The 57,671-nt window shown below is 37.9% G+C and carries 57 protein-coding genes (1 of these 57 running past the window's edge); 20 read left to right on the top strand and 37 right to left on the bottom strand.

The genetic code is table 11. The features are described from left to right. Window positions 1-31 precede the first annotated feature (31 nt). The 8 genes from tuf to GWJ01_RS00835 form a co-directional block, all read right to left on the bottom strand. On the bottom strand, window positions 32-1,216 hold the full coding sequence (gene tuf, locus GWJ01_RS00800; RefSeq protein WP_036933947.1) for an elongation factor Tu: 1,185 nt from the start codon (window positions 1,214-1,216) through the stop codon (window positions 32-34). Between the two features lie 67 nt (window positions 1,217-1,283). Then, window positions 1,284-3,398, bottom strand: a complete 2,115-nt coding sequence (gene fusA, locus GWJ01_RS00805) for an elongation factor G (protein WP_109394995.1) — start codon at window positions 3,396-3,398, stop codon at window positions 1,284-1,286. A gap of 78 nt (window positions 3,399-3,476) precedes the next feature. Beyond that, complete coding sequence (gene rpsG, locus GWJ01_RS00810; RefSeq protein WP_004246897.1) at window positions 3,477-3,947, bottom strand: 30S ribosomal protein S7; 471 nt, start codon at window positions 3,945-3,947, stop codon at window positions 3,477-3,479. Window positions 3,948-4,045: 98 nt separating this feature from the next. Further along, window positions 4,046-4,420, bottom strand: coding sequence for a 30S ribosomal protein S12 (rpsL, locus tag GWJ01_RS00815; protein ID WP_004236497.1), 375 nt, complete (start codon window positions 4,418-4,420; stop codon window positions 4,046-4,048). Window positions 4,421-4,547: 127 nt separating this feature from the next. Beyond that, window positions 4,548-4,841 carry a sulfurtransferase complex subunit TusB gene (gene tusB / locus GWJ01_RS00820; RefSeq protein WP_098941725.1) on the bottom strand — a complete coding sequence of 98 codons (294 nt, stop codon included), beginning with the start codon at window positions 4,839-4,841 and terminating at the stop codon, window positions 4,548-4,550. Between the two features lie 31 nt (window positions 4,842-4,872). Next, a complete protein-coding gene (tusC, locus tag GWJ01_RS00825; RefSeq protein ID WP_109401559.1) occupies window positions 4,873-5,241 on the bottom strand; it encodes a sulfurtransferase complex subunit TusC in 369 nt (122 codons plus the stop codon). After that, complete coding sequence (gene tusD, locus GWJ01_RS00830) at window positions 5,241-5,636, bottom strand: sulfurtransferase complex subunit TusD (protein ID WP_109394996.1); 396 nt, start codon at window positions 5,634-5,636, stop codon at window positions 5,241-5,243. Before tusD ends, tusC begins: the two co-directional genes overlap by 1 nt. Before the next feature lie 9 nt (window positions 5,637-5,645). Further along, a complete protein-coding gene (locus tag GWJ01_RS00835; protein WP_023583301.1) occupies window positions 5,646-6,350 on the bottom strand; it encodes a helix-turn-helix transcriptional regulator in 705 nt (234 codons plus the stop codon). A 346-nt stretch (window positions 6,351-6,696) separates the two neighbouring features. Here GWJ01_RS00835 and GWJ01_RS00840 point away from each other — a divergent pair, with 346 nt between their 5' ends. After that, complete coding sequence (locus GWJ01_RS00840) at window positions 6,697-6,855, top strand: hypothetical protein (RefSeq protein ID WP_157957594.1); 159 nt, start codon at window positions 6,697-6,699, stop codon at window positions 6,853-6,855. A 145-nt stretch (window positions 6,856-7,000) separates the two neighbouring features. Further along, on the top strand, window positions 7,001-7,882 hold the full coding sequence (locus GWJ01_RS00845) for a DMT family transporter (protein WP_109394997.1): 882 nt from the start codon (window positions 7,001-7,003) through the stop codon (window positions 7,880-7,882). A 90-nt stretch (window positions 7,883-7,972) separates the two neighbouring features. Here GWJ01_RS00845 and fkpA read toward each other — a convergent pair whose 3' ends face one another. Then, window positions 7,973-8,725, bottom strand: coding sequence for an FKBP-type peptidyl-prolyl cis-trans isomerase (fkpA, locus tag GWJ01_RS00850; RefSeq protein WP_075674195.1), 753 nt, complete (start codon window positions 8,723-8,725; stop codon window positions 7,973-7,975). Window positions 8,726-9,059: 334 nt separating this feature from the next. Between fkpA and GWJ01_RS00855 the strand changes: the two genes are divergently transcribed. Next, window positions 9,060-9,278: a SlyX family protein gene (locus tag GWJ01_RS00855; RefSeq protein ID WP_023583298.1), complete on the top strand. Its 219-nt coding sequence runs from the start codon at window positions 9,060-9,062 to the stop codon at window positions 9,276-9,278. An 80-nt stretch (window positions 9,279-9,358) separates the two neighbouring features. Here the strand turns inward: GWJ01_RS00855 and slyD are convergent, their stop codons facing one another. From slyD to kefG, 4 genes are all read right to left on the bottom strand, one after another. Then, window positions 9,359-9,997, bottom strand: a complete 639-nt coding sequence (gene slyD / locus GWJ01_RS00860) for a peptidylprolyl isomerase (protein WP_069369613.1) — start codon at window positions 9,995-9,997, stop codon at window positions 9,359-9,361. 88 nt (window positions 9,998-10,085) lie between these two features. Then, the gene (locus tag GWJ01_RS00865; protein ID WP_036914399.1) at window positions 10,086-10,289 is read right to left on the bottom strand and encodes a YheV family putative zinc ribbon protein; all 204 of its coding nucleotides are present in this window, start codon (window positions 10,287-10,289) and stop codon (window positions 10,086-10,088) included. Window positions 10,290-10,302: 13 nt separating this feature from the next. Beyond that, a complete protein-coding gene (kefB, locus tag GWJ01_RS00870) occupies window positions 10,303-12,156 on the bottom strand; it encodes a glutathione-regulated potassium-efflux system protein KefB (protein ID WP_109401562.1) in 1,854 nt (617 codons plus the stop codon). Continuing rightward, window positions 12,156-12,707, bottom strand: a complete 552-nt coding sequence (gene kefG / locus GWJ01_RS00875) for a glutathione-regulated potassium-efflux system ancillary protein KefG (protein ID WP_161710589.1) — start codon at window positions 12,705-12,707, stop codon at window positions 12,156-12,158. Before kefG ends, kefB begins: the two co-directional genes overlap by 1 nt. A gap of 121 nt (window positions 12,708-12,828) precedes the next feature. On the opposite strand from kefG, the gene GWJ01_RS00880 reads away from it, so the two are divergent. The 3 genes from GWJ01_RS00880 to GWJ01_RS00890 all read left to right on the top strand — a co-directional run bounded on the left by GWJ01_RS00880 (window position 12,829) and on the right by GWJ01_RS00890 (window position 19,073). After that, window positions 12,829-14,763: an ABC transporter ATP-binding protein gene (locus GWJ01_RS00880; RefSeq protein WP_161710590.1), complete on the top strand. Its 1,935-nt coding sequence runs from the start codon at window positions 12,829-12,831 to the stop codon at window positions 14,761-14,763. Between the two features lie 331 nt (window positions 14,764-15,094). Next, window positions 15,095-16,783 (top strand): methyl-accepting chemotaxis protein, encoded by a 1,689-nt coding sequence (locus GWJ01_RS00885; protein ID WP_109401565.1) that lies wholly within the window; start codon window positions 15,095-15,097, stop codon window positions 16,781-16,783. A gap of 544 nt (window positions 16,784-17,327) precedes the next feature. Further along, window positions 17,328-19,073, top strand: a complete 1,746-nt coding sequence (locus GWJ01_RS00890) for a methyl-accepting chemotaxis protein (protein WP_109395004.1) — start codon at window positions 17,328-17,330, stop codon at window positions 19,071-19,073. Between the two features lie 99 nt (window positions 19,074-19,172). On the opposite strand, the gene GWJ01_RS00895 is transcribed toward GWJ01_RS00890, so the two are convergent. The 3 genes from GWJ01_RS00895 to GWJ01_RS00905 all read right to left on the bottom strand — a co-directional run bounded on the left by GWJ01_RS00895 (window position 19,173) and on the right by GWJ01_RS00905 (window position 23,043). Continuing rightward, window positions 19,173-20,717: a methyl-accepting chemotaxis protein gene (locus tag GWJ01_RS00895; RefSeq protein WP_109395005.1), complete on the bottom strand. Its 1,545-nt coding sequence runs from the start codon at window positions 20,715-20,717 to the stop codon at window positions 19,173-19,175. Between the two features lie 149 nt (window positions 20,718-20,866). Continuing rightward, complete coding sequence (locus GWJ01_RS00900) at window positions 20,867-21,727, bottom strand: SIS domain-containing protein (protein WP_161710591.1); 861 nt, start codon at window positions 21,725-21,727, stop codon at window positions 20,867-20,869. Window positions 21,728-22,437: 710 nt separating this feature from the next. After that, window positions 22,438-23,043, bottom strand: a complete 606-nt coding sequence (locus GWJ01_RS00905; protein WP_109395007.1) for a LysE family translocator — start codon at window positions 23,041-23,043, stop codon at window positions 22,438-22,440. 99 nt (window positions 23,044-23,142) lie between these two features. On the opposite strand from GWJ01_RS00905, the gene GWJ01_RS00910 reads away from it, so the two are divergent. The 3 genes from GWJ01_RS00910 (at window position 23,143) to GWJ01_RS00920 (ending at window position 25,273) form a co-directional block, all read left to right on the top strand. After that, a complete protein-coding gene (locus GWJ01_RS00910; RefSeq protein ID WP_109395008.1) occupies window positions 23,143-24,123 on the top strand; it encodes a hydrolase in 981 nt (326 codons plus the stop codon). After that, entirely contained in the window at window positions 24,120-24,341 is a 222-nt protein-coding gene (locus tag GWJ01_RS00915) for a YheU family protein (protein WP_036933921.1), read from the top strand. The genes GWJ01_RS00910 and GWJ01_RS00915 overlap by 4 nt, the downstream gene beginning before the upstream one ends. A gap of 62 nt (window positions 24,342-24,403) precedes the next feature. After that, a complete protein-coding gene (locus GWJ01_RS00920; RefSeq protein WP_072068774.1) occupies window positions 24,404-25,273 on the top strand; it encodes a phosphoribulokinase in 870 nt (289 codons plus the stop codon). Between the two features lie 89 nt (window positions 25,274-25,362). On the opposite strand, the gene GWJ01_RS00925 is transcribed toward GWJ01_RS00920, so the two are convergent. Beyond that, window positions 25,363-25,770 carry an OsmC family protein gene (locus GWJ01_RS00925; RefSeq protein WP_109395009.1) on the bottom strand — a complete coding sequence of 136 codons (408 nt, stop codon included), beginning with the start codon at window positions 25,768-25,770 and terminating at the stop codon, window positions 25,363-25,365. Between the two features lie 313 nt (window positions 25,771-26,083). On the opposite strand from GWJ01_RS00925, the gene crp reads away from it, so the two are divergent. Continuing rightward, complete coding sequence (gene crp, locus GWJ01_RS00930) at window positions 26,084-26,716, top strand: cAMP-activated global transcriptional regulator CRP (RefSeq protein WP_004246872.1); 633 nt, start codon at window positions 26,084-26,086, stop codon at window positions 26,714-26,716. A 95-nt stretch (window positions 26,717-26,811) separates the two neighbouring features. Here the strand turns inward: crp and argD are convergent, their stop codons facing one another. The 3 genes from argD to ppiA form a co-directional block, all read right to left on the bottom strand. Next, a complete protein-coding gene (argD, locus tag GWJ01_RS00935; RefSeq protein WP_161710592.1) occupies window positions 26,812-28,026 on the bottom strand; it encodes a bifunctional acetylornithine/succinyldiaminopimelate transaminase in 1,215 nt (404 codons plus the stop codon). 117 nt (window positions 28,027-28,143) lie between these two features. Then, window positions 28,144-28,719 (bottom strand): aminodeoxychorismate synthase component II, encoded by a 576-nt coding sequence (locus GWJ01_RS00940; RefSeq protein WP_036933913.1) that lies wholly within the window; start codon window positions 28,717-28,719, stop codon window positions 28,144-28,146. 374 nt (window positions 28,720-29,093) lie between these two features. Then, a complete protein-coding gene (gene ppiA, locus GWJ01_RS00945) occupies window positions 29,094-29,663 on the bottom strand; it encodes a peptidylprolyl isomerase A (protein ID WP_109395011.1) in 570 nt (189 codons plus the stop codon). Window positions 29,664-29,933: 270 nt separating this feature from the next. Between ppiA and yihA the strand changes: the two genes are divergently transcribed. Continuing rightward, a complete protein-coding gene (gene yihA, locus GWJ01_RS00950) occupies window positions 29,934-30,566 on the top strand; it encodes a ribosome biogenesis GTP-binding protein YihA/YsxC (protein ID WP_109401567.1) in 633 nt (210 codons plus the stop codon). Window positions 30,567-30,718: 152 nt separating this feature from the next. On the opposite strand, the gene GWJ01_RS18990 is transcribed toward yihA, so the two are convergent. After that, window positions 30,719-30,766 carry a hypothetical protein gene (locus GWJ01_RS18990; protein WP_438361642.1) on the bottom strand — a complete coding sequence of 16 codons (48 nt, stop codon included), beginning with the start codon at window positions 30,764-30,766 and terminating at the stop codon, window positions 30,719-30,721. A gap of 286 nt (window positions 30,767-31,052) precedes the next feature. On the opposite strand from GWJ01_RS18990, the gene def reads away from it, so the two are divergent. Both def and GWJ01_RS00960 read left to right on the top strand, forming a co-directional pair. Beyond that, a complete protein-coding gene (gene def / locus GWJ01_RS00955; protein ID WP_075673328.1) occupies window positions 31,053-31,571 on the top strand; it encodes a peptide deformylase in 519 nt (172 codons plus the stop codon). Window positions 31,572-31,741: 170 nt separating this feature from the next. Then, window positions 31,742-32,200 (top strand): hypothetical protein, encoded by a 459-nt coding sequence (locus GWJ01_RS00960; RefSeq protein WP_109395013.1) that lies wholly within the window; start codon window positions 31,742-31,744, stop codon window positions 32,198-32,200. A gap of 53 nt (window positions 32,201-32,253) precedes the next feature. Here GWJ01_RS00960 and polA read toward each other — a convergent pair whose 3' ends face one another. The 4 genes from polA to GWJ01_RS00980 form a co-directional block, all read right to left on the bottom strand. After that, the gene (polA, locus tag GWJ01_RS00965; RefSeq protein WP_161710593.1) at window positions 32,254-35,052 is read right to left on the bottom strand and encodes a DNA polymerase I; all 2,799 of its coding nucleotides are present in this window, start codon (window positions 35,050-35,052) and stop codon (window positions 32,254-32,256) included. A 636-nt stretch (window positions 35,053-35,688) separates the two neighbouring features. Beyond that, window positions 35,689-36,312 carry a thiol:disulfide interchange protein DsbA gene (gene dsbA, locus GWJ01_RS00970; RefSeq protein WP_109395014.1) on the bottom strand — a complete coding sequence of 208 codons (624 nt, stop codon included), beginning with the start codon at window positions 36,310-36,312 and terminating at the stop codon, window positions 35,689-35,691. Window positions 36,313-36,332: 20 nt separating this feature from the next. Beyond that, the gene (locus GWJ01_RS00975; protein ID WP_109395015.1) at window positions 36,333-37,328 is read right to left on the bottom strand and encodes a serine/threonine protein kinase; all 996 of its coding nucleotides are present in this window, start codon (window positions 37,326-37,328) and stop codon (window positions 36,333-36,335) included. A 14-nt stretch (window positions 37,329-37,342) separates the two neighbouring features. Continuing rightward, a complete protein-coding gene (locus GWJ01_RS00980; RefSeq protein WP_075673332.1) occupies window positions 37,343-37,612 on the bottom strand; it encodes a YihD family protein in 270 nt (89 codons plus the stop codon). A 220-nt stretch (window positions 37,613-37,832) separates the two neighbouring features. Between GWJ01_RS00980 and mobA the strand changes: the two genes are divergently transcribed. Further along, window positions 37,833-38,417, top strand: a complete 585-nt coding sequence (mobA, locus tag GWJ01_RS00985; RefSeq protein ID WP_109395016.1) for a molybdenum cofactor guanylyltransferase MobA — start codon at window positions 37,833-37,835, stop codon at window positions 38,415-38,417. Window positions 38,418-38,428: 11 nt separating this feature from the next. Further along, window positions 38,429-38,947: a molybdopterin-guanine dinucleotide biosynthesis protein MobB gene (mobB, locus tag GWJ01_RS00990; protein WP_109395115.1), complete on the top strand. Its 519-nt coding sequence runs from the start codon at window positions 38,429-38,431 to the stop codon at window positions 38,945-38,947. Between the two features lie 59 nt (window positions 38,948-39,006). Here the strand turns inward: mobB and GWJ01_RS00995 are convergent, their stop codons facing one another. After that, window positions 39,007-40,665, bottom strand: coding sequence for a glycoside hydrolase family 13 protein (locus GWJ01_RS00995; RefSeq protein ID WP_161710594.1), 1,659 nt, complete (start codon window positions 40,663-40,665; stop codon window positions 39,007-39,009). Window positions 40,666-40,881: 216 nt separating this feature from the next. On the opposite strand from GWJ01_RS00995, the gene GWJ01_RS01000 reads away from it, so the two are divergent. Then, complete coding sequence (locus tag GWJ01_RS01000; RefSeq protein WP_109401570.1) at window positions 40,882-41,862, top strand: LacI family DNA-binding transcriptional regulator; 981 nt, start codon at window positions 40,882-40,884, stop codon at window positions 41,860-41,862. A gap of 222 nt (window positions 41,863-42,084) precedes the next feature. Here the strand turns inward: GWJ01_RS01000 and GWJ01_RS01005 are convergent, their stop codons facing one another. The 7 genes from GWJ01_RS01005 to GWJ01_RS01035 form a co-directional block, all read right to left on the bottom strand. Then, entirely contained in the window at window positions 42,085-42,579 is a 495-nt protein-coding gene (locus GWJ01_RS01005) for a RidA family protein (protein WP_069369589.1), read from the bottom strand. A gap of 45 nt (window positions 42,580-42,624) precedes the next feature. Beyond that, window positions 42,625-44,046 (bottom strand): NAD(P)/FAD-dependent oxidoreductase, encoded by a 1,422-nt coding sequence (locus GWJ01_RS01010; RefSeq protein ID WP_109395019.1) that lies wholly within the window; start codon window positions 44,044-44,046, stop codon window positions 42,625-42,627. Window positions 44,047-44,689: 643 nt separating this feature from the next. Next, window positions 44,690-45,601, bottom strand: a complete 912-nt coding sequence (locus GWJ01_RS01015) for a hypothetical protein (protein ID WP_161710595.1) — start codon at window positions 45,599-45,601, stop codon at window positions 44,690-44,692. 17 nt (window positions 45,602-45,618) lie between these two features. Further along, entirely contained in the window at window positions 45,619-46,131 is a 513-nt protein-coding gene (locus GWJ01_RS01020; RefSeq protein ID WP_161710596.1) for a hypothetical protein, read from the bottom strand. Window positions 46,132-46,134: 3 nt separating this feature from the next. Continuing rightward, entirely contained in the window at window positions 46,135-46,938 is an 804-nt protein-coding gene (locus GWJ01_RS01025) for a TIGR04255 family protein (protein ID WP_161710597.1), read from the bottom strand. Between the two features lie 317 nt (window positions 46,939-47,255). Then, a complete protein-coding gene (gorA, locus tag GWJ01_RS01030) occupies window positions 47,256-48,611 on the bottom strand; it encodes a glutathione-disulfide reductase (RefSeq protein ID WP_109395020.1) in 1,356 nt (451 codons plus the stop codon). 144 nt (window positions 48,612-48,755) lie between these two features. Further along, window positions 48,756-49,598 (bottom strand): 23S rRNA (adenine(2030)-N(6))-methyltransferase RlmJ, encoded by an 843-nt coding sequence (locus GWJ01_RS01035; RefSeq protein ID WP_098941700.1) that lies wholly within the window; start codon window positions 49,596-49,598, stop codon window positions 48,756-48,758. Window positions 49,599-49,778: 180 nt separating this feature from the next. On the opposite strand from GWJ01_RS01035, the gene GWJ01_RS01040 reads away from it, so the two are divergent. From GWJ01_RS01040 to GWJ01_RS01055, 4 genes are all read left to right on the top strand, one after another. Further along, entirely contained in the window at window positions 49,779-50,168 is a 390-nt protein-coding gene (locus GWJ01_RS01040; protein ID WP_109401580.1) for a DUF1090 domain-containing protein, read from the top strand. Between the two features lie 330 nt (window positions 50,169-50,498). Continuing rightward, window positions 50,499-51,518 carry an inner membrane protein YhjD gene (gene yhjD, locus GWJ01_RS01045; protein ID WP_109395021.1) on the top strand — a complete coding sequence of 340 codons (1,020 nt, stop codon included), beginning with the start codon at window positions 50,499-50,501 and terminating at the stop codon, window positions 51,516-51,518. Between the two features lie 69 nt (window positions 51,519-51,587). After that, window positions 51,588-51,797: a 2-hydroxymuconate tautomerase family protein gene (locus GWJ01_RS01050; RefSeq protein ID WP_109395022.1), complete on the top strand. Its 210-nt coding sequence runs from the start codon at window positions 51,588-51,590 to the stop codon at window positions 51,795-51,797. Between the two features lie 80 nt (window positions 51,798-51,877). Next, window positions 51,878-52,888, top strand: coding sequence for a serine hydrolase domain-containing protein (locus tag GWJ01_RS01055; protein ID WP_109395023.1), 1,011 nt, complete (start codon window positions 51,878-51,880; stop codon window positions 52,886-52,888). Window positions 52,889-53,029: 141 nt separating this feature from the next. On the opposite strand, the gene GWJ01_RS01060 is transcribed toward GWJ01_RS01055, so the two are convergent. The 4 genes from GWJ01_RS01060 to dppD form a co-directional block, all read right to left on the bottom strand. Then, window positions 53,030-54,523 (bottom strand): insulinase family protein, encoded by a 1,494-nt coding sequence (locus GWJ01_RS01060; protein WP_109395024.1) that lies wholly within the window; start codon window positions 54,521-54,523, stop codon window positions 53,030-53,032. 174 nt (window positions 54,524-54,697) lie between these two features. Beyond that, complete coding sequence (locus GWJ01_RS01065; RefSeq protein ID WP_075673350.1) at window positions 54,698-55,408, bottom strand: HAMP domain-containing protein; 711 nt, start codon at window positions 55,406-55,408, stop codon at window positions 54,698-54,700. Between the two features lie 528 nt (window positions 55,409-55,936). Continuing rightward, on the bottom strand, window positions 55,937-56,938 hold the full coding sequence (gene dppF, locus GWJ01_RS01070; RefSeq protein ID WP_161710598.1) for a dipeptide ABC transporter ATP-binding subunit DppF: 1,002 nt from the start codon (window positions 56,936-56,938) through the stop codon (window positions 55,937-55,939). Further along, window positions 56,931-57,671, bottom strand: the 3' portion of a protein-coding gene (gene dppD, locus GWJ01_RS01075) for a dipeptide ABC transporter ATP-binding protein (RefSeq protein WP_109395025.1). 243 nt of this gene lie beyond the right edge of the window; 741 of the gene's 984 nt are visible here — the last part of the coding sequence; its start codon lies off the right edge, out of view; its stop codon occupies window positions 56,931-56,933. The genes dppF and dppD overlap by 8 nt, the downstream gene beginning before the upstream one ends.

Raw genomic sequence — 57,671 nt, forward strand, 5'->3', positions numbered from 1 at the left:
GATGCCCTTCTCTAGGAAATTACGCGAGTAATTAACCTAATACTTTAGCAACAACGCCCGCACCTACTGTACGGCCACCTTCACGGATAGCGAAACGTAAACCGTCGTCCATCGCGATTGGGTGAATCAGTTCAACGATCATGTTGATGTTGTCACCTGGCATTACCATTTCTACGCCTTCTGGTAATTCGATAGTACCAGTTACGTCAGTTGTACGGAAGTAGAACTGTGGACGGTAGCCTTTGAAGAATGGAGTGTGACGACCACCTTCATCTTTGCTCAGAATATAAACTTCTGATTCGAATTTAGTGTGTGGCTTGATTGAACCTGGTTTTGCCAGTACTTGTCCACGTTCGATTTCTTCACGTTTAGTACCACGCAGAAGAACACCAACGTTCTCACCTGCACGACCTTCGTCAAGTAATTTACGGAACATTTCAACGCCAGTACAAGTTGTTTTAACAGTTGGTTTGATACCAACGATTTCAACTTCTTCACCAACTTTGATTACGCCACGCTCAACACGACCAGTTACTACTGTACCACGGCCTGAGATTGAGAATACGTCTTCGATTGGTAACAGGAATGGTTTGTCAATTGCACGCTCTGGTTCTGGGATGTATGAATCCAGTGCTTCTGCTAATTCAACAATTTTTGCTTCCCACTCAGCTTCGCCTTCCAGTGCTTTCAGCGCTGAACCACGGATTACTGGAGTGTCATCACCTGGGAAATCGTACTGAGACAGAAGTTCACGAACTTCCATTTCTACTAATTCCAGTAACTCTTCATCATCTACCATGTCACATTTGTTCAGGAATACGATGATGTAAGGAACACCAACCTGACGACCTAACAGGATGTGCTCACGAGTTTGTGGCATTGGACCATCAGTCGCAGCAACAACCAGGATAGCTCCGTCCATTTGCGCAGCACCAGTGATCATGTTTTTAACATAGTCGGCGTGACCTGGGCAGTCTACGTGTGCGTAGTGACGAGTTGGAGTGTCATATTCTACGTGTGAAGTAGAGATGGTGATACCACGAGCTTTTTCTTCTGGTGCGTTATCGATTTGATCGAATGCACGAGCAGCACCACCGTAAGTTTTAGCTAAAACTGTAGTGATTGCAGCAGTCAGGGTTGTTTTACCGTGGTCAACGTGGCCGATAGTACCAACGTTAACGTGCGGTTTGGAACGTTCAAATTTTTCTTTAGACACGACTATATTCCTTAATATCGCTCCCTCAAATAGAGGGAGCGTAAACTAAATTGAACTCGAAAGGATCTTATTTCGCTTTACGAGCTTCGATAATAGCCTGAGCGACGTTGCTAGGCGCTTCGTTGTACTTCAAGAACTCCATAGAGTAAGAAGCACGACCCTGAGTTTGTGAACGCAGGTCAGTTGCATAACCGAACATTTCAGCCAGTGGTACTTGAGCACGGATGATCTTACCGGTAGGCAGATCGTCCATACCTTCAACCATACCACGACGACGGTTTAAGTCACCGATAACGTCGCCCATGTAATCTTCTGGCGTTTCAATCTCAACTTTCATGACTGGCTCAAGCAGAATTGGCTTAGCTTTCATGAAGCCGTCTTTAAATGCCATTGATGCGGCAATTTTAAACGCGATTTCTGAGGAGTCAACATCATGGTAAGAACCGTAATGTAAACGAGCCTGAATATCCACAACAGGGTAACCTGCTAATGGACCAGATTTCAGCTGTTCTTGAATACCTTTATCAACTGCTGGGATGAATTCTTTAGGAATTACACCACCAACGATGTCGTTGATAAATACGTAGTTCTCTTCACCACCTGCTGGTAATGGAGACAGGTCCATAACAACATGACCGTACTGACCACGACCACCAGATTGTTTCGCGTGCTTACCTTCGATATCAGTTACTGTATCACGAATAGTTTCACGGTAAGCAACCTGTGGTTTACCTACGTTCGCTTCAACTTTAAATTCACGACGCATACGGTCAACTAACACGTCTAAGTGCAGCTCACCCATACCAGCAATGATAGTCTGACCAGTTTCTTCGTCGCTTGATACGCGGAAAGATGGATCTTCTTGAGCCAGACGGTTCAGAGCGATACCCATTTTTTCTTGGTCAGCTTTAGTCTTAGGTTCGATAGCAACAGAGATTACTGGCTCTGGGAATTCCATACGTTCTAAGATGATTGGTGCATCAATTGCACATAAAGTATCACCTGTAGTTACGTCTTTCAGACCGATAGCAGCAGCGATGTCGCCCGCACGAACTTCTTTAATTTCTTCACGCTTGTTAGCATGCATCTGAACAATACGGCCAAAACGTTCTTTTTTGTCTTTAACCGGGTTCAGAACTGTGTCACCTGAGTTTACAACACCAGAGTACACACGGAAGAATGTTAAGTTACCAACAAATGGGTCAGTAGCGATTTTGAATGCCAGAGATGAGAATGGCTCGTCGTCGCTTGAATGACGTTCTGCTGGAGTATCTTTACCGTCTGGTAACATACCATTGATAGCAGGAACATCTGTTGGTGCTGGCAGGTATTCAATTACCGCATCCAGCATTGCCTGAACACCTTTGTTCTTAAATGCAGAACCACAGGTAACCAGGATAATTTCGTTATCTAGAACGCGTTTACGCAGAGCAGCTTTGATTTCTGCTTCTGTCAGTTCTTCACCGCCCAGATATTTGTCCATCAGGTCTTCTGATGCTTCAGCAGCAGATTCAACCAGGTTGTTGTGCCATTCTTCAGCTAAATCTTGCAGATTTGCAGGAATGTCTTCGTATTCGAAGGTAACACCTTGGTCTTCTTCATTCCAACGGATTGATTTCATTTTAATTAAATCAACAACACCGGTGAAATTTTCTTCAGCGCCTACTGGGATTTGCAGTGGAACTGGGTTTGCTGCCAGACGTGTTTTGATTTGTTCAACAACACGCAGGAAGTTTGCACCCATACGGTCCATTTTGTTAACGAACGCAATACGTGGTACATGATATTTGTTAGCCTGGCGCCATACTGTTTCTGACTGAGGCTGAACACCACCAACTGCACAGTAAACCATAACCGCGCCATCAAGAACACGCATAGAACGTTCTACTTCGATTGTGAAGTCAACGTGTCCTGGGGTGTCGATGATGTTTACACGGTGAGGCTCAAACTGTTTAGCCATACCAGACCAGAATGCAGTAGTTGCTGCGGATGTGATAGTAATACCACGTTCCTGCTCCTGCTCCATCCAGTCCATTGTTGCTGAACCTTCGTGAGTTTCACCAATTTTATGGTTTACACCGGTATAAAACAGAATACGTTCACTTGTAGTGGTTTTACCGGCATCGATGTGCGCACTAATACCGATATTACGGTAGCGTGCTATGGGGGTTTGACGAGCCATTTTTTCCTCTCTCGTGGGCGTTCAATTCAGGTAAAGGACAGCAAAGCTGTCCTGAAAAGAGTTGCGATACTCCGTGGATTACCAACGGTAGTGTGCGAACGCCTTGTTTGCATCTGCCATACGGTGAACGTCTTCACGTTTCTTAACAGCAGCGCCTTTGTTTTCAGCCGCATCAGATAATTCATTTGCCAGGCGAAGAGCCATGGATTTATCACCGCGTTTACGAGCAGCTTCTACAATCCAACGCATTGCTAATGCATTACGACGAACTGGGCGTACTTCAACTGGAACTTGGTAAGTTGAACCACCAACACGGCGGGATTTAACTTCCACAGTAGGACGTACGTTATCTAATGCGATTTCGAACGCTTCCAGTTCAGTTTTGCCTGAACGCTGAGCCAGGGTCTCAAGCGCATTATATACGATAGATTCTGCAGTAGATTTTTTACCGTCTACCATCAGAATGTTTACAAATTTGGCCAGCAGTTCTGATCCGAACTTAGGATCTGGCAGAATTTTACGTTGACCAATTACACGACGACGTGGCATGGAAATACTCCGTTTAAATTCAGGGTTGTCCAAAACTCAATGAGTTTATTTTGACATTAATGGTGAAAAAATGTTTGGCCTTACTTAACGGAGAACCATTAAGCCTTTGGCTTCTTCACACCGTACTTAGAACGAGCTTGTTTACGGTCTTTAACACCGGAACAGTCCAGCGCGCCGCGAACAGTGTGGTAACGCACACCTGGTAAGTCTTTAACACGACCACCACGGATTAAGATTACGGAGTGTTCCTGCAAGTTGTGGCCTTCACCACCGATGTAGGAAGAAACTTCGAAACCGTTAGTCAAACGCACACGGCATACTTTACGCAGTGCTGAGTTTGGTTTTTTTGGAGTGGTAGTATATACACGAGTACATACGCCACGTTTTTGCGGGCAAGCTTCCAGAGCTGGAACGTTGCTTTTAACAACTTTCGAGCTACGAGATTTGCGCACCAGCTGGTTAATAGTTGCCATTTAAAAAAAGCTCCTGGTTTTTGCTTCGTAAACACGGATTTGAACTCTGTCTTGTCAACAAGACAAAACATGAGGACGCAGAATTTTATTGCTGACAGGCTCATGTGTCAAGAATTATACAGCAATTCTACGCTCCCCAATGAATTTGTTGGGGGTGTTTTACCGTTAAATCGACAAAATCACCATAATTGATAAGTTTAATGTGATGAGATACTTGATCTTTTAAGCCTCTTGCCAAAACATCATCAATTAATGCGTAAACTGAAATTTGCTGTTGGAGACAATATTTTAATAAGGGATTGTCTTCAAGAACTGCCAGTACACCATCTTGTATTAACAAAACATCATCTTCTTTTGTCAATAAAGATAAAAAAGCCTCTAAATCACTTTGATAAATAGAGACAGAATAAGTATACAACATAACCGTTCAACCTTCCTGACTAACTTCTTTATTAAAAGCGCAATACCACATCATATTCACTCAATTTTTGAGCAATATCTTCTTGGGATATCACCTGCACATCCAACACAAAAGAAGTTTGAGAGGATAATCCACGATGAGCCATGTCTTTCTGTGATATATAGACGTTTGTCACATCATACAAGGGTAGCACTTTAAATGTTGCAGCATGATGACGTGATAGCACTCCTTCAGGCTGTTGATTTTCAACAAGTTGAAACACACCATCAGAGATAAAAAAAACACCAATATCTTCTGTTAATGCAGAGGTTGCGAGTAAAGCATCTAAACCTTCTCGCCCTGCACTATTACCATGAGGCGCTTGAGTAAAAAGGAATGCGATTGAATTCATTTTCTTCATTAAAATTGCACCACACGGGAACAGGTTAACATCGCTTGAGCCAGTGAACCTAATCCACTTAACTCAAATTCAGTTGCCATGTTATGGCTATCCATTTCCTGCTCTTTTGCCTGCTGTTCATCGATAATTCCTCTACGCAATGCGGCAGCAACACAAACATGCAAGGGAATTTGATGTTCTTTCGCCAATGTAACCCACGCTTTAGGGAGATCAAATTCATCATTTGCAGGCGATACCAATTTGTTAGCATTCACAACACCTTCCCGATAGAAGAAGACTTGTGAAATCTTATGCCCTTTTTCAAGAAGGGCATTTGCGAATAAATAGGCACTTGAAGCTTGTTCAGTTCCGTAATGAGGCCCTGTAACCACTAAACAATATGTCAAGGAACTCATAATGTTGCCTTATTCTCCATTTTTAAACTGGCGAATATAGAGATACACAGTATGTTTTGAGATATTTAAGCGATCTGCAACCTGATTAATGGCATCTTTAATATCAAAAATACCTTTCTCATAAAGGCTTAACACCACTTGTTTATTCTTAGCATTATTCGCAACTTCGCGATCATTATTTACTTCTTCAATCGTAAACTCTAATGTTTGAGCCACTAAATCATCGACAGATGAAGCAAAGTTAACATCGGATGCAACTTCATGCGTTTCTTCAGGAATAAAGGTTTTGATTATTTCAGAGAATGGAACATCAAGGTTCATATTAATACACAATAAACCAATGACACGACGTTCACGATTACGGATAGCAATCGTGATTGACTTCATCAATGCACCACTTTTCGCTCTAGTAAAATAAGCCTTTGAAAAACTTGAATCTTCATCTGTGATATCATGTAACATTTGTAATGCTAAATCGGTAATTGGAGAACCAATCTTTCGACCAGTATGTTCTCCATTCGCGATTTTAACCGCTGAACATTTCAAATCTTCCAGAGAGTGCAATACGATTTCGCAATGATTGCCGATAAGCATTGCCAAACCATCCACGGCTGCTTCATAGGACTTTAGTATTTCGTGATCAGTTTGAGTAAAAGGTCGGCTATCTAGTTTTTCAAACTCGCTGCTGTCACCATTAAATAACGGGCTAGACATTTGATTATATAATCCTTAAAGGCTTTAATTATGATAATGACTTGAGGTTCTATTTTTTATAACGATTCGTCATTGCGGATCAATTCAATATTAAAAAAATTTAAATATAAAAACAGAATTAAGAACGATTCTGACGTTAGATCGCCAGAAGATCTACGTCAAGTAACTTAGAATAAGAGCTTTGTGATAGGTCACAGCTTTTTTCATTTTTTTTATCTTTTGTACTCATTCCTACCTTTTATTTTTGAAAATTTTCCTTTTTCAGAGTGGGCTGGATAAAGATTGACACTACTGAATAGATTACCTATATTCCAAATTATTGTTATTTTCACGAGTGATTAATCCCATGAATACACTGATGATATGCCAATCTCAGCAAACTTCATCAATAATAGGATTAATTTCTGTTGCTTCTATGCCTATTGAGATTCTCTCTTCACCACCTCCGCCTGTGAAAGTGGTTGTAGTCAATACAACGGTTGTTGTTGCAACTCGCGTAGCTTGATTTGTTTACTTAGCTTAAGAACGTACTTAATCACCACTATATAGTGATATGTTGCTTACATTTATTCATTGATATTTTATCAATTAGCTAATAATCATTAAAAATAATCAAGCTCTCTTATTGCTTATTTTACAGGTATATCATCATGTACTTACGTCAATATTGGGCAAAGCTCGGCCCAACAACGTTATTCGTTTTATTGTGGAGTAGTGGCGCTATCTTTTCTCGCTGGGGATTAGATAATGGTAGCTCATTTGCAATTTTAACTTGGCGTTTTATTATCGCTTTAGCGTTTCTCTCTTTTTTATGTATTCAGCGCCATCGCTTTTTGCCACCCAAAGGAAGTCGTTTAAAAACAGCATGGGTCGGTTTACTTATTATTGGTGGTTATTCTATCTGTTATCTTTTAGCCCTTGCTAATAGCATTACACCGGGAATGTTAGCCACAATTATGGGCGTTCAGCCAATTATTACATTATGGATAATAGAACGTAATTTTACAGCGACACGACTATTAGGGCTTTTAATCGCCTTGGCTGGATTAGTGTTAGTGGTTGCCCAAAGTTTATTTAATACGGCTCTCTCATTGACGGGAATGATTTATGCGTTAATCGCACTACTCTGTATGAGCTTTGGTGCAATCTCACAGAAAAAACTGCAATTAGCACCGATGGATGCCTTACCGCTACAATATGTTGTTAGCCTTGTGTTGTGTTTGTTATTTGTACCCTTCCAGCCTTTTCATGCTTCATTCGACATTGGCTTTATCATTCCTGTACTTTGGCTTGCTGTGATCATTTCTGTTGTTGCCCAATTGCTACTATACCGTTTACTCACGACGGGTAATTTAGTTAACGTCACTAGCTTATTTTATTTAGTACCTGGCGTAACAGCATTAATGGATTACATCTTCTTAGGCAACAAGATGTCTTGGCTCAGCTTAATTGGGATGGGGGCAATTATTATTGGCTTATTGTTTGTTTTTAAAAAACCCAAAGCGATTATTATTGAAGAGAAAACAAACTAGCATTGTGTTAATAAATGACGTGTATATATTAAAAACAAAAATGCTGACATTAATGTCAGCATTTTTTAGTAAAATTTAGAGATAAGTGAATTACTTATCGCTTTCAACACTCAGTAATTCCACTTCAAATACTAATGTTGAGTTAGCAGGAATACCACTTGTTGCACGTTGTCCGTAGCCTAATTCTGGTGGAATAACTAACTTGATTTTACCGCCTTCTTTGATGTACTTCATACCTTCAGTCCAGCCAGGAATAACGCTTTTCAGGCTGATTGTCAGAGGTTCGTTACGATCGTAAGAGCTATCAAATTGTTTACCATCAATCAGCATGCCTTTGTAGTTTACAGTAACACGATCAGCATCTGTTGGTGTTTTACCTTTACCTGGGTTTTCAACTAAATATAGTAAGCCTGATTTAGTTTTTACTACACCTTTCTCAGCGGCAAACTCTGTACGGAATTTATCACCCGCAGCTTTATTCTCAGTCGCTTCTTTTTCCATTTTTGCTGTTGCAGCAGTACGGACTTGGTCTTCAAAAGCCGCTAATGTTAATTCAATTTCAGCGTCTGATAATTTTGATTTACTATTAAATGCATCCTGAACACCTGCTAACAGTTGTTTGGAATCTAAAGTAATACCAATATTTTTTTGTTCTTGTAATGCAGCTTCCATATAGCGACCCATCGACGCGCCTAACGCATAGGCATTTTGCTCATTTTGAGTTTTAAATGCGCTATTTAATGTTGGCACTTTAGCTGTAGCTTCTTCAGCGAATGCATGAGGTGCACTGAATGCGAAAGCTAAACTGGTTGCCAGCAACGTCGTTTTTAATAAAGATTTCATCCCATTCTCCAGTATATGTTAGTGAGTCGCTACGTTTTGCAAACGATCATCATAGATCTTTGCTTAAACGTTTTGCATCACATCTTGCTGTCGTTGCGGTATAGATTTCATCCGCGGGTAGCAATTTTATATGAATTTAAAAAATTTGCCGACACTCTTAACAGTTAATGTTAGGATTTTTGTCAGCACAGAGTGCTATCACATTAGCAAAATAGTCTTTTATCTCAAACCAGATTTATGTCTTCCTGTGTATATATCAGTAAATAAGATTAAATTTCGCGATTTTGTTAATCATATTCGTCGTAATAGGACATTTTAAAGGAGGAAAAACACAATGGATATTAAGGAAGTAGAGCGACTGCTCATTCAATTAGAAAGCAAAGTTGCTTTCCAAGATGCGACTATTGAAGAATTAAATCAGGTGGTCACACAGCAGCAAATCGAAATTAGCCGCTTTAAAGAAGCCTTAAAAATTGTTTCTGAGCGCCTAAAGAACTCTCAAACATCAATACTTGCTAGACCTGAGGACGAAACACCTCCACCTCACTACTGAGTTCTCGTTTGTTATTGATATCAAAACCGAAAACAAAAAAGGAGCGTTTAGTCGCTCCTTTTAATATTTTCAACGAAAGATTAGTGCTGGCAACCACAACCGCCATTACCGTGGCCGTGACCACCGTGGCCATGACCGCCGCCACCGCAGCATCCACCTTCTTCACCGTGTGAATGACCGTGACCGTGACCACCGCCACAACATCCGCCTTCTTCACCGTGACCGTGGCCACCACAACATTCGTGCTCTTCTTCTTCACCGTGTACGTGACCGTGAGCTAATTCTTCTTCAGTCGCTTCACGAATTGCAACGATTTCAACATGAAACTTCAGGTTTTGACCTGCTAACATGTGGTTACCATCAACGATAACTTCGTCACCTTCAATACCTGTAATTTCTACTGGTACTGGACCTTGATCGGTATCAGCAAGAAAACGCATACCAACTTCTAACTCATCAACACCAACAAAAACATCTTTCGGTACGCGTTGAACTAAGTTTTCGTCGTATTGACCATATGCATCGTCAGAAGCCACTTCTACATCGAATTTTTCACCGACTTCGCGACCTGTTAATGCATTTTCTAAACCACTGATTAAAGAACCACGGCCATGCAGATAGTCTAACGGTGCGCTCACCGTGGACTCATCAACTAAAACACCGTCTTCTGATCTTACTTGATAAGCCAGACTAACTACCAAGTCGTTTGCTACTTTCATGACATCTCCTACATACCCGTGGGCAAAATTTTCCCGATTGTAACGAAAAATAAATCTTCTGTATCGGGTTATATCAAAAAACCTACAATTATTGTGGTGTAAAGATCCCAATGACCTGCTCATTTTCACGAACAAGGGAATTAACTTCACCCTCTGTTTGCCGTTGTTGATGGCCACATTTCGCACATTCCACAATATCCACTTTATCTTCACGCCACATTTTGAGTGTATCTTGAGCTTGACAGTGTGGACACACAGCTCCTGCGATAAAGCGTTTACGGGTTGCAGACATGGGGTCAGTTCTCCTATTTATCAATAGATTTTTTTTCTTTATGTATTTGAGGAATGTCTTCTGTTAAAGATTCATCCCAAATATCAGGCTGATGGTGCTCTTGACGAATTTCTTCACTAAATAACTCCTCAAGTTCCCGTCTCGCTTCTTTTACTCGTGAAACGTTAGAAACTTCTTCAGGTGATTCATCCACCAGCTTTCTCAATAAGTTGATATCGAGACGACGAAAATGCTGTTGTGCCCGATAAGCTTGGTGAGGATGCATTCCTAATTCAATTAATGTTTTACGACCTAACTCTAAGGCACTAGAAAATGTTTCACGGCTAAAATCTGTCACGCCTGCTTTGAGCAATTCATGAGCTTCAACACGCCCTCTTGCCCTTGCAATAATATGCAAGTTAGGGAAATGATGCTGACAGAGATGAACAATTTCCATCGTAGCTTCAGGTTCATTACAGGTGATAACAATAGTTTTAGCATGTTCAGCGCCGGCAGCACGCAATAAATTGAGGTCAGTGGCATCACCATAATAAACTTTATAGCCATATTTACGCATGGTGCTTATGCTTCCAACATCATGCTCTAATACCGTGACGTTAATCTTATTCGCCATTAACAAACGCCCGACAACCTGCCCCATCCGGCCAAATCCGACAAGTATGACTTCTGGGTGGTTATTTTCAACAAAGGGCTGTTCGTCCGTTTTAGCGTCATTATAGCGACGAGCAAACACAGCGTCTGTCATTTGCATCACAAGAGGCGTTGTCATCATAGAAAGTGTGACAACAACCAACAATAACGCCATTTGCTGACTATCTAATACACCCATTGCCATCGATGTCGAGAAAACAACAAACGCAAATTCCCCGCCTTGGCTTAACACAGCTGAGAATTGTAATCGTGTGGAAAAACGTAATCTGGCTAACCACGCAATACTATAAAGTATTAATGCTTTTACAATAACCAGAACTAAGACGCCCAATAATACTTGTGGGAGATAACGCCATAAGATACCGATATCTAAAGACATACCGACAGAGATAAAAAAGAGTCCTAAAAGTAAGCCTTTAAAGGGCTCAATGGAGATCTCTAATTCATGTCGATACTCTGAATCTGCCAATAACACACCCGCAATAAAGGTCCCCATTGCCATTGAAAAGCCAAGAGTTTCCATAAAAATAGCGGCACCTAACACAACAAGTAGCGCAGCAGCAGTAAAAACTTCCCTTACTCCCGATTTCACCACTAAGCGCAAGAGTGGACGTAATAAATAACGACCACAAATCAGCAATCCAGCAAAAGCAGCCACTTTCACGCCAATGCGATACCAATCACTGCTTGCCGTTTCTCCAGCTAACAAAGGAATAACAGCAAGGATAGGAATAACGGCCATATCTTGGAAAAGTAAAACAGCAAAACCTAATTGTCCGCCTTCATTATGGTTCATTCCTTTCTCGTTCATAAGTTGCAATGCCATTGCCGTTGAAGACATCGCAATACCTAAACCTCCAATAACGGCAGCCTGCCATGAAAAAGAAGTAAAAACGAGGATGAGCCCTGAAAAAATAGAAGCAGTTAATACCACCTGCATTGAACCAACACCAAAAATGGCACGTCTCAGTTCCCATAACTTGGCTGGATTTAATTCCAAACCAATAAGAAACATTAAAAAGACCACACCTAATTCAGCAAAATGTAAGATATCATCAACATCTTTAAACAGCCCTAATCCCCAAGGACCAATAGCAATACCCGCAATCAAATAACCGAGTACTGCACCAATTTTAAGGCGTTGTGCAATCGGCACCATAATCACGGCAGCACACAAGAAAAAGAGCACAGCTTTAATCATCCAATTATCTTCCATTAGGCTTGCTCCCCTTCAAGTGGCGCACTTAACCAATGGCGATAAGCCTCACCGATATGAGTCAGTGTTGTTTTAGACTGTTGTCTTGCTGAATACACAATCATTGGTGATAGCCAGCGCATACCACACATTTCTGCCATTAATTCAAAAGGATGTAATAACTCTGTCAGTGTGTAGTGGTTCTTCCCATCATGTTGATAAGCCTGCTCAGGCTCTCCCGTTGTAATAACACAACGAAATGACTTACCCTTTAATTGTGCTCTACCTGCTTTGTTAGCAAATGGACGAGTTAACACTCTGTCTTGCCACTCTTTTAATAACGCTGGGCAACTATATGTTTGCAATGGAAATTGAAAAACGATCACTTGGTGCTTACACAACAAGGATTGTTCATGGTGTATATCAATAAAAAAATCAGGATAAGTAGCATATAAATCATGGATAGTTATATTCTCTAAATCCCTCACCGCTTTTAATAACGCTTTATTGGCGATTGATTGGCGCGGCTCGGGATGAACATACACCAGCAATACATTTGATGCGTTTGACATCATTCCTCCTTACAAAACGTGTCAGAAACTGTTTTTTCCGTTACCATGCACGCATTGTGACCAACTGTTACGAACAACTTACTCTATATATTAATTTACATACTCTTAATAGACGATATTTATGATTGTTTTTTCTTCTTTGCAAATTCGCCGTGGTGTCAGAGTGTTACTGGACAATGCCAGTGCAACCATTAATCCAGGGCAAAAGATTGGTCTAGTCGGTAAAAATGGCTGTGGCAAAACCACATTACTTGCTTTATTGAAGGGTGAACTTCAAGCTGAAGCAGGCAATGTTACCTATCCTAGTACATGGTCAATGGCATGGGTTAACCAAGAAACACCTGCACTTGATGTACCTGCTATTGATTATGTTATTGATGGCGATAGAGAATATCGCCAGTTAGAACAACGATTACAAAAAGCGAACGAAATAAATGACGGTCATGCTATCGCACTGATCCACGGGCAATTAGATGCAATTAATGCATGGACAATACAATCCCGTGCAGCAACCTTACTGAATGGTTTAGGTTTTAGTCAACAGCAGCTTAATGAACCTGTAAAATCATTTTCAGGTGGCTGGAGAATGCGTTTAAACTTAGCACAAGCGCTGATTTGTCGATCTGATTTACTGCTACTCGATGAACCAACCAACCACTTAGATTTAGATGCCGTTATTTGGCTAGAAAAATGGCTAAAAAGCTACACAGGCACACTTATTTTAATTTCCCATGACCGTGATTTTCTTGATCCTATCGTGGATAAAATCTTGCATATCGAGCAAGAAAAAATCTTTGAATATTCAGGCAACTACTCTTCGTTTGAAATGCAACGTGCCACCAAACTCGCACAACAACAAGCTTTGTTTGAAAATCAACAAGCCAAAATTGCACACTTACAGAGTTTTATAGATAGATTTAAAGCAAAAGCGACAAAAGCCAAACAAGCTCAAAGTCGTGTCAAAATGCTTGAGCGAATGGAAAAGGTTGCTCCTGCGCATTCAGATAACCCATTCCATTTTAGTTTCCGTCAACCCGAAAGCTTGCCTAATCCACTTTTATCAATGGAAAAAGTCAGCGCGGGTTATGGTGAAAAAATTATTCTTAATGATATCAAACTCAATTTAGTTCCCGGCTCGCGTATTGGATTATTAGGACGCAATGGTGCAGGTAAATCGACACTGATTAAATTACTTGCAGGTGAGATTGAACCGTTACAGGGAAAATTGGCACTTTCTAAAGGTATTAAGCTTGGTTATTTTGCCCAGCATCAATTAGAGTTTTTACGCTCAGATGAATCGGCACTACAACATTTAACTCGTTTAGCACCTAAAGAGACTGAACAAAAATTACGTGATTACTTGGGTGGTTTCGGCTTTCATGGCGATAAAGTCACAGATGCTTGTGGTCAATTCTCTGGGGGGGAAAAGGCGCGTTTGGTCTTATCACTTTTAGTTTGGCAACGTCCTAACTTGCTACTAATGGATGAACCGACAAACCACCTTGATCTAGATATGCGCCAAGCACTGACTCAAGCTTTAATTAGCTTTGAAGGCGCAATTGTTGTCGTATCGCATGATAGGCATTTATTACGCTCGACCACTGACGATCTCTATCTGGTGCACGATGGTCAAGTTGAGCCATTTGATGGTGATCTTGATGATTATCAACAGTGGTTAGTTGATCAAAACCGTCAAGAGACACAGGCAAATAAGAGCCAACAAGATAACGACAATACCACAACAACCGCCAATTTAAGTGCTCAAGATAAAAAAGAGCAAAAACGCAAAGAAGCGGAGTTTAGACAACAAACCCAGCCTCTACGCAAGAAACTCACAACATTAGAAAGTAAGATGGATAAATTAAGCCAAGAGCTTAGTGATATCGAAACAGCTCTTTCTGATAGTAGTATTTATGATACTAGCCGTAAAAATGAGCTTTCTGATTGCTTAAACCGACAAGGTGTTGCGAAATCCGCACTAGAAGAAGTGGAAATGGAGTGGATGGAGTTACAAGAAACACTGGAAGAAATGACAAACACATTTGAAGCCCAGTAATACAAGGCAATTCATTAAAAAAGGAACTATTTAAAGTGAAATAGTTCCTTTATTTTTGCCCTTCAATTCATTCTGAAAATTTATACAATTCATTTCACTTACGGTATTTATATCATTTTACAATAGCACGATTTACACAAAACATAATCTCACTCTATCTAGCAATAACCCAATAAAAATAACTATCTAACGTTTATTTTCTACCTATTTATATTAAGTAAGGGAAATAAATTCTTTCACGCTAAAGTTTTTAACATTCCAGCCGAATTAATCATTCTGCTAAGTGGACCTCCCACTTACCAACGAAAAGGCAAAGCTAATAGGTAGGGTTATGTTAAAACGAATTAAAATCTCTCAAGGTTTAATGTGTGTCCTGACTCTGTTTTGTATTATTCAGATCATTTCTGGAGTACAAAGCATTCACGATGCCTACCAGACTCAAAACACTCTTAAAAAAATTTCATACAGTTTCGATCAACTACGCACAATGGATAATACCTATGCGGAGTTGAATACATTACGTACTGATATTATTGCACAAGCATTTAGTTATATTTCAAATCCTCAAGCTGAGGATGCGAACATCACCACATTTATGCAAACCATGCCTGCACGTAAAGCACAAGTTGATGCATTGATGAATGAGTATGTTGAGCTATCAGCACAAACAGGTTTCGATCAGCAACGTATGGCTCAGATCAAACAACTCTATCAAAAGAGCCGAGCTGATCTTGATTTACTGGCGCAGTATTTAAGTGAACGTAACACTAACGCAGTTCGTTTAATTTTAAAAAGCCCAGCAAACACTAACTTCACCAATTCATTATATGAAGCCACCGACTTTATTACCGATGAAGTTGTGAATCCTTCAGTGATTGAAGCAGAAGGTAACTACCACAGCATGTTGTGGATAGCATCACTCTTTATGGGTATCTTCCTCATCTTTACCACCTTAGTACTTATTTGGATCCGCAAATACATCATTGTGCGCATTAACCAAATGATCATCTATCAAGAGGCAATTGCTAAAGGTGATCTAGTCAGTCGTATTGATAGCGACGTTTCAGGTAAGACTGAAATCGATCAACTCATGCTCGGCTTGCAGCAAATGCGTGCTCAATTAAAAGAGATGGTAAGCTCAATTCGAAATACTAGTGCAACTATTTACACTGGCGTACAAGAGATTGCTGCAGGTAATAATGATTTATCTAGTAGAACTGAAGAGCAAGCCAGTGCATTAGAAGAAACGGCATCCAGCATGGAGCAGATGACCGCAACTATTCGTAATAACACAGAAAGCGCTCGTGAAGTCACAGAGCTCGTTATGAGTACTGCTGATATTGCCGTTCAGGGTGGTGAGCATAGTAATAAGATGGTAATGACAATGACAGACATTGCCGATCGCTCACAAAAAATTGGTGAAATCACTGCGGTCATTGATGATATTGCTTTCCAAACCAATATATTAGCCCTTAACGCTGCTGTTGAAGCGGCTAGAGCGGGCGAACAAGGCCGTGGTTTCTCTGTGGTTGCAAGTGAAGTTCGTAACTTAGCACAACGTAGTGCGGAAGCGGCGAAAGAGATCAAAGAGCTAATTGAATCGACAATATTACGTGTTAGACAAGGTAATGATCTTGTTGAACAAGTGAGTTTATCAATGGGTGAGATTGTCACTTCTGTTAATCATGTTTCGGGTTCGATGAAAGAAATTTTATCTGCATCAGAAGAACAAACCCGCGGTATTGCACAGATCAGCCTTGCTGTTAATGAAATGGATAAAGCAACACAGCAAAATGCGGCGATGGTTGAACAATCAACGGCGGCCTCTGCCACATTAAGTGAACAAGCAAGTATGCTGGATACGATTGTGAATACATTCAAAGTTGAGCACGAAAAAGTTGCACCAACTAAAACTGAATTGCCTACATTCTCAGCTAAATCACAAGACACAGAAACACTTAAAACCCCAACAATAAAAACCAATAATCACGAAACAGACGATAATTGGGAAAGCTTTTAATGATACAACGCTCTCATACAATATCGTGTGAGAGAGTTGTGTAGAAAATAGCCCAAAACATATAACAAAACCTCTACCTACCATACTCCCAGTAATTTTTCTGGGAGTATTTTTGATCCCACCGCACATAAACACAAAAAAACAGATCGTTTTTTATACGAAACAAAAGCATTTTTTGAGAAAAATTAAGAGTGTTTATGAAAGCGACAATTTTATTTGTCTTATCATAAGATAAAAAGATAAATAAAAATAAAATATTGCTTATTATTATTTTAATATCCAACAAAACATTATTAATATTTATATTTTAACAATTAACACAAAAAATAAGTAAGATAATATACTTATAGGTTTTTCTATAAATCATTAGAAAATTTTAGCCATTAGCTGACAATCAAAGCTAAAAAAAGAAATATAAGTCGTCTTTACTATCAAACAGAGTAGCAAAGTTAAAGTTTTTAAATATTTAGCCGAATAAGTTTAATTGATAAATAGTTATCGCTCCTTGCTGTGTGTCCTACAAACCAATTAAATAGGTAAGGCTATGCTGAAACGAATAAAAATATCTAATGGCTTAATGTTTATCTTAATACTGTTTTGCGCCATTCAACTTTTTTCTGGTGCAATGAGTATCCGTGATGCGAGTTTAACAAATAAGCGGATCTCACAATTAGCGAATGGCTTTGAACAGATAAAAACGATGGATTATGGTTATGCTGAGTTAAATAAATTACGTGAAGATATGCTAAATGTTATGTTTGAAGCCCATCTCACACCCGATATTGCAGAAAGTAAAATTTCTGATTTCATTTCCTCTTATCCAAAAAGAAAACAAGAAATTACACGTATTATTACTGCATATTTCACAGCTACCGAAGAAGCAGATTTTGAGCCCGAAAAAATAGAGAGCATGAAAAAGCTCTTTAAACGTGTACTTTATGATCTTGACCAACTTGTATCATGTTTAGAAATTCGTGATTACTACGGCTTTCAATCTCTTTATGCACATAATACCAATGAACGCTTTACTCAATCCCTTTATGAAGCAACAGATTATCTCAGTGATAACGTTGTTACTCATGCAATAAAAGCAGCTCAAGGTAATTATGAACGTACCTTGATTTTAACTTTTGTCTTTATGTTTATTTTTATTCTTTTTACTGTCCTTGTTGTGCTTTGGATACGTCGAAATATTGTTTTACGTATCAATCAAATCGTGGATTATATGTCAGATATTTCTCAAGGAAATTTATTAGAAAATAAAAACATCACAGCAAAAGGGAATAATGAAATTGACCAATTAATTACAGGTATTCAATATATGCGTACTGAACTGTCATTAATTGTGAATGCAATTCGAGGAACAAGTCATCATATTTACACGGGAGTTCAAGAGTTATCAGCAGGCAATACCGATCTTTCTTGCCGTACTGAAGAACAAGCTAGCGCATTAGAAGAAACCGCATCTAGTATGGAACAACTCACAGCAACAGTAAGAAATAATACAGAAAGCGCTCGTGAAGTTTCACACCTGATTAGTCAGACCTCCAATATTGCCAGCAAAGGGGGCGATGTCACCAATAGAATGGTGAAAACGATGACTGATATTGCCGATAGCTCACAAAAAATTGGTGAAATCACCGCGGTTATCAATAGCATCGCTTTCCAAACCAATATTCTCTCGTTAAATGCTGCGGTTGAAGCCGCAAGAGCGGGTGAACAAGGTCGAGGTTTCTCAGTCGTTGCCACCGAAGTAAGAGAATTGGCACAACGCAGTGCCGAAGCTGCAAAGGAAATTAAAGAGTTAATTGATGCCTCTATTAGCCGTGTTCGTCATGGCAATGATCTGGTTGAGCAAGTTAGCATTTCTATGGGCGAAATACTAACATCCGTAAAACATGTTGAAGATTCAATGACTGAAATTTTATCTGCGTCAGAAGAGCAAACCCGAGGTATCACCCAAGTCTCTCTTGCGGTCACTGAAATGGATAAAGCAACACAGCAAAATGCGACGATGGTTGAACAATCTTCTGCTGTTGCCAGCTTATTGACTGAAGAAGCGGGTAATCTTGAACAAATTGTTGAGCAATTTAAAACGGCTGAAAGTGAACAGTTCAATAAAAAGACACAACATAAAGTAATAGAAAAACAATTCTCATCTGAAAAATCACTGCATACAAAAGATGAGAAGATGAAAAACACAGTCAAAGATGACGTGAAAGAGAGAAAATCAGCAAAAGGAACAGCGACTGTAAATGACGGTGAAGATGATGATTGGACAAGCTTTTAACTCATTGAGTTGCTCAGGATAAAAGCGTGATTTAGATAAACATAAAGACACCTATTTTTAGTAGGTGTCTTTTTCTTTTACTTCTTCAATAATGATAAATTAATGAAATACATTGATTGCACTAACTAAGTAATTAGTTTGTACTTTCATTTCACCTGAAATCATTGAGGCTTTAGAAACATAATTCGCATTTTCATGCGTAATCGATTCCAATTTTTCAACAGCGCGACCAAGTTCTTTTAAACCTGCACTCTGCTCTGATGATGCAAGACTGATTTCACCAATTAAATCAGTCACATTTTTAACATGTACTACAATATCTTCCATAGTTCCGACAGTTTCATTGACTTGCTTTGAGCCGACTTTGATATTGCTACTTGAATCACTGATCAGTGTTTTGATCTCTTTCGCAGCCTCTGCACTGCGCTGCGCCAATTCTCTGACTTCGGTGGCAACGACTGAGAAACCTCGACCTTGTTCCCCTGCTCTGGCAGCTTCTACGGATGCATTAAGTGCAAGGATATTAGTTTGAAAGGCAATGCTATCAATAACACCAATGATATTACTAATACGATCAGAACTCTTCGCAATATCATTCATTGTATTAACGATATTATCCATTGCACTACCTCCTTTTATCGCTGCCTCACAAGTGATATTAGAAAGGTTGTTTGCTTGCCCTGCCGTTTCACTATTACTACTTACCGCTGTCGTTAATTCATTCATCGTTGAGGCAGTTGCTTCAACATTGCTGGCAGTTTGCTCTGTTCTTACATACAGATCGCGATTACCTGCTGCTAATTGATCACAAGAGATGTCTACTTGATGTATTTGATGACTCACATCACTGACTAACCAACGAAACATACGCCCTAATTGATTAACTGAACGCTGTGTCATACCCACTTCGTCGATGCGATTTATATATGTAACGTTATGCTCATCGCCAGTTGCAACTCGATTCGCTTGCTCATTCAGTAGTCTAATTGGCTTAACAATCTGAAAATAGAGAATACGTTCATTTGCCATCAGTAATACCAACAAAATCGCAATATGCATAAAAAGAGCATAACCCGATAAACCAGCAAACCATGCACTCAACAACATAAAAGGTAGAGGTAAGAGTATTAAAAGACGGAGCCGTTTTTTTAATGAAATTGTCTGATTCCATGAGCGCCAACGTTGCCATCCTTTATAAACAAAAGCGCCTTTTAAAAACATGTGTGAAGGATACTTACCTTGATTAAACGCAGCGTAAAGCGCTGAGGCTTGTGCTATTTCCTCTTTTCTTGCAGAAGTCCTTACCGACATAAAACTTTGAATTTTACCCTGACGTATAATAGGGGTGATATTCGCTCTTACCCAATAGTAATCCCCATTTTTACGCCGATTCTTCACGATCCCAGTCCAAACCTCTCCTTGTTTTAACGTTTTCCACATATCCTTAAAAACTGCTGAAGGGATATCTGGATGTCGGACAATATTGTGGGGTTGTCCCACTAGTTCTTCCACTGAAAACCCACTGGCTTCGACAAAGTCCTCGTTGGCATAAATAATATTGCCATCAAGATCTGTCGTCGACATCAGTGTTGCGTTTTCAGATACCGGGTATTCTCGCTGTGTCACCGGTTGATTGTTACGCATTAGTTACTCTCCTCGACATTGAAATTAAAACATCTCAACAAAAAAAGACTGCCTAAATAACTATCGTTTCGGCCGTTAGGAGAATAACTTTAGTAATAAGTGTAAATACCTATGTTTAAATATTAATTTTTTGAATCAGTTCAAATTTTTTAATTATCTAGGCTATTAATTAATGCCTGTGAGCTTAGCACTAATGTCTTCGCACACTCATCACATTTCTTTAATAACGCCATAAAAATAAGGTCAGTAATCGTGTTTTGTGCTGTGCGTGAAGAGATTGAAGCGCTTCGCCACTCACCTTCATCCGCAATTGTTTCTAATATATAATCAGAAATTCTTCCTAATGGAGAGTGTTTTTCTCCTGTAATAGCAATGATTTTTGCTCCCTGTTTTTTAGCTACAGAAGCCGCAACTAACATATCTTTTCTTTTGCCACTATAAGAAATAACTATCTGTAAATCTTTTGGACTTAACATTTGGGCAACAGATATCTGAACATGGTGATCTGTTTCAATCAGCGTGGTTATTCCTATTTTTTGTAATTTATAGCTTAAATCTCTTGCGACTAATCCTGAACCACCAATACCAATAATCTGAACTCGCTGAGCTTCATCAATAAGCTGGATCACCTTTTCAAAATGGAGGTAATTAATTTGGCGAGTTGTATCGCAAATTGAATTATTTTTCTCTTGAGCAAGTTTTTGTGCGATAACCACTAAGCTATCTTCAGAGCCTATTTGATTATGTAATAGGCTAGGATTTGCCCCTGAATTCGCGTTCTTTCGACCTAGCTCTTCACTAATGGCGAGTTTCAAAGAAGGAAAGCCTTTGAATCCTATTTTTTGACTAAATTTAACAATAGCAGATTGACTCACCCCCATTGTTTCAGCAAGTTGCTGTGACGATAAAGTGATTGTTTTTTCTGGATTATCTAAAATGTAGTCTGCTATTTTTCGCTGATTTGTAGCCATGCCCGGCTTTATCCAGGCAATTTTCGTTAATGTCGGCATAATGACAATATCCACTTCGAGTACTATATAGTTATATGGAGTAATTCTTGGTACAGTATTTAATACCTAAAAAAATTAATTTCTTAGAATAAAATCAATTAAAAAGAGATAATGAACAACAATAAAGTATAGAAAAAATCACCTTATTATTGGAATACTTGTTTTTATAATAGTTTTATAATTATTTTTTCAATCGGAACAATGCTCATCAGTCCTTATATTTATAATACTTAATTTATTCCTCTCTTTATTTTAAATAATAATTTATTCTTTTAGGTCAATAGAACGATATAGACTTAATCTATTTATTCTTAATAAATTTTTATTTTCAAACACCTACATTCATTTAATAACAATTCAAAAACATAAACGTAATAAAAATCACTTTAATAGAAACAGTAAAAAGAATAAATAATTTCTATATAAAATAGTTATTTTTCCATTTTAATAGTGTTAATAATGAGAAATAAAAAATCAAATAGTTGAATAAAGAGATCTATATAATGACTAAAAAAATCAGTCATCACTTTATACAAGAGAGTACTTTAACATGAATGATTGTATCAGTGGACGGTCGTAGATCTCTCTTTTTATAGAGGAATACTCTTTTTTTGACACACATCAAGAGAGATCATTTCAACAAATCTTAAAAAACATCATTTAAATCAAAAAAGTTTGGTTAACCATTGATTTATACCTATTTTCTGAAATTACTCTATCCAAATCAAAGGGACGCAGAGCGCCGTTAATAATCCCATTGAAATATTAAAAATAAACCAAGACCTTCTGCTTTGTAAAAATAAGCTGATTAAGGTTCCCCCTAAAATCCAAACAATGCCTGCAACAAAATTCACTATCACCATCACAATACTCATCGCAATAATTGAACTAAAATAGGCATCACCAGATAAACTAAAACTCCCAACAGCCCCTAATCCCATCATCCACGCTTTAGGATTGAGAAATTGCAATAATCCGCCTTGAAACCAACTTACTGCTTGTGACGTTTTTGCTGGGATATCTAAACGCTGATAAGATGATGTCGCTGTTTTCCAAGCAAGCCAAAGTAAGTATGCACTCCCGATTATCTTTAATCCTATATGCAATGCAGGATAAATAATCAGTAATGCAGCCACACCAAATGCCGAGCTAAGTAAAACACATTGCATTCCCAGCATAATACCCACCATAAGCTTTAGTGAGCCTTTAAAACCGACATTAGCACCTGATGAAGTCAGTAATAAGTTGTTGGGTCCAGGTGTGATAGCGGCAATAAACAAGAAAATAGTTAAAGAAAAAATAAGGCTAATTGTCATGGCGAGAGCTCAAAGATGTGACAGATGTTTTATTTTCACCGAAAATAGCAGTATGTTATTTAGCAAACAAGTGTTAATTCATTTTGATAGACGGGAAATATGTCTCAATACTTTAATCCAATGCGTTGGGCTAAAAATCCACATTTACAAACGCTTTTACCAAGAATAGTGCGTAGAACACCACTATTAACGCCTTATTGGCAACGACTAAACCTTCCTGATAATGATTTTGTCGATTTGGCATGGAGTGAAGATCCTAAAATGGCTCTCGATAAACCAAGGTTAGTGATCTTTCATGGTTTAGAAGGAAGCTTTAGCAGTCCTTATGTTCATGGCATGTTATCAGCAGCAAAAGAGAGAGGCTGGCTAAGTGTTGTAATGCATTTTAGAGGATGTAGTGGCGAGCCCAATAGACAAAAACGCATCTATCACTCAGGTGAAACCGAAGATGCTCGCTACTTTTTAAATTGGCTAAAAAAGGAGTTTGGTGAACAACCAACAGCTGCTGTCGGCTACTCTCTTGGAGGTAACATGCTCGCTTATTACCTTGCTGAAAGTGGTGAAAATGCCGTAGTAGATGCAGCAGTTATTGTATCAGCACCATTAATGTTAGAGCCTTGTTCAACTAAAATTGAGCATGGTTTTTCCCGTTTTTATCAATGGTATCTATTAAAAGGACTAAAAAATAACGCGACACGTAAACTGATCCGCTATCCTGAATCATTGCCAATTAGTTTGTTGACAATAAAATCCATCAAAAAACTACGCCAATTTGACGATCTAATTACCTCTAAAATTCATGGATTTAAAGATGCCCTAGATTACTATCGCCAATGCAGTGCCTTGCCTTTATTAAATAAAATAAAGAAAACGACACTGATCATTCACGCTAAAGATGATCCTTTTATGTCTGCAGATGTTATTCCTGATATCACAACACTACCCAATAATATTGAGTATCAACTTACTGAATTTGGCGGGCATGTGGGTTTTGTCAGTGGCAAGCTTTCTAAGCCCGTGATGTGGCTTGAAAATCGGATACCTGACTGGTTATCCGCTTATTTGGAGAAAACCAAATGATAATACCTTGGAACGAACTTTCCACAGAAACCCTAGACAATCTTATTGAAAGTTTCGTTTTACGAGAAGGCACTGATTATGGTATCCAAGAAAAGACGCTTGAACAAAAAGTCGCCGATGTAAAAAAACAACTTAAATCTGGTGAAGCCGTGTTAGTTTGGTCAGAACTTCATGAAAGCGTCAATATTATGCCTGCATCGCAATTTCGCTCTGATTAATCACTCCAGAGCGCAATATTGCCACCAATAAGGGCTAACCTTATTTTGCAAAAGGATAACCTATGTCAGTCAAACATCCTATCATCGCGGTTACTGGCTCAAGTGGAGCAGGAACGACTACCACGAGCCAAGCTTTTCGTAAGATATTCCAACAACTTAATGCACATTCTGCTTTAATTGATGGAGATAGTTTTCATCGCTATACTCGCCCTGAAATGGATATGGCGATAAGAAAAGCCAAAGAACAAGGGCGACATATTAGCTATTTTGGCCCTGAAGCAAATGATTTTAGCCTACTGAGTTCCACATTCAGCCACTATAGCGAAACAGGACAAGGCCAATCACGTAAATATTTACACTCTTATGATGAAGCAACTCCCTACAATCAATTGCCAGGGACTTTTACACCATGGGAATCATTACCTAATAATACCGATGTACTCTTTTATGAAGGATTACACGGAGGTGTTGTCACTGATGAACATGATGTCGCACAGCATGTTGATTTATTAGTGGGCGTTGTTCCTATCGTTAACCTTGAGTGGATACAAAAACTTATCCGAGATACAACCGAACGGGGCCACTCACAAGAAGCCGTAAGAGATTCAGTGGTGCGTTCAATGGATGATTATATTAACTATATTATTCCTCAATTCTCACGCACTCACATTAACTTCCAACGCGTTCCGACCGTTGATACTTCGAACCCTTTTTCTGCCAAAGCAATTCCCACTCTTGATGAAAGCTTTATTGTTATTCGTTTTCGTGGCTTAACTGATATTGATTTTCCCTATTTACTTGCGATGTTACATGGCTCGTTTATGTCAACAATAAACACTATTGTTGTACCGGGTGGTAAATTAGGATTAGCGATGGAATTAATTATGGCACCATTAGTCAAAAAATTATTAAATGGCGAAAAGATAAGTTAACCAAAATAAAATTTATCTCTATAAAAATAATATCCCTTAATTAATGGGATATTATTTTTCAAATTAAACTTTATTTTAAAATATCAAATTTAGTCAGCATCTTTTATTTCAAATGAATGCGTAATATTGGCTGCTTTTCCTAACATTAGAGAAACAGAACAATATTTTTCTGCGGATAATTGAACTGCTCGTTCTACGATTTTATCCGTTAATTCTTTACCTGAAACAATAAAATGTAAATTAATATCAGTAAATAAACGAGGTGCTTCTTCGCGTCGCTCTGATGTTAATTTCACTTCACAATCAGTCACTTGGTGACGACCTTTACGTAAAATACTCACGACATCAATAGCGCTACATCCACCCGCAGCAATTAATACCATTTCCATTGGGCTTGGGGCTTTATCACCCGAATTCCCATCCATCATCATTTGATGGCCTGATGAAGATTCGCCGACAAAAGATAAATCTTCAACCCACTTAACTCGCGCTTCCATTTATTTTCCCCCTAAAGATAACAGAAACTAAAAGAGTACATTCTCATAATTCAACTAGCAATTAGCAAATAGGTTTATTATGCTGACTGCGTAAAACGAGACTTAATGCACTAATTGTGTTAAAAACAATATCTGCTTGATGATAGTGGTTAAGATCAATGCATTATTTTCTCATTTATTATAATCTACTCCATATTAACTTACCGTGTTCTCAGGAAGTTAATAGGTAAAGATAGGATTTTTAAGCACGCTGTCTCAAAAGGGAACCTATCCGTTTTGAAAGGCTGCATTTAACGTACAGAGGATAACGCGAATGGTTCTCGGCAAGCCGCAAACAGACCCGACTCTTGAATGGTTTTTGTCACACTGCCATATTCACAAATATCCATCCAAGAGCACGCTGATCCACCAAGGTGAGAAAGCGGAAACACTTTATTATATTGTTAAAGGTTCCGTGGCTGTTCTTATTAAAGATGAAGAAGGAAAAGAAATGATCCTCTCCTACCTAAATCAGGGGGATTTCATCGGTGAACTTGGATTATTTGAAGAAGATCAAGAACGTAGTGCATGGGTTCGAGCAAAAACAGCCTGTGAAGTAGCAGAAATTTCCTATAAAAAATTCCGCCAATTAATTCAGGTTAACCCTGATATTCTGATGCGCCTTTCTGCTCAAATGGCGAACAGATTACAAACAACATCAGAAAAAGTAGGCAACCTTGCTTTCCTTGATGTAACAGGTCGTATTGCACAAACCTTATTAAACTTAGCAAAACAACCCGATGCAATGACGCATCCTGATGGCATGCAAATTAAAATTACACGTCAGGAAATTGGTCAAATCGTTGGTTGTTCACGCGAAACTGTAGGTCGTATTCTGAAAATGCTAGAAGATCAAAATTTGATCTCCGCACACGGTAAAACTATCGTCGTTTACGGGACTCGCTAAGTTTCCCCACTCGAAACAAACAATAGCCCATAACAGGGCTATTGATATACTTTTTGTGTAAACCCCATCCTTATTGATGGGGTTTTTAATTGATACTATCCTTTTACAAATTCTGCAATAGCCGCTTTCAATGCCACCATGCCTTCTTGCAGTTCTTCTTGAGTAATAATTAACGACGGTGTAAAACGCATCACGTCAGCCCCTGCGTTTAACATCATTAAGCCATGTTTAGCAGCAAGACCGAGTAACTCTTTGGCTTTACCTTCATATTGTGGCGCTAATTGCGCTCCTATCAATAAACCTTGTCCACGGATTTGCGAAAAGACCTGGTACGTTTGATTGATTGCCGCCAGTTCATCCACAATCCATTGATAGCGCTTTTCTACACCCCCAAGTACCTCAGGTGTATTAATTAAATCAAATGCGACATTGCCCACTGCACAAGCTAATGGATTGCCACCATAGGTTGTACCATGCGTTCCAACACCCATTGCGGAAGCTATCTCATATGTTGTTAACATCGCACTGAGTGGAAAACCACTTCCCAGCGCTTTGGCGGTTGTAATAATGTCCGGTGTCACATCATAGTTCATATAGGCAAACAGTTTACCTGTACGCCCTATACCTGTTTGTACTTCATCAAGAACAAGCAGAGCTTGATGCTTATCGCACAGCTCACGTAGCCCCCGCATAAACTCAGGTGTTGCTGCTGTTACCCCACCTTCACCTTGAACTGGCTCTAAAACAACGGCACAAGTGTGGTCATCCATAACCGCTTTAACGGCATCTAAATCATTAAACGGTACATGCACGATATCGGCAGGCTTAGGACCAAAACCATCCGCATATTTAGGTTGTCCACCAACCGATACTGTAAACAGCGTTCTGCCATGAAATGCATTGTGAAAGGCAATAATTTTAGTTTTATAAGGGCTATGACGAGTAACGGCATAATGGCGAGCCAATTTAAATGCGGCTTCATTTGCTTCTGCACCCGAATTGGCAAAAAAGACACGTTCTGCAAATGTGTTATCTATTAATTTTTGAGCTAAACGTAATGCAGGTTCATTCGTAAAAATATTACTGACGTGCCAAAGTTGCTCACTTTGTTCTTTCAAGGCTTGATTTAGAGCTGGATGAGCATGTCCTAGTGCTAAAACCGCAATACCACCAGCAAAATCGATATACGATTTCCCTTGCTGATCCCAAACACGGCTACCCATCCCTTTGACAGGAATAAATTCTGCGGGTGAATAAATTGGCAACATTACTTGATCGTATGTTGCCCTGTTCATGCTTTGATTTGTCATTACCCCACCTGATCGTTATCCATATTCAATATGAAAATATAATCACTAAATATGAATAAAAAATCAAATGTGGTTTTGTATAAAAAGACGTTATTTCACTATTTAAATGCTATCCATTTAATATTTAAGGAAATTATTTAATAGCTCATGCCCTTGTTCACTTAAAATACTTTCCGGGTGAAATTGAACCCCTTCAATTGGCAGTGTACGATGGCGAATTCCCATAATTTCATCAACATTTCCATCATGTTGGCTCCATGCCGTCACTTCAAAAGGTACTGGTAATGTTGTCGCATCAATCACTAAAGAGTGGTAACGCGTCACACTTAAAGGTCGATTAAGTCCCTTAAAAACACCTTGTTGATTATGATGTATTAATGAATTTTTACCATGCATCACTTCTCGTGCTCTGATAACCGATGCACCAAAAGCTTGCCCTATCGCTTGATGTCCAAGACAAACCCCAAGAATAGGAATTTCACCGGCAAACCGCTGTATAGCCTCAAGAGAGATCCCAGCTTCATCAGGGGTACAAGGTCCTGGCGAGATAACAAGATGTGCTGGCATCATCTTTTCTATCTCTTTAAGTCCGATCTCATCATTACGCTTAACAACAACCTCAGCACCCAATTCACAGAAATACTGATAGAGGTTGTAGGTAAACGAGTCGTAATTATCAATAAGTAACAGCATATTAGCCTATCCGACTGATTTTCTTATCATTATCTATTTTATTACTATTTTAAAGCGAGTGTAGATTTGCCAAAATAGTTCGTTGTTTAACCGACTTGGGTACAACAAAGCCGATTATCATAGCACAGGTATAAAATATGAATAGTAAGCAAGAAGACCTGCTGATTTATTGCGCAATAACAAGAATGACGGTAATTGATGATGAATAGAGTGATTAATAGCGCAGTGAATACTTATTACAGGAGATCACACAAAAAAAGGAAGGATAAAAAATATTTTTTTCGTACTAAAAATCCCGGAATGAAAACATTCATTCCGGTTTATATGCATTTTATCTTATCAGAATAAGTGGATATCCTATCCCAATAATGCGTTTATTGTTTTACGACTTCCGCAGATAAAATTGTGACTGTTTTTACTGGCACATTTTGATAAGGCCCAATATTACGAGTTGGAGTTTGTGAAATTTTATCGACTACATCCATTCCTTTCACAACTTGGCCAAATACGGCATAGCCAAAATCACGTTGGCCGTGATCTAAAAATGCATTGTCAGCCACATTAATAAAGAATTGGCTGGTGGCGCTGTCTTTATCTGACGTGCGCGCCATGGCAATAGAACCTTTTATATTGCGTAATCCATTGTCGGCTTCATTCTTAATTGGCGCTCTGGTTTGTTTTTGCTGTAAATCAGCAGTAAAGCCACCGCCTTGAACCATAAAACCAGGAATAACACGATGAAAAGTGGTGCCGTTATAGTACCCATCTTCGACATACTGAATAAAATTTTTCGTTGTAATTGGGGCTTTTTTATTATCCAGTGATATTTCAATATTGCCTTCAGAGGTGACTAATTTAACGAAGGTTTCTCCCGTTGCCATTGCAAAAGTCGCTGTTGTTAAAGTGCAAGCGGTAACGAAGGTGACAAGAAAACGTTTTAACATGCAGGGATCCTTTACTTTAATAGTCTACAACTTACTTAATATGCAGCGATTCTAATTCGCTGAGGTAAATAGTGCCAATCATTTACCTTTATTTACGCTCAATAAGCCTAATTACGTTATAACAGGGTAAATTTTAATTTTTAAGCACTGTTATAAGTCATTAAATTGCGCCAAAATAGAGCAAATAAATATTTTAAATATTCATTTTCATGCGAAATCGAAATGAGTATGCATGAAAAGCCGCATTATTTCAGAGAGGTTTATACCATAATGACCCAATTTAACTACCAAAAAGCACATTTCATTATCAGTGCGCCTGATATCCGTCATTTACCACTAGATACAGGAATTGAAATTGCCTTTGCGGGTCGCTCTAATGCCGGTAAATCCAGTGCTTTAAATGCATTAACCCAACAAAATGGATTAGCCAGAACCAGTAAAACACCAGGCCGTACTCAATTAATCAACCTTTTCCAAATTGAAGAAGGTTTACGCTTAGTCGATTTACCCGGCTACGGCTATGCTCAAGTTCCTGAAGAAATGAAACGTAAATGGCAACGCTCTTTAGGTGAATACCTACAAAAAAGAGAATGCCTAAAAGGTGTCGTTATTTTAATGGATATTCGTCATCCATTAAAAGATCTCGATATGCAAATGATTGACTGGGCTGTAGGCTCAGAGCTTCCTACTCTCGTTTTACTGACTAAAGCAGATAAACTCGCATCAGGTGCGCGTAAAAAGCAGTTAATGAGCGTGCGTGAAGAGCTAGCAAATAAAGTAGGCGATATCCGCGTAGAATATTTTTCATCATTGAAAAAAATTGGCATTGATAAGCTACGTAACACACTTAATGAATGGTTTTCAGGTTCAGAAGAACAACCTACAAATGATCATAACGCTTAATTATCTTCTTTTTTCTCAACGATAGCGTTCTGCTCTTCTATTGATAAAAGGGGAAATCACTTTTCCCTTTCACTTCTCGCACAGACCACTCCTGTGAATTTTAGGCAAAAAAATGCCCCAGTCGAAATAAAGTCGACTGGGGCAGCTAATATTCAGCTAAATCCGATTACGTGAAGTAAAAGGTCTGAAAGATAGAACATCTTACCTCTGTACCCTACAAGAGATAATGTACTCTATTTTATTGGTTAATAAAAGCCCTTTTGTAATTTTTTTTCACATGCAGACACGATTCAGCAATGTATTTATGTATTCAAACCATAAATAAATGTAGTTTAATTACATAATTATGAGACTTTAATCACTCACGTGAATATGATTAAAAATAGAACAAATCACACAAAAGGTGCGGTTTATCCTTAATGATTTTGTGATACGCTTATCGCGAGACCGTAGTAAATATGTAATTAGCGATAAAATGAGGTATCCATGGCTGTATTAACGCTCCTGCGTTTTCCAGATGAGCGTCTGCGCAGAGTCGCAGTACCAGTGGAAAAAGTAGATGACGAAATACGCACATTAATCGATGACATGATTGAAACCATGTATGCAGAACGAGGTATTGGCTTAGCGGCACCTCAGGTTAATGTATCTAAACGCATTGTTGTAATTGATGTTTCTGAAAACCGAGATCAACCGATTGCACTTATCAATCCTGAAATTATCAGCACTGAAGATGAAGTGATGGATATGATGGATGGGTGTCTATCTATTCCAGATTCTTTTGCCCCAACAGAGCGTTATCGCTTCTTAAAGGTTAAGGCATTGGATAGAAATGGTGATGAAATTGAACTTGAAGCCTCTGATTTGTTTGCAGGCTGCATTCAGCATGAGTTAGACCATCTTGATGGCAAACTCTTTATTGACCATTTATCTCCGTTAAAACGTCAACGTATTGAGAAAAAACAGAAGAAATTGAGCAAACTGATCGACTCACAAGTTGCTTAATTATTCACTTATCTCTTTTTCACATTTTGATAAGTTTTGACATAAAAAAGCTCGGCAATTAACCGAGCTTTTCTTTTTTCTATCCTAATACAGATAAATTCTCACTGTCTTTCTCTCCATCCCTTATACAATAGATTTAAAATTTCATCAGTAAATCACTTGAGGAAAAAATGGAAAATAGTCGATTTAAGGATTTATGTGAACAACTCAAAGCCGCCGGCGCAACGAACCCAAAATCATGGGCAAATAGTGAATTACAAGAAAACATTCCACAATTTGCACGCTTCCTTGTGTTAAAAGGGCTCACCGATATCTATCGTGATGTTGAAGGAAATCTCAGTGAAATGGATATTTACTCTGATGAAGCACCCGAAGTACATCAAAAGCTAGCTTCCCAATTTGATGAGCAAGAACTTAAGAAATTACTGCATTTCTATGGTAAATCAATTATTGGAAAAGTAATTGATATGCTTGATCAAGGCTATCTTTATGACGTGAATGGTAATGTGGGTTGGTCTTTGATGGAACTCGATAACGAAGGCACCACAACAGATAGGTTAATCCAAGGTTTGCATGAAGACTTTCTTGAATTTGAAGAGTCTGAACTTGCTCTAAACAGCAAAGCATAAATAAAAAGGGCACAATCCTGTGCCCTTTTCTAGTTAAAAATAGTATTTAAAAACTAGTGTGCTTCATCCCAATTATTGCCGACACCCACTTCAACTTTTAACGGAATAGCTAATTCCATACTACTTTCCATTAATTTGTGGATCATGATATTTGCATTCTCCAAATAAGACTCTCGTACTTCAAATACCAATTCATCGTGTACTTGCATAATCATATGCACATCATCAGAGCATTCATTGCAAATCCAATTATCTACAGCAATCATCGCTTTTTTGATGATATCAGCAGCAGTACCTTGCATTGGGGCATTGATTGCCTCACGCTCTGAAGCTTTACGACGAATAGCATTCTTTGAATTAATTTCTGGTAAATAGAGACGACGACCATCTAACGTTTCAACATAGCCTTGTTCAGAAGCTTGCTTACGTGTGCGCTCCATATAGTCCAAAACACCCGGATAACGTTCAAAATAGAGATCCATATAACGCTGAGCTTCTCTTCTCTCAACACCAATTTGTTGAGATAAGCCAAAGGCACTCATGCCATAAATAAGACCAAAGTTTATCGCTTTCGCACTACGACGTTGTTCAGAGGTCACTTCCTCTAAAGGTATGCCAAATACTTCAGATGCAGTTGCACGGTGAATATCTTTACCTTGAGCAAAGGCATCTAACAAACCTTTATCTTGCGATAAATGCGCCATGATCCGTAATTCAATTTGTGAATAGTCGGCAGCTACAATTTTAAAACCTTCACGCGCAATAAATGCTTGGCGAATTCGACGTCCTTCTTCATTTCTCACTGGAATATTTTGAAGATTCGGATCGCGAGAAGATAAACGGCCCGTTGCCGTTACCGCTTGATGATATGAAGTATGTACACGCTTCGTCTTACTATTCACCATCAATGGCAACTTATCAGTATAGGTTGATTTTAGTTTCGCAAGGCCACGATGCTCTAAAATTAAGCGAGGTAATTCATGGCTGTGTGCTAATTCTTCCAATACTTCTTCATTGGTGGACGGTGCCCCTTTCGGGGTTTTCTTGATAACGGGTAATTGCAACTTATCAAATAAGATTTCTTGTAACTGTTTAGGTGAAGAGAGATTAAACTCTTGCCCCGCTAACGCAAATGTCTCTTTTTCGATTTCAGCTAAACGTTGTGTAATCTCTTGAGATTGAACCGCTAACACTTGAGCATCAATTAATACCCCTTTGCGTTCCATTCTAGAAAGCACAGGAACTAGCGGCATTTCGATATCGCGGTAAACATGTTTAAGAGGCTCAATGGCTTCTATTTGAGGATACAACGCTTGATGAAGTAATAAAGTGATATCCGCATCTTCAGCAGCATATAACGTTGCTTGCTCAACCTCAATTTGGTTAAAAGTCAGTTGACCTTTACCTTTACCCGCTATTTCTTCAAATGTTGTGGTTTTATGGTTTAAATGTTTTTCAGCCAACGTATCCATATCATGTCGATTACCTACGCTATTTAATACGTAAGATTCCAACATCGTATCAAAATGAATACCGTTTAATGCGATACCTTCATTTTCCATAATGCCACGGTCAAACTTCAAGTTTTGCCCAATTTTTAAAATATTTTTATCTTCTAAAATGGGTTTTAATGCAGCGAGCACATCATTAACCGGAAGCTGATCTGGTGCATCTAAATACTCATGACGCAGTGGAATATAAGCGGCTTTACCCGGCTCAATAGCAAATGATAATCCTACTAAGCGAGCATCAATATTATTTAAGCTGTCAGTTTCTGTATCGAATGCAAATGCTGGTGCCTTTTTGAGAAGTTCAACCCATCGCGCTAAGCTTTCGTGCGTTAAGACAGCTTCATAATTCTCCTGTGTAATAACAGGGAAATTAGCTGACGTTGGTACTTCCTTGGATTTTACAGCATCGGAGGTGTAAGGCACTGCGATTTTGTGTGTACTACGTTGTGCTAACCATCCACCATTCTGAAGATCACTTATCCAGCGTTTAAATTCATAACGCGTGAACATTTCTAATAATTGATCTAAATTTGGCTCATTAACCACTAAATCATCAAATGTTTTATCGAGTTCAACATCCGTTTTAATCGTTGCCAGCTTATAAGAAAGTTTTGCCACTTTCTCATGCTCCACCATTTTTGCGCCAAGTGTTTTAGCACCACGGAAACTCAAGGTTGCGATATTATCAAGCTGTTGATAGATATCATCTAAACTACCAAGCCCTTGTAAAAGGCCTAATGCGGTTTTCTCACCCACCCCCGGAACACCAGGAATGTTATCTGATGAATCACCCATTAATGCGAGGAAATCAATAATCAGTTCAGGAGGAACGCCATATTTTTCTTTAACTTCATCAGGGCCTAAAATAACGTTGGTCATGGTGTTAATGAGCGTGATCTTTGGTGTCACTAATTGCGCCATATCTTTATCTCCAGTGCTAATTAGGACATCACGCCCATCAGCCGCCGCTTTTAGTGCCAATGTTCCAATAACGTCATCCGCTTCTACACCTGAAATAGATAGCAAGGGTAAACCCATTGCTTGCACCATCTCATGTAAAGGCGCTATCTGCTCACGTAAATCATCCGGCATTGGAGGACGATTAGATTTATACTCCTCATACAATTCATCACGGAATGTTTTACCTTTAGCGTCAAACACAACCGCAACATGGCTTGGTTTATACTGTATTATCAGGCTACGTAACATGTTCAACACACCATACATCGCACCAGTTGGCTCACCTTGGCTATTGGTTAGCGGTGGAAATGCATGATAGGCGCGGTAAAGATATGAGGAGCCATCTACAAGGATAAAGGGGTTTTCTGCTATCTGGACCATAATCTGTTCATCATTGTTCTGAGGTTCGTTGATATGACTAGAATGCCACATCACAGCCCAATAGACGAATATTACCTGTTCTTAAATTCAGAAATTCGGCTTAAATACTCAATTATTTATTATTAGCCGAACTTAACAGAAAAATAAGTATGAATGATAAATTCATATTAATTAAAGTACTTTTTTATCAGAAACCACTCCCATTAATCTGATTCTAATTAGAAATAAAAACTAAAAAGTAAACTGACTAATTTATTTAGAAAGCATTTAAGATAGAACCATTGACTCATCATTAATATTAACGGTCATATTAGTGTCACCTTTTTCTACTAAGACTTTATTTTTTAACCTGCATCAAAACAACCTGTGGATAACTCTGTGAGTAGTTTTGTAACCCTCTCTATATTAATAAGTTAGGCTTCTTTTCAATTTATTAACATAATTAAAAAATCAATCACTTAGAGAATTTATTAAGATATTATAAATTAATCGTAGTATTTTTTATTAATGTGGATAGTTATATTATGACAAAAATATGAAAGTAAAAAAATAGCACTCCTATTTCTTGAGTGCTATTTTTCATATAAAAATCTATATACTTTTACTTAGTCCATATAGGAAAAGATTAAGCCTATATTATTTTTTCAGCAATAACTGATTCACAATATCAGAATATGTTTTTGCATACTCTTCTGGTGATTTTGCGCTGATACCATCATTTTTCATTTTATATTTACCGCCAATTATCATAGCTGGAACACCATTGATTTGAAAATCAGCGACAGCATTTTGTTGTTGGCTAACTAAAGAATTCACCACAAAGCTATTCATTGCAGCATCATAATCTTCGCCTTTAACACCAGAGTTAATAAAGGCATTACGGATATCGTCAACAGAACGGATAGATTGAGTTTCTTGAATTCCTTTAAATAAAACTGGAGAAACTTGATCTTCAACACCTAATGCCATTGCAACAGCCCAAGAACGTGTTAAATCTTTACCTAAAGGTCCTAAGAAATCAACGTGATAGCGGACAATGTTGGTATTTTCTGGCGCATTCTTTTCAACAGTGCTATTAACTTTATACACTTCAGAGAATTGATAGCAGTGTGGGCAATAAAAAGAGAAAAACTCAACAACATCAGGCGCCGAAGCAACAGGTTTAGAAAGGTTAGTGTACTGTTTTCCTTCAGAAATATCAGCAGCAGAAACACTGAATGCCAATACCATACTTGCTAACGCCAGCCAAATCTTTTTCATTTCTCATCGTCTCCTAAGAATTAATACATTGGACTAAGCTGTAAAGGAGGCTCATTTAATTGCTCCACTTGTCCCTTGAATAAGGCTAATTGTTTAAACCAAAAATCTTGCTCTTTAAACCAAACAAAAGCGCGTGGGAAAGCAGGATCATTCCAGCGTTTTAATACCCATGCGAGGTAATGCACCATTCTCATCGCTCTTAGTGGTTCAATTAATGACAATTCACGTAAATCAAAATCTTGGTATTCATAATAAGACTCAAGGATCGTATCTAATTGTATAACCTGCTCTTGCCGTGAGCCATTTAATAGCATCCAAAAGTCTTGTACCGCAGGTCCCATTCGGGAATCATCAAAATCAACCATTACAACTTCATCACGCCACAATATATTACCGGGATGGCAATCACCATGTAGCCGTAATATTTGCCATGCAGAGTCCTCAATTCTAGGATGCACATCATAAATAAGTTTATCTATAACCTCTATAAATTTAGGTTTGAGGTTATTAGGAATTAACGCACTACTTTCAAATTCCAATTTTGGTGCTATCAGATATTCTGCAATAGAAACTGTTGGTCGATACTCATAACTCTTTTTTCTGCCTATTTGATGAATGCGCCCTAATGTGCGTCCTACTTCTTCTAGCTGAAATAAATTATCAGTTTCATATGCTCTTCCCCCTATGCTGGGGAATATTGCAAAATAAAAGCCATCATCAGAAAGATGAACTGTCTCATTATTAATGATTAAAGGGGCAGCTACGGATACCTCTGCCTCCTTTAATGCTAAAACAAATTCATGTTCTTCTTTTATTTGTTCATACGACCAACGTTGTGGGCGATAAAATTTCACCACATAACGTTGTCGATGTTCATCCATAAATTGAAAAACACGATTTTCATAGCTATTTAATTCCGTTAACCCTGATTCAGGATAAAAACCGATTTTAACTAACGCATCCCAAATGTTATCAGGTGAAAGTCCCTGAAAATTAAATGAGGCAGACATTTCCATTTTCTATCCTGAACTTAATCTTTAATCACGCCACGAGCACGTAAAATGGCGGTTTTAAAATCTTCTTCGTAATCTTTTTTCAGTCCTGGTATCACATCTGTCGGTGCTGAACCGCGCATTTTCAGATGGTAAATCAAAATATCATCAGTCAGATCAGATAATTGACCTTTAAAACCCGCTTCATCAGCCAGTTTCTGCAATAATTGAACTAAGTTTAAATCAGAATTTTCTTCCCAAACTGGGTGCAGTAATTCCATAACTTCATTAAGACGGTGACATTTCATACAAAAAATCCTTATTATTAATTACAACAACAAAGTACCAATTATTATCTGATAGAAAAAGGAAACCTCTGTCAATATGCGTAAAGATTACGCTTTTTTGATAAAAATTGCTGTCGCTTTACATGAAATCTCATTAAGTCGATATTCTTTATTAGTATATCGTCTTTACTTGATAAAAATCGTTCGGAAATTTTAGCCAATTTATTCACAAATATTGAATATGAAAATGAAGAATATTACAGGTGGTATACTTGCGGGTGGCCAAGCAACACGAATGGGAGGTGCTGATAAAGGGCTTCAAATTCTACATGGACAGCCTTTATACCACCATATAGCCCAAAAACTAGCACCTCAAGTTGATAGCATACTGATTAGTGCTAACCGAAATTTAGAACAATATCGCCAAAGCCAATATCCCGTTATTACCGATGAAATAGAGGGGTTTTCAGGGCCTTTAGCTGGCATGCTTACGTTATTAAAACAAGCCTCAACACCTTGGGTTGCCTTTGTACCCTGTGATGTCCCCTACTTTCCTCTTAATTTAGTTGAAAAACTCTATAAACAAAGAGGAGATGCATTAGCCGTTTATGTTGATGATGGTGAAAGAGAGCATCCTACCTTAGCACTGTTAAATCGACGTATTATTCCTATGCTAGAAGCTTATTTAGCACAAGGTGATCGAAAATTAATGTTGTTTATGAAGCAGATAAATGCGCACCCGGTTTTGTTTGCAAATCAAGCAAATGCTTTTATTAATTTAAATACCCCTGACGATATTGAAAAAGCCAACAAATTAGAAAAATAGGAATGAAAAATATGGCACAAGTAGATTTACCCCTTTTAGGGATAACCGCGTGGAGTGGAACAGGTAAAACGACACTCCTAAAACAACTTATTCCACAATTACGCAAAAGAGAAATTCGTGTAGGTATGATCAAACACACTCATCATGATATGGATGTGGATAAACCTGGAAAAGACAGCTACGAGCTTAGAAAAGCAGGAGCAGATCAAACATTAGTCGCAAGCCAACAACGTTGGGCATTAATGACAGAAACTCCAGAACTCCCAGAATTAAATTTGTATTACCTCGCTTCTCGCTTTGATGCGAGTAAGCTGGATTTAATCTTAGTGGAAGGATTTAAAGGCGAAACTATTCCTAAAATTGCCCTTTATCGCCATATCAACGACCGTGATTTTAATGATTTACTTGATGAGCACGTTATTGCCGTCGCCAGTGATTGTGATTTAAGCGTCGATTTTCCATTACTCGATATCAACGCACCTGAGGCTATTGCAGAATTTATTGCAGATTGGCTGAAGCGGATGAAATAAAAATCTCAAATAATAAAGCGCCCTATAAAGGCGCTTTATTTTCAATGAAACAGAGGAAATTAAACAAAAATAATTGCTTGATAAGGCTGAAGAATTAGGTTGCCTTGTCCATCTTCCACTATTGGACTGTTATGCAAATAAATATTCTTAGCGTTAATAGTTAGTGTTTTTTCTTCACCACTAAAATTACAGTAAATATTGACTGAGTTGCCTTCATAAGTACGCTTAAAAGCAATCACATTTTCTGGTGAATCTAATGGCAAAAACTCACCGTAAATCAGAATATCACTGATCTCTGAATGTCGTCTTAATGCAATTAATTGTTGGTAATAAGCGAAAAGAGAGTGCTTATCTTGCGTTTCTTGTTGCGCATTAATATCGACATAGTTAGGGTTAACTTTTAACCAAGGTTTACCTGTACTAAAACCACCATTTATTTCGCTATTCCATTGGAAAGGTGTTCGTGAATTATCACGACTACGGTCATTAAAGTACTCAATAATTTGCTCGTCGCTATAACCTAATTTATTGCCCCATTCATACAATTTAAAAACATGTAAATCATCATGTTCCTCTAATGTCATCGGACAATTTGTCATGCCAATTTCTTGCCCTTGGTAAATAAAAGGCGTTCCTCGTTGAGTTAATAAAAATGTCGCTAGCATTTTGGCACTAATAGGGTTAATGCCTCCTTTAGGGAGAAATTTATTTAATGAACGAGGTTGATCGTGATTTTCTAAATAAGGCGCTCCCCAGCCTACTCGTTGAGTATCTAATTGACTTTTAATAAATACCGGTTTTAATCTTTCACCTGTAATAGGGTTAATGGTAAATGGCTTTTCATTGCGGATATCTAAATCAGCAATACTAAAATCAAATACCATCGAGAAATAACCATTATCACCAACATAAGCACATAAATCTTTTTCAGGTACGTCAATTTCTGCAACTGTCATACTATTTGCTGGCTTAAAAGTGTTCTCAGCTAATTCAGTTAAGAACTTATCAATGCCAGGTTGATTTAAAACCCAAGGTACTAAAGATGCAGAACCATCATCTTTGTCGGGTTCAAATTGATGTTCAGATAAGGCTTCAGGAGATTTTTTTAAATTACCAATCGCATCAATACGAAATCCAGCAACACCTTTTTTGATCCAGACATTAATCATATTGATAATGTCTTTACGTAATTGTGGATTTTCCCAATTTAAGTCCGGCTGTTCAGGGCCAAATGAATTGAAATACCAACGATTTGTTTTTCCAACACGACTCCAAACAGAGCAGTCAAAATAAGTGCGTAAATTATTAGGAGGAGTCGGCTTATCCCATTGTTTAAATATATAATAATCGGCATATGGGCTATTAGGATCTTCAATTGCGGCTTTAAACCATGGATGCTCATCAGAAGAGTGATTTAATACTAAATCTAATAGAATTTTAATATCACGTTTTTTAGCTTCGCTAATTAGCTTATCTAACGCGTTATTATCCCCAAAGATAGGATCGACAACAGAATAATCAGCAATATCATAACCATTGTCTTTCATTGGCGATTTAAAAATGGGGCATAACCAAATAACATTTGTACCGAGTGACTGAATATAATCTAATTTCTCTGTGATCCCTGCTAAATCCCCAACACCATCCCCGTTACTATCAAAATAACTCTTAGGATAAATTTGATAGACCACCGCTTCTTTCCACCAAGTATTAGACATATTCGCCTCACTAAGGTAATTAGTATATATGGAACAGTTCCATAATTAATATAAGATACTATAAGCATTAAAAGAGAGGGTAAGGTAATTAACATACTAAAATGTGAAATAGCTCATACTAAAAAAACACAATTACCTCAATAAAGATGGGTTTGTCATAATCATATTAAGATATATTAGGTCATCAACTAATTCAAAGGAGCAACAGCATATTCAATGGCCGGGATCCGTGATGTCGCAAAAAAAGCCAATGTCGCAGCAAGTACTGTTTCTAGAGCATTAAATAACAGTGGTTATGTATCTCAAGCTGCACGAGAAAAAATAAAGAAAGCGGTAGAGGAATTAGATTATATTCCTGATACTTGGCTAAGAAATTTATATCAACAGAAAAGTGCAGTTGTTGGTGTCATTATTAATAGCCTTGAATACCCTTATTTTGCGACAGTGACACGTTTTATTGAAAATAAGCTCGCTAAAAATGGCTATAGCATGATGTTATGTGCAACACAAAATAGCAAAGTACGCGAACGTATATTTTTTGATATGCTTAAACGTGGTCAGATCGACGGTATTATTGCAGAATATCTATTATTGGATGATAGTGAGTATCAACATATTCAAAAGCCTGTGGTAACACTAGATCGTCATCTTCGTGATATTCCATTAGTTTGCTCGGATCACCATACTGGCGGTCGATTAGCTGCGGAACACCTTATTCAAAAGGGTTGCAAAAAAATCCTCTACATTGAAGATAATTCAAGTTATTTATCATCAACACCTTCATATCAAAGCTGTTTAGCTTTTAAAAAAACGCTTATTCAGGCAGGTATTAAACCTATTCTATGCAAAGTAAATTGGAAAGAAGAGGAGAAAGATTATTTTCACTCTTTTGCCACAAAAATACTTTCTTTGCATTCAGATATTGATGCCATTTTTGCCGCTGATATTCCCGCAATGGCATTATTTAATGAAGCAACAAGACGAAATATTGCCATTCCAGAACAATTAAAAATCGTTGCTTACGATGGAAGCCCTTGGTTAAATCAGACACTGCGCCAATTAACTTGTATTGAACAGCCCTTTGAACAACTGGCTGAAAAAAGTGTAGAAGTGATTAGTGCATTAATTGAGAATAAAGAAATAGCAGATAACGTCTCTGTTATTCCAGTGAAGTTTATTCAAGGTGAAAGTAGTTAAGACATAATTTATAAATATTTACGTATTTCAATGAATTATAGATCAGGTGCTAATAAAGGTAGATTGTTATAAGGTATTCTAGAAGACCAACTCATATGTTTATAAAAACACATTTTATCGACATAACATATCGATACCATAAAAAACGCCAAAGAAAGTTGCCCGTCTTTGGCGTTTTATTTGATTATATTTTACTTCGAAATTGAGTAAAAGCTATCGTTCTTATTTTGCAGGACGAACAGCAATAACTTCAATTTCTACACGCCATGCTGGATTTGCCAGTTTAGCGATTTGGAACGTTGAACGAGCTGGCAGTTGTTCAGTTTTCGAAGCATCAAAGTACTTAGAATAACCGTCCATAAAGCCTTTAAAGTCCATCTCACCTTTAGTTTCTTCTCCACCGACTAAGAAGACTTGCATTTTAACAACGTCTTTCATGTCTAAGCCAAGTTCATTCAGGTGAGTTTTGATTTGCTCTAATACACTGATAGTTTGTTCTTCAGTGTTACCATAAGAAGCCAATACACCTTCTGGCGCATCTGCTGATTTCTTAGCGGGTACTTTGCCACTTAAGAAAACAAGGTTGTTACCTGCACTAACTTCAACAGACTCCGAAATAGGCATACCGTTTAATTTATGGTGCACAACACCCTCCGCATTCGCACTTGCTACACCAAAAATAAAAGGTAGGGCAACAAGTAAGCTTTTATAGCGCATGAAAACTCCTTAATATGTTTAATTTACAGTAAAACAAGGGGTTACTTATTTCTTAAAACGATCCATACTAAATGGCGTTGGATCAATAACTGGTTTTTTGCCCGTTACGATATCAGCAGTAACTTCACCTGCTGCTGGGCCCTCGGTCATACCCCATACTGTCGCGGTATTAATAACCAGACCAGGGTATTCTTTGACCTCAGAAATAATTGGTAATTCATCAAATGTTGGACTAACAACAGCACCCCAACGTTCAACGACTTGTGATTTTTCAAATACTGGGAATTCCGCTTTCATTCTTTGGAATACAGCATCTAAATGCTCAGTATTTTGTGTTGCTGTTGCAGTACGATATTGTTCAAACGGTGTTTTTTCATCTAATTTCCAAGATGTTGCCATCTTGAATGAATTAAATAAGTCTTCACCAATAGAGAATTCTAATGGCAGCTCACCACCACCTAACAGATGCATAAACTTAGGCCCTAACAAGAAGCTATCTTTCACGATAGAACTTGTGAAAATACGTGGTGCGACAGCATAAGTACCATCGGCTTGTTCACGGAAGTGAATACCATTTGGTAAATGCACATTGCCACGAGGTGCGCCCGGAACACCTGATACACGTTGCTGTGATAAGTAAACATTCAGCGTTGGAATATCAATGCCCATGTTACCCATAAATAAACGTGACCAAATACCACCCGCAAGAACAACGTGAGATGTTCTAATTGCGCCTTTTTCTGTTACAACATCAGAAATTTTACCACCCGCAGTTTCGATGCCTCTTACAGCGCAGTTGGTGTAGATTTTTACGCCAATTTGTTTAGCGTAACGAGCTAATGCAGGTGTTCCTGTTTCTGGATCAACAGAACCTGAGTCTTCTTCAAAAGCGGCAACAGTCCACGGTGTTTGGGCACCAACAAGACGGTTTGATAACTCTTCACCTTTAATAATGCGAGTATTTAATGGTGTATCAAATCCAGCCGTTTCTTTAGCTGTTTTGATCCATGCTTGAGCTTTATCAAACGCTTTTTCATCAGCAAGGGCTTCTACACGACCTTGTGTGCGATAACTAGTATCGGCACCAATTTTCTCGTTCATTCCACGCCATAAGATTTTCCCGTAATGGTGTAATGGGAAAATTTCTGGTGATGTCTGATAACTAATAATTTGGCTGTATGCTCGGCCTGATTGTTCACCGCCAATCTCGCCTTTTTCTAAAATAGTGACACTCATGCCACGTTCTGCAAGGTTGATAGCGGTCATGATACCTTGGATACCAGCACCGATAATCACTGCATCAGACTCTTTAGGCAGAGCACCCTCTGTACCTTCGACAAATGATACTCTAGATTTAGTTTCAACGAATTTGCCATCACGGCGAATCATTGGAACTAATGTAGCGCCACCAGCTAAAACACCCGCAGCACCAACACCTAAAAGCAGCTTTCTCCTTGAAATTTTCATCTTCTACCTCAGTAATGGATTTACCATTTATATTTATAATGTTATTCGTTTATTGCTTTAAAATTGAATAATAGCATAGTTCATTATATTGTTAATAATTATAATTATTTGTTAATCATTTCTCTAAACAACAATATCCACAGATACAACATGGTCAATTTAATCGATTTTTCTCATAAAAAAATAGCATTTAAAGACATTCTTTCTTTGAGGAACTATTTATTAATTAATAATAAACAAAGAGATAGCAACAAGATTTAAAATTGTTAATAAAAAATATAATTATTTATTTAATTAACATTTAGATACAAATCAACATGTAACTCTGTCAACATTTGTTTACAAAGTAAGCAAAACTCATCGCACGATTGTATAAAATAAAAAGATGCCCCTGATTCGTGATAACTTTTTACAAGGCGAGTAGTTTCACCTAATAACTGGTTTATTGGTCAGTTAGTAGACGAATATGCTTTTTGGAAAATACATAGAAAAGAGGATATTTGAGTTCGAAATAAAACGGGGAACAGTACAAATTTACACTGATAGGTAGATAAAACTTTTTATAACACATGAATATTGATAAAAATATCAATGATTCAGTTGTTATCAAAGTGAATGCTACTGAAATAACTAGAACCATTAATTAGAAAATATTCTCCATTTCCGCAGGCATTGGGGCATTTGGAGCTTGGTCTGATAATGTATAGGGGTTAAGCCGCCTAAATTCTCTTTGATGGCTTAAGGTGATTTGACCTTCTGTTTTTAAAGCTAATGCGATCCCAAGAAGTGAAGTTGGATCCTCTACCCAATCAATCAAATTACCAAGTATCACTTTAAACTGATTAGATATAAATTTATCTAAACAATCATTGTTTTTATCTTTTAATCCACTTTCAGTCTCTTTAATTTTCTTTCTAAGCTGACGAAGTTTATTATCCTCAATAACAATAATTCCACAAATTGTATATTTAACACCTTCTGGTTTTTCTTCCCATGTATCTAGCTTTAGGTAAATACCTGATAAATAATCATTCCAACGTTCATAAAATTTTTTCAAGCGTTTTTCTGCACTTTTAATCGAGCTATTAAAAGCATCTGGCCAGACATCTCGACGAAAACGTTCAGCCAACCAATGCTTTAAACTGAATGAAGAGTCATTTTCGATTTGATAATGAATACTTTTACTGAGTTCAAGCAATTTATTGCGTTCAAACTGTATGATACTGGAGGCATTAACCTCAAAGGCTTCGCTATTTCCATCATTCATAACGAAGAAATGTAGCTTTCTCTCATTACGATTATTTTGAAACTGCTTATTTGGTGTATCAATTTTCTTAGCTATTAGTACATTAACCCATGGTTCAGTAAGAAAACATGGATTGATTACTGCGCAATCATATAATGAAATGATAAGAAGATTACCATTAACACAAAGTTCTTGAACACTCTCTGGCAAGGTAGGAGTGAGCCATTGCGTAATTTGTTCATCTATTAAAATACAGCTATGTCGCCCCCAACCTTTTTCTAAGAGTTTTTCTCGAACGTTTTTAGTCACTTGTATTCCTTACTGAATTAAACCAATTGTTCAAATTTCTCATACAACTTGTCATACCAAACACAGAGTTCATCTTTACTTGCTCCATTGAGCAATGCTTCTCCCAAGGCAGGATCACCATCAATAGGGCTGAAAGCAATCTTATATAATAAATGCCTATGCTCTTGATCCATCTCATTCATTAAAAAATTTAAATTAGAGAGTCGAATCTCAATACTTTCTCTATTGCGAGAACTGTCTGGTTCATTCAGCCAATTATATAAAGAACGCCTTTTTAGTCCCAACCATGAAGAAAACTGTGTGTGTGAAAGCCCAAACTTATCTTTCAACTTATGATACAAAGCAATCGATGCTGTATTCTCTTTATTTACTCTAACCTCATTTCCTTCTGACACATATTGAGGTAAGTCGTTGTGATAAATCAAAACAATAGGTGTAAGAATTTGAGTATTTTCAACATGTGGAGTAGTAAATAGCAAAAGACCAGATACTATGGGAACAATAGCCTGTTTTGTTAAATAATCATCCATACATTAATCTCCTATTATTATTAAGGAGCTATAAGTTTGATTTAAATGCTGATGGAGCTGTTCAAGTTGTGATTCAACCTTATTTAAATCTAATTCAACTAAATTACCCCCTGGTGAGCGTTGAGCCTTTCTACCTTGGTGATGTACAACAGATATTGTGACCAATAAACTTATGTTTTGTATAACAGGTATCCCACCAACAAATTGCCATAATTCCCATTCTGTTTGAGGAACAAAACTTTGACCTACCTGTGCAATAGTACTAAGCACAACTAAACCAATAGAACCATCATCCATCTCATAGTCATGCCGAGTTGCAACACCGGCTTGCTTCCATGATTTATCTATTCCTATATCAGTGGTAGCAAGTGGAGAGTTTTTACGAATATGAGGTGTAGCGCCATCAGTGTCACATGTAAATAAATTGATATTTTGTACTGATAAATATCCTATATACTTTACTTCCATGACATCTATCACGTTTTTCACGACATGTAAAAAAAACTCTTTTTGTACATCAAATGACGCATACCTATGTACAGTATAGTCAAAACCTTGATTACCTATTTTCAGTGAATGAAGGCCATCAGCACTTGCCATATAAAGTTCATAGACACCATCTTGGTCAATTTGCACTGTGTTAGGGTTGGTAATATCAATATTAAAGGCTTGAACACGAGGCATAAATGACTTAGGAAATCTGTCACGAAGCACTTCCTGTAAAGTTTCGAGCTTTGATTTAAAGCCCGAAATACCTAATTTTTCAAACCTTATAGATATTTTTTTTGCAACTATTTTATTTACCATTTTATCCCCATTTATATTTTTTATATGCCCCTGTTTTATTCCTGTACAAAACAAGTGAAGTTACATTATATTTTGCACACGTTTTTGCACAAGTAATTTTAGCTAAATATTTTGTGACATTGTCTTACGAATATTTAATTAAGTAATTTATATGGTATACATGTGAGCTGCATATTGAATGTATAAAGAGGAAAAATAAATTTTTCTAAACATATCTTAATAAATAAGATCCATTTTTTATCATTACCAAAATAAAAAAGGCAGATACCAATAATTTGATATCCACCTTTTAATAATTAATTTATTTTTATTAACAACTAACGCATCGTAACAAATTCTTCTGCCGCAGTTGGGTGAATTGCCACAGTATCATCAAAGTCTTTTTTCGTTGCCCCCATTTTCAGTGCAACCGCAAAGCCTTGTAGCATTTCATCCATGCCAAAACCAATACCATGAATACCAACAATTTTTTCGTCTGCACCAACACAAACCAACTTCATGCGACATGGTTGACGATGACGAGTCACAGCACTATACATTGCCGTGAAAGACGATTTGTATACTTTGACCTGATCAGCACCGTATTGCTCAACCGCTTGAGGCTCTGTTAAGCCAACAGTACCAATAGCAGGATGACTAAATACAACAGTCGGAATATTTGAATAGTCTAGGTGTTCGTTAGGTTTGTTGTTAAATAAACGCTCTGACAAACGACGCCCGGCGGCAACAGCAACAGGTGTTAATTCAACCGCTCCTGTGTTATCGCCAACCGCATAAATACCTTTTACATTGGTATTTTGGAATTTGTCGACTTTGATATAGCCTTTTTCATTTAACTCAACGCCCGTTACTGCCAGATTCAGGTTATCAGTTGCAGGCTCACGACCAATTGCCCAGATTAAGGTATCAACTGTCTGCTCTGTACCGTTTTCTAGTTGTAGCGTTAAACTTCCATCTTCATTTTTAATCACAGCTTTAGGAATAGCTTGTGTATGTAATTTAGGCCCTTCGGTTTCCATCACTTCTAACAGTGTTTCAACGATTAATGGGTCGAAATTACGTAGTGGTGCATGTTTACGCACAAATAGATGTGTTTCGCTACCTAAAGCATTTAATACACCTGCAAGTTCAACAGCGATATAACCAGCACCAACAACAGCAACGCGTTTTGGTAAGGCTTTTAATTCAAAGAAGCCATCAGAATTAATACCATACTCAGCGCCCGGAATATTAGGTTGAACAGGACGACCTCCTGTTGCAATCAGAATATTATCAGCCGTGATCTTCTCACCATTGACTTCAATAGTATTGGCATCAACAAAACGAGCAAACCCTTGAATAACATCAACTTTGTTATTACCTAAGACACGGTCATAAGATTGATGAATACGGTCAATATAAGCAGAACGGCTACTAATGAGTGTATCCCAATCAAAACGATTCACTGTGGTATCAAAACCATAATCAGGACCGTATTGATGAATAGCTTCGGCAATTTGCGCTGCATGCCACATCACTTTTTTAGGTACACAACCCACGTTTACACAAGTGCCACCTAATGCTTTCGCTTCAATTAATGCACATTTTTGGCCATACATTGCCGCTCTATTAATTGATGCGATACCGCCACTACCGCCACCGATGGCGATATAATCGTAATGTTTGCTCGTCATTTCTCTGATCCATTTATCTGTAGAAAAATAGGTAACTCACAGGCTAAGTCTTTAATATCATGATGTCTATTATGACAAAATTTAAAACATAGCACGTCAGATTTTAGCTTTTACAGTAATAGGCAAAAACAATAATAAAGATGCTTATTCTGGTACAACCCACTCAACTAATGTATGTCCAATACCCTCAGGAACTAAGGTTTTATGTAACCAAGGGAGTATTGATTTCATTTGTGATTCTAATTTCCAAGGTGGATTAATCACAATCATCCCTGATGCCGTCATTCCCAATTGATCACTATCAGGTTTTACTGCTAATTCGATTTGTAAAATCTTACGGATCCCTGTTGCTTCAAGCTCTTTTAACATGCGTTTGATTTGCTGACGATGAACAACAGGATACCAAATCGCATAAGTTCCCGTCGCGAAGCGCTTATGACCTTCAACAACACCTTTAACAACGGCAGAATAGTCTTGTTTAAGTTCATAAGGTGGATCAATTAATGCGAATCCACGACGACTTGGAGGAGGTAACTTAGATTTTAATTGCCCAAAACCATCTTCACGAGAAACTCTAGCTCGCTCATCACGAGAGAATTCGGTACGTAATAAAGGAAAATCCGTTGGATGTAATTCTGTTAGTACTAAAGAATCATGTTCTCTTAGTAATTTACCCGCTAATAGAGGAGATCCTGGATAATAACGCAGTTCTCCACTGGCGTTTAATTCTCCCACCGCTTCAAGGTAAGGTAAAATAAGCTCCGGCACCTCTTCTTGCTGCCATAAGCGTGCGATCCCTTCTAAATATTCGCCAGTGCGAGTCGCATGAGCATTGGTTAATTGATAACGTCCAGCGCCAGCATGAGTATCAAGATAAAGAAAAGGTTTCTCTTTCTCTTTTAAAGACTCAATGATGAGTGTTTGAACAATATGTTTTAAAACATCGGCGTGGTTGCCAGCATGAAAACTATGGCGATAGCTCAGCATTCTTTATCTTCCGTTAGAAATAAGTATAGCTTAGTAATTAATTTACTCTGAAATCGTGATTAAACTCAGTGTATCAGAAAAAGCCGAACTTCTTCATTGAAAGCGAAAGAAACGTTGTGTCTTAGTATCCAGCCGTTATGATAAGTCCATATTTCACTTAAGTTTAAACAGGATAGAATGATGAAAAAATTACTTTTTACAGCCATTGCTTTAAGTTTACTCACAAGCAATGCTTACGCCGATAGACCAGCCAATGGCTGTGAGATAAAAAAACAGAATATCCAAAAACAGATGGAATATGCTAAAGCACATGGTAATCAATATCGTATCCAAGGTTTAGAGCGAGCATTGCAAAATGTTGAACGCTATTGCACACCTGAAAAAGTGGTTGAAAACACACACCTTGAATTACGTGAAAAACAACTTGATGTTAAAGAGCGCGAGCTCGAATTAAAGGAAGCACAACTTAAAGGTGATGCAGATAAAATTGCTAAACAAGAAAGAAAACTAGCTGAAGAAAAGGCAGATTTGAAGGCAATAGAAGAAGAATTAAATCTACTGACAAAGTAGTTATTATAAGTAATTAATGCCTACTCCTTATTTGACTGTGAAATACAGAATAAAACAATAAGTGAGTAGCCATTCTCTTATTAAACTAAACTTAATTTCAGAATTGCTGTATTGGTTTTTTATCCTTTATTAAGTACAAGATTATCTACGCCTTTTGATAGAGCATCATCTACACTTAAGCCAGAACAAACAAATACATCTCCTAAATCAGTGGCTAATTACAATAAGCATAAGGTGTGTAATAGAAATTAAGCTATGATATTTTTGAGTGAAAACTATAGTAGTGACACTCAATTATTAAAAATGGACAGATCTAATTAAAGAGGATATATGTCAGAAGAGCAGCAACCCCAAACAGAAAATGAAAAAACTCAACTGACTCAGCCGCTCAAAAAAGGGCTGGAAAAAGGGCTCCATGGCGGAAAAAAAGCTATTGGTGTTGGGATTAAAATCAGTAATTTTATTACTAACATACCTTTTATTGCACATCTAATTCGCACGGCCGAACGTTTTACTGACAGAATGGGAAATCAGTTTGGTGCCGCCATTACCTACTTTTCATTTTTATCATTAATCCCTGTATTAATGCTTTCCTTTGCTTGTGCGGGTTTCGTTTTAGCCTCAAACCCAGATTTACTCGCCAAATTAATTACAGGTGTTGCAAATAGCATTGATGATCCAACGCTTGCATCCACTGTTCAACAGAGTATTGATACCGCAGTTCGCCAGCGTACAACTGTTGGTTTAACCGGTTTAGCGATTGCACTTTATTCTGGTGTCAATTGGGTGGGTAATTTACGCCAAGCCATTTTGGCGCAATCACGCCCCGTTTGGGAAAGAAATAAAGAAGAGCAAGAAAAAATCTATTTCCGCTATTTTCGTGACTTTTTAGCGCTAATTGGCTTACTTTTCGCATTAATCGTCACTATTACGCTAACTTCTGTGGCAGGTTCAGCCCAAAGAATGATTGTTCATACACTAGGATTAGATGGCATTGAATGGCTAACACCAGCATGGACAACTATCGGCTTAACTATTTCCATTACCGCAAACTATTTACTTTTTTTATGGATATTATGGATCCTACCTCGCCATCAACCAAAACGAATTTCGCTTATTAAAGGTACACTTATCGCTGCCATTGGTTTTGAAATATTGAAATCAGTAATGACATGGATGCTACCCAAAATCGCAAGCTCACCGTCAGGTGCCGCATTTGGTTCAGTGATAGGTTTAATGGCTTTCTTCTACTTTTTTGCCCGATTAACGCTTTTTTGTGCTGCGTGGATCGCGACTGATGGTCCAAATATGCGTAAAGAACAGCTGGATGAAACGCAATCAACATCTTAACTTTATGATAAAACTATATGGTTAATTCCCTGCATTAACCGCCTATAAATAACATAATAAGGAAAAACAATGCCATACGTTAATATTAAAATTACACGCGAAGGTGCAACCGCAGAACAAAAAGAGCAACTTATTGCGGGAGCGACACAACTTTTGGTTGATGTATTAGGTAAAAACCCAGCAACTACTGTTGTAGTGATTGATGAAGTTGAAACAGACAACTGGGGAATAGGCGGTAAAACAGTAACAGAATTACGAGCAGCAGCAAAAAGTAAATAATGAATTTCTGCAATATAAATAAAGGGTGCCAAGTACACCCTTTTTGCTGATTTATTTTCCTGACAGATAAGGAAGTAACTATGGTTCAATCGATGACTGATGCTTTTCATGCCTTACCTTCAGCAAGTGCTATCTATATTACAGGTGCAGGCATCCAATACCCTTTTGGTATGGCGCACGGATTTGCCGACGAAAGTACCCAGAAAAAATTAACTGTAGATACGCCTTTTCGAATCGCTAGTAATACAAAAACCTTTCTCGCTGCTGCTTTTTTACGTTTATGGGAACAAAATGCTCTGTCTCTTGATGATGACATAACTAAGTATTTAAGTGCTAATTATCAACAGACATTATTAGAGCTAGGCTATGACCTTAAGACCATTACACTACGCCATTTATTAAGCCACAGCAGTGGGTTATTCGATCATGCCAATGAAGCTTATCTCGAAGATGTAATTAAAGATCCCTCTCACAAATGGACACGAGAAGAGCAAATTGCACGCTATGCTCAACAAGGTTTTCCCATTATCCCGGCAGGAAAACGCTTTATTTATTCAGATACAGGCTACATTTTGTTAGGTGATATTCTTTCTCAGTTTATGAAAAAAAATATGGCCATCGCCGTTCGTGAATTATTGCATTTTCAAGACTTAGATTTACCTCAAACATGGTGGGAAGGTTTAGAGCTACAACCTAAGCATCCCAAAGCGCGTGCCAGACAATTTACAGGCGAACATGAAGGAACTCATATTGATGCTTCAATGGATGCTTTTGGTGGTGGCGGACTTGTGATGACAACCCTTGAGTTAGCTAAATTTACAGCTGATCTCTTCGAAGATAGAGTTTACTTGCATCCATCAACCTTAAAAGAGATGAAATGGCAAGGCACACATACTGGGGCTGCAAATTATCGTTTAGGTTTAATGACTGAAGAAACTAGCCTAGGCACACTTTACTATCACCTTGGTTACTGGGGCTCTGCAGCTTATTATTTACCTGAAAAACAGATTGCTATTGCAGGTTTTACAACCCAGCGAAATAGCCGTGACGATTTGATAGCTATTATTAAAGAAGCCTTTAAACGCCTTTAAGATTAAACAAATAAAAAGCCAAAAATGTATCAATAACACTTTTGGCTTTTTATTTGTTTTATGGCTGATATATTTTCAATATCAGCCTATCTTTGCTCTATTACGATTCCTTCGTTGGTGTTATTTCCATCGCTGTAGTTGTTACCGCAGAGGGGTTTCAACTGCTTTACTGGGTGTAGTCGTTACGACAGGAGCGGGTGTATTTGCCGTTTCTGGATGAACTTGCTTTTCAAATTGAATACGCAATTCACCTAGATTTACGGTTGGCGTTTCACCACTTTGTGTTAGTACAAAAGCAATATCTTCAGATAAAACTCTTGAAAGTTCCTGATTTAACGTCTCTTTTGTTAAGCCCGCTAAAAATGCTTGGCGTAAGCGCTGATATTGTTCAGGTGGAATATCAATAATATTGCTTTGTTGCGATAACAGACGCTGATTAATTAAAATAGCAGTACTGGTTTTTGCATAACGCGCAAATAATTGAGTTAATTGAAGTTGTTTCTCTTGTTGTAACTCTTGGTACAACTCATCGCTGATACCTTGGTTACGCAAGCGACCCAATTCTTCTCCTACCCATGATGCTAATGCAGGAATGTGTGCTGTAGCAGTATCAAGATTTAAAGAACAACTTGCACGCTGATATTGTACTCGGCAATCAATGTTAATTTGAGTGCTATCATTTTCTTTACGTTGTTCAAGACTACGACCTAAATGTACAAAAATCACTTCACGAGCTAAATCACTTAACCAATATTTATTTAACGTATCAGAGTCTTTTACTGGCGACCAATCTAAATCCCAAATTAAAGCAATTTGGTCTTTTGCTCGCATAGGCTCTTGCACATATAAGGTTTCAGGTTTCATATCAGCAAGAACAGGGACTGGAACTGGTGTTACACGCTTTCCTGATAGAGATGAAAAAGCCTGATTAATACTTTCAGTCAATACTCGATTATCAACATTACCTGCAACATAAAGCGTCATCATATCTGGGGTGTACCAACGCTGTTGGTAATCCGACAACTCTTTAGTATTTACTGATTGATTAACGGGTTTGCCCGGATTGTGGCCTTTTAAATTAGAACCTTCAAGACGTGAGCGCCAGATAGGATCTTCAATATTAAGAGGAAATGTTGCAATCGGAAGTGGTGATTGAACTGCATTACGAACCGCATTTTCTGTGTATTGTGCAGGTTTAGCAATACCTGCTAATAATGCAAAAGCATCCTTTAACAACTCAGGCTGATTGTTCGGTAAACTGAGATTATAAACAGTAAAATCATATGAAACGATCATTGGAGGCAACGGATAGTCAGGATCTAGTGCATTTTTCCATAGATTATCGCGTTTCTCTGGCGTTAAACCTGTATTTTCCAAAACGTTGAGTTTGGACACTAAGGATGAAAAACCCGTTTCACTGCTTTTTTCTGATAAAGACCCCGTATTGACTAATAAACGGATCTGTATTCTATCATTTGGGCGTTGCGGTGTTTGTAATATTTGCCACTGAAAGCCATTTGCTAGTCGCCCTTCTTGCCAAGCCGGATCAGGCTGTAAAGCCTCTGCTTGAACTTGGCAAACAACAGCGCCGAATATAACGCTTCCCAATAAAATTCGTGTCATTACACCCTGCATGTGAACCTCTGTTGTATTAATCCTTGGTATTAAACCACTTATGAGGTTTAACAATAAGTGCCAAAAGACATGTTAGATGTTGGATGTCTATTTTTTGTATTATCATTCTTTATCACCACAAAAACATGAAATGAAATCACTATAGTGATTAGACTCATTATGGCGTAAGAAGGTTCAGACCTTCGGCAATTTTTGATCAGATTTTTGATGATTATATCCTTTAACCAGCAAACCAATCTCATCATCACAATGTGATTTTGGACAAGATAACGCTGAAACTTGGCTATCTTTATTGAGGGTAACGGCGATTTGGCGTAAAGGTTTTACAACAATACGATTAATACACCAACTAATAGCAACCGTCAGAATAAGTCCCATCAACAGATATGTTGTTAGCATCAATGCGACAGTATTACTGGCAAAACGATAAAAACGGTTTGTGTCAGCCTGTAAAATGAGATGACCACTATAGGACTTATCATCTGTTGAAGTAATACCTAATGGCTGTAAAGGAACAACAGCTTCAACGGGAATACCAAAAAGCCAACTTGAAAATTCAGAGACTTCTTTTTTGGGTGCAAAATCTAAATTCATTACTTGCACATTCTCGGGTTGCATGACAATCGCTTTACCCAAAATCCCCGTCGCTTTTAGTGCAACTATCTGTTGTTTAGCATCGTTCAAATCTGACCGTAATAATGCATCAGCGAGTGGTTGCTGGATACTTACACCGGCATTAAAAAGCTGATTTTGATAATCTTCACGGCGTTGATCTATCAAATAAACAAGTTGAATACTGATAAAAATAGCAATAGTCACCAACGTAACGCCCGCAACAGCGGCCATCTGTTTTATTGTTAATGAATGTTTAAGATGAGGTTTCATCATTGCTATTTCCAATATACATGTCTGATCAGAGTGATTATACTGTATTTTTGTAGTTATGTATCACTATCAATAAAGAAAATAACGTTATAAAAAGCGACTATCCATTAAAATGAAAGTAGATAAATATATAATTATTGTTATTTGAGTATAGTTATAAGATAAAAATAGTAAAATAAAAATAAAATCTTACTCTCTCTTTATTATTTACAACAAATCTACTTTATATTAATAAAAAGATACAATTCACTAAAAAACACTAGAATACATAAAATTAAACACTATTAAACCCTTAACTCCAAGTTAAAACACAATGCTAAGCATAGTATATTTATTAATGGAAAATATTATTTCCCATTAATATCATTGAAGTTTATATTTTAAAAAACCCACAAAAATATAATATTTTATATCTATAAAATCATTATTAGATTATTTAGTTAAGATTAATTAAATATTATTAATGAAAAAATAAGGACAATATAAATCAATATATTGTCCTTATTTAATGAGATGAGTTTATTTTATTTAAACTATTGCGTTATCTTGCTCCACTGCAAAACAAGCAATAAGCTGACCGTTATACTCTTTTAATGTTGGCTGTAATTGACTACACGGTCCAAATGCACGGCGACAACGAGCTGCGAAAGCACAACCCGGTGGCGGATTTAATGGGCTTGGTAATTCTCCTGTTAATTTAATACGCTCTCGTCTTAATTCAGGTGTCAATCTTGGTGTTGCTGATAATAATGCCTGCGTATAAGGATGTTGTGGATTTTCAAAAATTTGCGCTTTTGTTCCTTTTTCCACACAACGCCCTAAGTACATTACAATAACTTCATCTGCAATATGCTCAACAACCGAAAGATCATGAGAAATAAACACATAAGAGAGCCCCATATCTTGTTGCAGATCCATCATTAAATTCAGTACTTGGGCACGAACTGATACATCCAGTGCAGAAACAGGTTCATCTGCTACCACAATATCTGGATCAAGCATCAAACCACGCGCAATAGCAATACGCTGACGTTGACCACCAGAAAACATATGTGGGTATCGGCTATAGTGTTCTGTTTTTAATCCAACTTTAGCCATCATTGATAATACTTTTTCTTTACGCTCAGAGGCATTCAGTGTTGTATTAATTAATAAAGGCTCTTCTAAAATTTGCCCCACTTTTTTACGCGGATTCAATGATCCATAAGGATTTTGAAACATAATTTGGATCTTCTGGCGACGCAACTTCTCAGCCGATTTATCTTTAATTAACAGATTTTGACCACAATAAGAAAGCTCACCGGAAGTAGGGATCTCAATCATTGTTAATAATCGGCCTAATGTGGATTTGCCACATCCCGATTCACCAACAACAGCTAAAGTTTTACCGCGCTCTAATTCAAAAGAGATACCATCAAGGGCTTTAACTGTTCTCTCTTTTGAAAAAAGCCCACCCTTTACGCTGTAATACTTCGCTAAATTAACCGCTTTTAACAAGGGAGTTGATACATTTGGATTAACTTCAGCCATGGGTAGGTCTCCCTGCATTATCTAACGGTGTATGACATTTCACACGGTGCATTCCTAATTCTTTTAACTCTGGCTCAATCTTATAACATTCATCATGAGCATATGGGCAACGCGGATTGAGTAAGCAACCTGTTGGTCTATCATAACGTCCCGGTACAACGCCCGGTAGTGATGCTAACCGCGCTTTATTACTCGCAAACTCAGGAAGTGCCCTTAATAATGCTTGAGTGTAAGGATGGCGAGGCGCTTTAAAAATTTCTGATGCTTTTCCTGACTCTACTACTTGTCCTGCGTACATCACAATAATAGTGTCCGCAGCTTCAGCTACTAATGCGAGATCATGAGTGATCAACACTAGTGCCATATTTTCTTGTTTTTGTAAGTCGAGCAAAAGCTCTATGATTTGTGCCTGAATAGTGACATCCAGCGCTGTGGTTGGTTCATCAGCAATCAATAATTTAGGGCGACAAGCGATCGCCATTGCGATCATAACACGCTGACTCATTCCCCCTGAAAGCTGGTGTGGATAAACATCTAAGCGAGAAGCTGGATCAGGAATTCCCACCAGCGTTAAAAGGTCGATAGCACGTTGTTTGCGTGTTTTACGACTTCCACCCTGATGGACTTTTAACGCTTCCATAATTTGATAGCCAACCGTAAAGCAAGGATTCAAGCTTGTCATTGGATCTTGGAAAATCATCGCAACATCGGCACCGACTAAATTGCGTCGCTC

It is taken from the genome of Proteus sp. G2618 (genome assembly GCF_009915995.1).
GTDB classification, from domain to species: Bacteria; Pseudomonadota; Gammaproteobacteria; order Enterobacterales; family Enterobacteriaceae; genus Proteus; species Proteus terrae.

Excerpts from the sequence above, each read along its gene's own strand:
- GWJ01_RS01020 (WP_161710596.1), bottom strand. The coding sequence starts at position 46,131 with ATGGATGATTATTTAACAAAACAGGCTATTGTTCCCATAGTATCTGGT.
- fusA (WP_109394995.1), bottom strand. The coding sequence starts at position 3,398 with ATGGCTCGTCAAACCCCCATAGCACGCTACCGTAATATCGGTATTAGT.
- GWJ01_RS00880 (WP_161710590.1), top strand. The coding sequence starts at position 12,829 with ATGATTGTTTTTTCTTCTTTGCAAATTCGCCGTGGTGTCAGAGTGTTA.
- ppiA (WP_109395011.1), bottom strand. The coding sequence starts at position 29,663 with ATGTTAAAACGTTTTCTTGTCACCTTCGTTACCGCTTGCACTTTAACA.
- GWJ01_RS01065 (WP_075673350.1), bottom strand. The coding sequence starts at position 55,408 with ATGAAACCTCATCTTAAACATTCATTAACAATAAAACAGATGGCCGCT.
- tusB (WP_098941725.1), bottom strand. The coding sequence starts at position 4,841 with ATGTTGTATACTTATTCTGTCTCTATTTATCAAAGTGATTTAGAGGCT.
- argD (WP_161710592.1), bottom strand. The coding sequence starts at position 28,026 with ATGACAAATCAAAGCATGAACAGGGCAACATACGATCAAGTAATGTTG.
- GWJ01_RS00920 (WP_072068774.1), top strand. The coding sequence starts at position 24,404 with ATGTCAGTCAAACATCCTATCATCGCGGTTACTGGCTCAAGTGGAGCA.
- GWJ01_RS00895 (WP_109395005.1), bottom strand. The coding sequence starts at position 20,717 with ATGCGTAACAATCAACCGGTGACACAGCGAGAATACCCGGTATCTGAA.
- GWJ01_RS00865 (WP_036914399.1), bottom strand. The coding sequence starts at position 10,289 with ATGTCTGCAACCCGTAAACGCTTTATCGCAGGAGCTGTGTGTCCACAC.
- GWJ01_RS01035 (WP_098941700.1), bottom strand. The coding sequence starts at position 49,598 with ATGCTGAGCTATCGCCATAGTTTTCATGCTGGCAACCACGCCGATGTT.
- yihA (WP_109401567.1), top strand. The coding sequence starts at position 29,934 with ATGACCCAATTTAACTACCAAAAAGCACATTTCATTATCAGTGCGCCT.
- dppF (WP_161710598.1), bottom strand. The coding sequence starts at position 56,938 with ATGGCTGAAGTTAATCCAAATGTATCAACTCCCTTGTTAAAAGCGGTT.
- GWJ01_RS00845 (WP_109394997.1), top strand. The coding sequence starts at position 7,001 with ATGTACTTACGTCAATATTGGGCAAAGCTCGGCCCAACAACGTTATTC.
- tusD (WP_109394996.1), bottom strand. The coding sequence starts at position 5,636 with ATGAGTTCCTTGACATATTGTTTAGTGGTTACAGGGCCTCATTACGGA.
- GWJ01_RS00855 (WP_023583298.1), top strand. The coding sequence starts at position 9,060 with ATGGATATTAAGGAAGTAGAGCGACTGCTCATTCAATTAGAAAGCAAA.
- GWJ01_RS00925 (WP_109395009.1), bottom strand. The coding sequence starts at position 25,770 with ATGGAAGCGCGAGTTAAGTGGGTTGAAGATTTATCTTTTGTCGGCGAA.
- mobB (WP_109395115.1), top strand. The coding sequence starts at position 38,429 with ATGGCACAAGTAGATTTACCCCTTTTAGGGATAACCGCGTGGAGTGGA.
- crp (WP_004246872.1), top strand. The coding sequence starts at position 26,084 with ATGGTTCTCGGCAAGCCGCAAACAGACCCGACTCTTGAATGGTTTTTG.
- slyD (WP_069369613.1), bottom strand. The coding sequence starts at position 9,997 with ATGAAAGTAGCAAACGACTTGGTAGTTAGTCTGGCTTATCAAGTAAGA.
- def (WP_075673328.1), top strand. The coding sequence starts at position 31,053 with ATGGCTGTATTAACGCTCCTGCGTTTTCCAGATGAGCGTCTGCGCAGA.
- dsbA (WP_109395014.1), bottom strand. The coding sequence starts at position 36,312 with ATGAAAAAGATTTGGCTGGCGTTAGCAAGTATGGTATTGGCATTCAGT.
- polA (WP_161710593.1), bottom strand. The coding sequence starts at position 35,052 with ATGGTCCAGATAGCAGAAAACCCCTTTATCCTTGTAGATGGCTCCTCA.
- rpsL (WP_004236497.1), bottom strand. The coding sequence starts at position 4,420 with ATGGCAACTATTAACCAGCTGGTGCGCAAATCTCGTAGCTCGAAAGTT.
- GWJ01_RS00995 (WP_161710594.1), bottom strand. The coding sequence starts at position 40,665 with ATGTCTAATACTTGGTGGAAAGAAGCGGTGGTCTATCAAATTTATCCT.
- GWJ01_RS00960 (WP_109395013.1), top strand. The coding sequence starts at position 31,742 with ATGGAAAATAGTCGATTTAAGGATTTATGTGAACAACTCAAAGCCGCC.
- rpsG (WP_004246897.1), bottom strand. The coding sequence starts at position 3,947 with ATGCCACGTCGTCGTGTAATTGGTCAACGTAAAATTCTGCCAGATCCT.
- GWJ01_RS00905 (WP_109395007.1), bottom strand. The coding sequence starts at position 23,043 with ATGACAATTAGCCTTATTTTTTCTTTAACTATTTTCTTGTTTATTGCC.
- GWJ01_RS00835 (WP_023583301.1), bottom strand. The coding sequence starts at position 6,350 with ATGTCTAGCCCGTTATTTAATGGTGACAGCAGCGAGTTTGAAAAACTA.
- GWJ01_RS00975 (WP_109395015.1), bottom strand. The coding sequence starts at position 37,328 with ATGGAAATGTCTGCCTCATTTAATTTTCAGGGACTTTCACCTGATAAC.
- GWJ01_RS00885 (WP_109401565.1), top strand. The coding sequence starts at position 15,095 with ATGTTAAAACGAATTAAAATCTCTCAAGGTTTAATGTGTGTCCTGACT.
- GWJ01_RS00980 (WP_075673332.1), bottom strand. The coding sequence starts at position 37,612 with ATGAAATGTCACCGTCTTAATGAAGTTATGGAATTACTGCACCCAGTT.
- yhjD (WP_109395021.1), top strand. The coding sequence starts at position 50,499 with ATGTCAGAAGAGCAGCAACCCCAAACAGAAAATGAAAAAACTCAACTG.
- GWJ01_RS01000 (WP_109401570.1), top strand. The coding sequence starts at position 40,882 with ATGGCCGGGATCCGTGATGTCGCAAAAAAAGCCAATGTCGCAGCAAGT.
- GWJ01_RS01060 (WP_109395024.1), bottom strand. The coding sequence starts at position 54,523 with ATGCAGGGTGTAATGACACGAATTTTATTGGGAAGCGTTATATTCGGC.
- GWJ01_RS00940 (WP_036933913.1), bottom strand. The coding sequence starts at position 28,719 with ATGCTGTTACTTATTGATAATTACGACTCGTTTACCTACAACCTCTAT.
- GWJ01_RS00910 (WP_109395008.1), top strand. The coding sequence starts at position 23,143 with ATGTCTCAATACTTTAATCCAATGCGTTGGGCTAAAAATCCACATTTA.
- GWJ01_RS00840 (WP_157957594.1), top strand. The coding sequence starts at position 6,697 with ATGAATACACTGATGATATGCCAATCTCAGCAAACTTCATCAATAATA.
- GWJ01_RS00900 (WP_161710591.1), bottom strand. The coding sequence starts at position 21,727 with ATGCCGACATTAACGAAAATTGCCTGGATAAAGCCGGGCATGGCTACA.
- GWJ01_RS00915 (WP_036933921.1), top strand. The coding sequence starts at position 24,120 with ATGATAATACCTTGGAACGAACTTTCCACAGAAACCCTAGACAATCTT.
- GWJ01_RS01040 (WP_109401580.1), top strand. The coding sequence starts at position 49,779 with ATGAAAAAATTACTTTTTACAGCCATTGCTTTAAGTTTACTCACAAGC.
- GWJ01_RS01025 (WP_161710597.1), bottom strand. The coding sequence starts at position 46,938 with ATGGTAAATAAAATAGTTGCAAAAAAAATATCTATAAGGTTTGAAAAA.
- GWJ01_RS01055 (WP_109395023.1), top strand. The coding sequence starts at position 51,878 with ATGGTTCAATCGATGACTGATGCTTTTCATGCCTTACCTTCAGCAAGT.
- GWJ01_RS01010 (WP_109395019.1), bottom strand. The coding sequence starts at position 44,046 with ATGAAAATTTCAAGGAGAAAGCTGCTTTTAGGTGTTGGTGCTGCGGGT.
- kefB (WP_109401562.1), bottom strand. The coding sequence starts at position 12,156 with ATGGAAGATAATTGGATGATTAAAGCTGTGCTCTTTTTCTTGTGTGCT.
- GWJ01_RS00890 (WP_109395004.1), top strand. The coding sequence starts at position 17,328 with ATGCTGAAACGAATAAAAATATCTAATGGCTTAATGTTTATCTTAATA.
- fkpA (WP_075674195.1), bottom strand. The coding sequence starts at position 8,725 with ATGAAATCTTTATTAAAAACGACGTTGCTGGCAACCAGTTTAGCTTTC.
- gorA (WP_109395020.1), bottom strand. The coding sequence starts at position 48,611 with ATGACGAGCAAACATTACGATTATATCGCCATCGGTGGCGGTAGTGGC.
- tusC (WP_109401559.1), bottom strand. The coding sequence starts at position 5,241 with ATGAAGAAAATGAATTCAATCGCATTCCTTTTTACTCAAGCGCCTCAT.
- mobA (WP_109395016.1), top strand. The coding sequence starts at position 37,833 with ATGAAAATGAAGAATATTACAGGTGGTATACTTGCGGGTGGCCAAGCA.
- GWJ01_RS01050 (WP_109395022.1), top strand. The coding sequence starts at position 51,588 with ATGCCATACGTTAATATTAAAATTACACGCGAAGGTGCAACCGCAGAA.
- kefG (WP_161710589.1), bottom strand. The coding sequence starts at position 12,707 with ATGTCAAACGCATCAAATGTATTGCTGGTGTATGTTCATCCCGAGCCG.
- GWJ01_RS01005 (WP_069369589.1), bottom strand. The coding sequence starts at position 42,579 with ATGCGCTATAAAAGCTTACTTGTTGCCCTACCTTTTATTTTTGGTGTA.